The organism is Pararhizobium sp. LjRoot238, assembly GCF_964252955.1.
In the GTDB taxonomy this organism is placed as follows: Bacteria; Pseudomonadota; Alphaproteobacteria; order Rhizobiales; family Rhizobiaceae; genus Pararhizobium.
Map to the genome: position 1 here is coordinate 3,410,135 of NZ_CAXUPP020000001.1, position 53,357 is coordinate 3,463,491.

Here is a 53,357-nt window from a genome sequence, read left to right on the forward strand (position 1 = left end):
GTTCGGATCGTCGTGTTCCATCTCCGGGAACTTCTCCATGACGGCCTTGTGCTCCATGATCTTGTCTTCCTGGTCGAGCACGAACTCATGATCGAGTTCGCCGGCGTTCTTGATCGCGAACGTGACCGTCTGTCCCTTGCGCACTTTGAAGACAGCCGGCGTGAAGATCATCTTGCCGTCTTCCGTCTCCTTCATCGTGATGCGGATGGTCTGGGTGGCGTTGGCCTTCTTGCCGGGTTCGCCGACGGCCATGGCCTCGCCGTGGCCGCCAGCATGCGATCCGGAGGCGAGGGCCGGAGACGCGAGCGCCGCGAGGATCAGTCCGATGATTGCAGTCTTCATGTTTCAATCCATTGGTTGGTTGGTTGGTTGGGAGGAGAGATCAGCCGTTCTTTGCTGGTTTCGGCGTGATCTGTGTCTTTGCATCCTTGGCCTTGGTCGTTTCGGGCAATTCCCCCGTCCATTCCCAGGCCTGCGTACCGGGTGGATTTTCGTACCAGCCGGGATCGGTGTAATCGCCCGCGGAAATACCCTCGCGGACCTTCACCACGGAGAACATGCCGCCCATCTCGATCGGGCCGTGCGGACCCCATCCGGTCATCATCGGAACGGTGTTCTCCGGGATTTCCATTTCCATCTCGCCCATGTCGGCCATGCCGGCAGTGCCCATCGGCATGTACTCGGGCTGGATCTTGCGGATCTTCTCGGTGACTTCCTTCTTGTCGACGCCGATGAAAGTCGGGACGTCGTGGCCCATGGCGTTCATCGTATGGTGCGACTTGTGGCAATGGATCGCCCAGTCGCCGACATACTTGGCGTCGAACTCGTAGGCCCGCATCGCGCCGACGGGGATGTCGATGCTGACCTCCGGCCACCGAGCTTCCGGCCGCACCCAGCCGCCATCCGTGCAGGTGACCTCGAAGTCGTAGCCGTGCATGTGGATCGGATGGTTCGTCATGGTCAGGTTGCCGACCCGGACGCGGACCCGGTCGTCTTTCGACACCACAAGGGGACTGATCCCTGGGAAGATGCGGCTGTTCCAGGCCCAGAGGTTGAAGTCCGTCATCTCCATGATGCGCGGAACGTAGGTGCCCGGATCGATGTCGTAGGCGCTGAGCAGGAACACGAAGTCCCGGTCGACGGGCATGAACTTCTCGTCCTTGGGATGGATGATGAACATGCCCATCATGCCCATCGCCATCTGGACCATCTCGTCCGAATGCGGGTGGTACATGAAGGTCCCAGACTTCACGAGATCGAACTCGTAGACGAAGGTCTTGCCGACCGGGATATGTGGCTGCGACAGGCCGCCGACCCCGTCCATGCCTGAAGGCAGGATCATCCCGTGCCAGTGGACCGTCGTGTGCTCCGGTAGCTTGTTGGTGACGAAGATGCGTACCCGGTCACCCTCGACCGCCTCAATGGTCGGCCCCGGCGACTGGCCGTTGTAGCCCCATAGGTGCGCCGTCATCCCTTCGGCCATCTCACGCTCGACGGGCTCGGCGACGAGGTGGAACTCCTTGACGCCGTTGTTTATGCGATGGGGCAACGTCCAGCCGTTCAGTGTCACGACCGGGGTGTAGTCCGGTCCCGATGTCGGCCGCACAGGGGTCTGTGTATCCGCGGATTCCATCACCGCAGCCTCGGGCAGACCCATGTTGGAGGTCTTGGCCCAGGCGGCGGTGGAGACCAGCGCGGCGCTCGCGCCGAGTATCTGTCTTCTGTTGAACATGTCCGTGTCCTTTCCTAGTGACCGCCGCCGCCGCTCTCGGCGGCCGCTGCGACTTCTGTCTCGCCACCCGATGCTCCCGTGCCGCCGCCATAGATGACGGGCGCGAGATTGGCTTCGGCCAACCAGAAATCGCGTTTTGCGTTGACTGCGAGGAGGATCGAGTTGACCTTTTCCCGGCTGTCGGCGAGCAGTTCGAACGTGTTGGTGATCATGCCGTTGTAGGTGAGGAGGGATTCCTCCTCGATCTTTGTCCGCAGCGGCACGACGCTGTTGCGGTAATGGCGGGCGATATCGTAGTTGGAGCGATAGGCCTGATATGCCGAACGGGCTTCTGAACGCACGTTCACCGCCTTTTCGGCGAGCAGGTTGGCAGCCCGCATGTAGGCCAGCTCACCCTTGCGCATCCGGGCCTTTCCGGAATCGAAGATCGGGATGACGAACTCCAGTTCGACAATGCCCGTCGTGTCCGTTTTCTTCTCGCCGCCTTCCAGTTCCCGTTCGGTCTCGACACCGGTGAGGATTTCGAGATCGGTGACGTAGCGTGTGGCTTCCGTGAGCTTGTAGGATTTCGCCGTGGCCTCGAGGTCGAGCTTCGCCATCTGCAGATCGACGCGACGTTGCAGGGCCTCGGCCTCGATCAGGTCACGCTTCATCAAGCCTGCGGGGAGTTGGGCCAAGCGGTTCGGAATCTGGTAGTCGATGTCCGAGCCCCAAAGTCCCATCAGCCGTGTCAGTTCTTCCTTCGCGAGGCGGGCTTCAAGCCGCGCCTTCGCCGTCTGTCCGGACAGTTCGGCGTAGAATACGTGCTCGCGGGCCTGGCCGCCCTTCGTCATCGAACCCGTTTCGCCGAGTTTCTGTGCAAGGTCGGAAGCCGCGTCTGCTGCTGCCTGCGCGTGGTTGAGCTGGGCGACCGTCTCCCATGAGGCCACGGCGTTGATCCACGCACGACGGGTGTCAGCGGCGACCTGTAGCGTCCGCACGGCAGCAGCGAGTTGCGCCTTGCGGAACTCGGTATCGGCTATATCCACGTTCCGTTTATGGGTTGCCAGCGCCAGAATGTTGGTGGTGATAAGCCCTTCGACAGTTTTGAAGGTCTCCAGTCCCGGCGTGCCGATCCCCGTCATGCCTACGGCGACCGTCGGGTTCACAAGCATGGTCGACTGCCAGGCGTCGGCGGCCGAGTCACCGAGATCGGCATAGGCCGCCTGCAGGCCCTTGTTGTTGAGAAGGGCGACCTGCACCGCCGTCTCGACGTCGACGCTCTTCTTCGCCAGCAGGGTCTTCACCCGTCCCGAGACCGCCTGGGCCTCGTGGCGGTTCTGTATCCAGACGGTGTCCTTCCCAGTAGCCTCTGCTGTCTTGTTGGATACGGAGGAGAACCCAGAGTTCGGAGCGGAGTATTCGGCCGCCGAGACGCATCCGCCGAGAATGAGTGGCAGCGCGAGGGTTGCCGCGAGTTTCAGTTTGACGACCGTCATGACGCGTCTCCGTCCGGAGCCTGCGCGTCGTTCTGGTTGCGCCACGGCTTGGGATCGACCGGGACGCGGTGCGTGTAGCCCGCAACCGGGCTGTGGTAGTGGACTGGACGAACGTCTGCCGGGGAGTCGGCAAGGTCGCCCGAAGCAATGACTTCAGGAGGTAACGTGGCAGCGCATCCGCTCACAATGAGCGGTAAGGCGGCCACCAAAAACATACGTTTCATGGTGTAATCCGAATAGGAGATTGCTGCGGCGCGGCGGGCAATTCACGCCCACATGCGCTCGTTCAGACCCGCAAGGGCGGGCATGTCCTATTCAGATATTCGGGGGACGATGCAGCGGCACGAACTCGCCGACGACATGGCTGTCGTCCAAGAACTCGCGGATGGAGGACACCACGGGTCCGCCAACGGCATCAACCGCCGCGACAATCGCGAAGTTTACGCAGAAGTCCTTGCAGCACTCCTGCTTCGCAATTTTCCGGGCATCATCGGGAGAGGCGCTTTCGTCTCCATGGACGTGGCCACCGTTTGCCATCACGTGGTGGCCTGCTGGCTGGACCGTCGTCGATGTCGCCATCGGTCCATGCATTGCTGCCGAAGCCGCAGGCAGGGAGTATCCCGCCAGTGATGCGATGATCACCAAGCGAAGCAGAACCAGCATTTTTGCCAATGTGATTCGATACATATCCATGTCCGAGGACTACCATCAGTCCTGACGTTGTCAATTGCGAGCTCCATCTCGCAGATGATTCGCGTCGATTATGTGGCGCTGCACAACGATGTTCCAGCCGGCACGACACCTAATGAAGGTCCTAGAGCTTCCCACCATGGCAAGGTCAAGAGGAAATGGCGACGAGCACTGTGTGGGTCAGCCACAACCGACATTGCGGAATACGGACCCGTTTCGATGATTAATATCACCACCTATCTGGGGCTGTTCATCGTTGCCTTCGGCGCAGCCACCATCCTGCCGTTCCAATCCGAACCGGTGCTCGTCGGCCTGCTCGTTTTGGATAAATTCCCCGTGCCGGAACTGATCGTCGTCGCAAGCGCGGGCAACATTCTCGGAGCGGTGTGCAACTGGGTCCTCGGGCGGTGCATTGATCGCTTTCAGCACAAGGTTTGGTTTCCGGTGAAGAATTCCTCGTTGGAAAGAGCCAGCGGGTGGTATCGGCGCTATGGTCGTTGGTCGCTGCTTCTGTCCTGGATGCCTCTTTTCGGCGATGCCCTGACCGTTATCGCCGGCGTTTTACGGGAGCCGCTATGGTCTTTCCTGGTACTCGTGACTGTAGCGAAGACAGGCCGCTATCTCGTGCTCGCGGCAGCCATGCTCGGAAGAAAGGCAGCCATCGGATTCTGATCGCCCATCGCACCAGCTCGCCCGACATGGAGGACTGCGTCTCGGCATGCCGGAAGTGCGCGGAAAGCTGCGAGAAGATGGCCGCCTAAAACAGTCAAGAGAGTGCCGGTAACCGGCACCCTCTTTGGGTATGCTGCCTCTTGTCGGCGGCTCCCACGATCATTGGCTGTCTGCCTGAAACCTACTGATCGCGTCCTTCGCGACCCGGTCGACGCACCAGCGTGCATAGATCGGGCCAAACATGCCGCCAAGGATTTGCCCGGTCACCGAACTTGGATGGTTGTAGTCGATAAACACGCGCAGACGGGAGGACTCGCCCGAGGCGTTGATCTCGAAGCCCATGCGGTAGGCTCCGATGACAAGGAGATTTGGGCGGCCTCGGGTTTCCCATACCTTGCGGGTCGGGGGCTGCCGTTCGACGATCATCTCTTCCACGGACAACCTTCCGCCGAGTATGTTTCCCTCCATTCTGATGACCGAACCGACGGCACGGCCTTGCGCCTCGTCGAACCCGTAAGACATCCGCCTTCTGAGCATCATCATCGACGGTTTCTGCATGTGCGACCCAAGACGGGCCTGGTCATCCAGGTAATCGAACAGCGCCTCGGCGGACGCCGCAACGTTGACCACAGTTTGTGCCGAGTAGCTGTAGGTCAATTTAGGTCGTCCGTACTTGCGCGTTGCTCGTGTTGACCAGGGTGATGACCACCGTGGCCGTGAAAAAGGTGCATCAAAGGACACGCCAGGAGCAGCAGGTATGGAGCCAGACCGAGAGCGTGCGCCCAGTGTTCACGAAGCACGAAGAAAGTCACGATCACACCGAGCGAGGCGGCGAGCAGCGTCCATTTGCGTTCCCACTTCATATCCGCACACCTCTCAGTCGGAGCGCATTCCCGATCACGCTGACGGAGGACAGCGCCATGGCCGCGGCGGCTATGATCGGTGACAGGAGAAGCCCGAAAGCCGGGTACAGGACGCCTGCGGCGACCGGCACGCCCGCCGCGTTGTAGATGAAGGCGAAGAACAAGTTCTGCCGGATGTTCCTCATCGCCGCATGGCTCAGTTGCCGTGCCCGGACAATGCCCTGGAGATCGCCCTTGATTAGGGTTATTCCGGCGCTTTCAATCGCCACATCGGTTCCGGTTCCCATGGCAATGCCGACGTCCGCGGCGGCAAGGGCAGGGGCGTCGTTGACCCCGTCCCCCGCCATCGCGACGACACGGCCTTCGCCGCGGAGCCTGGACACGATCTTGCTCTTGTCTTCTGGCAGGATTTCCGCCTCGACTTCCGTAATGCCAAGCCTTCTGCCAACGGCTTGCGCCGTCGTCCTGTTGTCGCCCGTCAGCATGACGATACGGACACCTTCATCGACAAGGGCTTTCACGGCAGCAGGCGTCGTCGCCTTGATCGGATCGGCTATGGCGAACAGTCCTACGGGTCTTGCGTCCATCGCGACGAAGATGACGGTCGCTCCGTCGTTGCGCAGTTCTTCGGCCTTTGCCGTCATGGATGAGACGTCCACGTGTTCCTCCTCCATGATCAGGTGACTTCCGAGAATGAGCCTGCGTCCCTCGACCATACCTGTGACACCCTTGCCGACCGGACTGTCGAAATCCTGAGCGTCGCCAAGGGCGATGTTGCGCTCCTCGGCGGAGCTGACGATCGCAGCGGCCAGCGGATGTTCGCTTGAACGCTCGAGCGTGGCCGCCAGTCGCAGCAACTCCAACTCCTGCATGCCTTCTGCGGGCACGATCGCGGTGACCTTCGGCTTGCCTTCGGTCAGGGTACCCGTCTTGTCGACGACGAGGGTGTTCACTTTCTCCATGCGCTCCAATGCTTCGGCATTCTTGATCAGCACACCCAGGCCCGCGCCACGACCGACGCCGACCATGATCGACATCGGGGTCGCCAGGCCGAGCGCGCAGGGGCAGGCGATGATCAGCACCGCGACGGCGGCGACGAGGCCATGCGCGAACCGCGGCTCCGGCCCGATCGTCATCCACGTCGCGAACGCGATCACGGCCACGCCGATGACGACGGGCACGAACCAGCCGGAAACTTCGTCGGCCAGCCGCTGAATTGGCGCACGCGAACGCTGTGCGTCGGCGACCATCCGGACGATCTGCGAAAGCATCGTGTCTCGGCCGACCTTCCCTGCCTCCATCACGAAGCCACCGGTCTGGTTCATGGTGCCGCCGATCAGCTTCGCCCCGGTCTCCTTTGTCACGGGCATGGATTCACCCGTGATCATGGATTCGTCGACGGAGCTCCGTCCTTCAAGCAGCCTGCCATCGACGGGGACCTTCTCGCCAGGACGGACGCGCAGGCGATCGCCGACAACCACCGCTTCAAGGGCGACGTCTTCATCCGAGCCATCCGCGTTGATGCGGCGCGCCATCTTCGGAGCAAGGTCGAGCAGCGCGCGGATCGCGCCACCCGTCTGCTCGCGGGCCTGCAGCTCCAGCACTTGGCCGAGCAGCACGAGCACGGTGATGACCGCGGCCGCCTCGAAATAGATCGCGACCGATCCCTCGTCGGAGCGGAAGGTGGTCGGAAACAGGCCGGGTGCGACGGTGGCAACCACGCTGTAGACCCAGGCCACGCCCGTGCCCATTGCTATCAGGGTGAACATGTTGAGGTGCCGGGTGACGATCGACCGCCACGCCCGTTCGAAGAAGGGCGCGCCTGCCCACAAGACCACAGGCGTCGCGAAGATTAGTTGAAGCCAGTTCGAGGTCTTTGAATCAAGCAGCATATGCAGATTCGTGAGATGATTACCCATCTCCAGGGCGAGCACAGGCACTGTCAGAACCAGCCCGATCCAGAACCTGCGCCTCATGTCGATCAGCTCGGCGCTTGGTCCTGTTTCGGCGGTCATCACTTCCGGCTCAAGCGCCATTCCGCAGATCGGGCAGTTTCCAGGGCCGATCTGCCTGACCTGCGGATGCATAGGGCAGGTGTAGATCGCGCCCTCGGTCTGATCGGTGACCGTACTTTTTTCGGCTGCCATCGTGGCCTGAGCATCGTGCCCATGATGGTGATGGTGACCTTGATGGTCTTTTTGATCGTCCATGGGGTTAACTCCGTGATGGTTTCATCTCTTGTCCGGGACGTACCGGTGGCTGGTCCGAGACTTCGCAAGGAGACGCGGTACATCGGTGTCGGCAATTGCCGATAAAATGGTCGCCATGCGGAGGTCGCAGGCAACCGACGATCGTACCGCCGTGGAGCGGCAGTGTTCAAACGAGGGATCGAGGGGGGCCGAGAGCGGGTCGAGAGGTGAGGCCGGCGATGGACTGCTGCGAATCGAGGTAACGCTGAGCACCGGAATCCAGGAGAAAAACAACCGGGTTCGAAGCCGGAAGGATGACGTTGCACAGGTTGCACACGCTTTTGCAGCAAGCCTTCTGATCGACAGGGTGGAGATCACCCTGTCGAGCTACGTCGCCTTTCGACGTTTCGGTATGAGGAACTTGAGCGAAGTCGTTATCGCATATAACGGGAGCCGCCTCGGCCATCGGCGCGATGAGGAACATAATTGCGACCAAAACGGCCAGCAATTCTCTTCCGCTTCTTCGAATGGTTTCGTTTGCGGCGGTCATCTTTTCGCTCGAACCTCGCTTCTATATTCAAGCACAGTGCCGTGCCGTTGCAAGTGCGGCGTTGACATTGATCAAAGGCGAGTACGTTTCCGGGCTCGAAAGTCGACCGTCCGACTGCTGGCATTGGAAAACTGGAAAGACCAGCCTCCGGGCGAGTGGAGATGAGCATGCGGGTAAATACGAGCGTGACGAAACTGGCCGTTCTTATGCTTCCCATAGCCGCTTTCGCCGCGGCGATCTCCGCAGCAACCGCCCAAACCGAGCCACCCAGCAACGTTACCCAAAGACAGCACGGCATGAAGGCGATGGCGGATGCAGCCAAGAGGATCAACGCGATGTTCAAGGGTTCGACGCCCTATGACGCAAGGACGTTCAAGGCGGCATCCGAAATCATCCGATCCCAGTCTGGAGCTGCCCTGTCGGCATTGTTCGACGGTCCTGTCACCATGGCCGGCTCGAAAGCCAGCGCCAGCATCGAGACCGACCGACAGCAGTTCGACAAGCTGGCGGCGGACCTTGGCATCTATGCGTCCGCCCTGTCTGTCGCGGCCGACAGAAACCCGGACACGCTGGGTCCCGGAATGCGGATGCAAACTGGAGATGTCATGGGCGGCGGGCCGCTCGCAAAGAAGGTCGGTGCAACGAGAGACGCAGCATCGATGCCCGCGGAGCATGCCTTCCATCTGATGCTTCAAACCTGCACGTCGTGCCACGCCAAGTTCCGGATCGAGACGAAATAGCGGAAACCTCGCCTGCAAAGGGCTTTCGAACCCCGCGAGCACGCCATCCCGGTTGGGCTGGGAGCCCTGCACTTGCCTACTTCCGGTCACCTTGCTGGCCATAGGATTTGCGCCAGCCGTACCGGGTCAATCCACGCGGTTTGTACACCGACAGTGTCGTCGTCACGAGCAGGACGACGAGGCCGCCAGCCGCATGCACGACGAGTGAGCGTCTGGGGCCGAGGAAATCGGTGCTGGACAACGCCGCCTCAGCCGCGACTGCGGCTAGATGAGCTATCCTGTCCATCTGCAGCAGCAGGACGGCTGCGGTGAGGTGCGGTCGCGCTCGGCACCATCCGTCAGATACTTTCCGATCTGGTGCGCGACGAACTTGCCGCAAACGCCGACGGGGGTTCTCCGGACGGGATCCCGCGCGAACTTGTCGCTCAATATGTCGTGGGTGCCCTACATGGCCGTGCTGACATGGTGGTTGGATGGGGGCACCAAGCTGCCACCCGATCAGATCGATGCGATGTTTCGTCGCCTCGTCACCGAGGGTGCAACGCCGAAAGGCTCTTGAAGGCCAGACCGCAAAGCGCTCATTTCAGCGCTGTAATGCCGAAGCGGGCATTGATTTCCGGAATCTCTTTGTCGGACGCGTTCGCGATCTCGTCGATGATCGGGCACTCCGGGCGGTCATCGCCATGGCAATGGCTCGCAAGATGCCTGAGTGTCCTGATCATTTCCTGTATCGCGGCTGCCTTGCGCTCCAGTTCGGCGACGTGTTCGAGCGCGAAGGTCTTGACGTCGGCGCTCACTCTCGAACGGTCGCGCCAGAGCGCCAGCAGGGCCTTCATCTGCTCGACCGAGAATCCGAGGTCGCGTGCCCTGCGGATGAAGCGCAGGGTGTGGACGTCGTTGTCGGCGTATGTCCGGTAGCTGGACTGGGACCGGTGCGCGGGCGCGATCAGCTTGATTTGCTCGTAGTACCTGATCATCTTTGTCGAGACGCCGGACGCCTTCGAGGCTTGGCCGATATTCATTTCCGTTCTCCTTGAATGCAAGAGGGGGCGTCACACGGACGGCCCCGGTTTTAGTTCGCCTTGAAGCGCCGCAGTCTCAATGCGTTCGCCAGCACAAAGACACTCGAAAGGCCCATCGCAGCCGCGGCGAGGATCGGCGACAGCAGCGTGCCGTTCAGCGGGTAGAGAACACCTGCAGCGACGGGGACCAGGCTGACGTTGTAGCCGAACGCCCAGAACAGGTTCTGCCGGATGTTGCGGATCGTCGCCTTGCTGATGGCAATCGCCCGCGGCACGCCGTTGAGATCACCCGACATCAGCACGACGTCGGCGCTCTCGATGGCGATGTCGGTTCCGGTTCCGACCGCAAGACCGATGTCGGCTTCCGACAGAGCGGGCGCGTCGTTGATGCCGTCGCCGATGAACGCCACCTTGCGTCCGCCCTCGCGCAGCTTCCCGACGGCTTTGACCTTTCCTTCGGGCAGGACTTCGGCGACCACTTCGTCGATGCCGAGCTGGCGGGCGATGGCTTGCGCCGTGCGGCTGTTGTCGCCCGTGATCATCGCCACCTTGAGGCCGAGCGCGTGCAGCGCCTCGATCGCTTCCGGAGTCGTCTCCTTTACCGGATCGGAGACGGCGATGATGGCGGCAAGCCTGCCGTCGATCGCGGCATAGAGCGGCGACTTGCCTGCGTCGCCCAGTGCGGTGGCTTCCTCCGCGAACGATGCCACCTCGATGCCGTTCTTCACCAGGGACCGGTCAGCGCCGACAAGCACCTCGTGACCGTCGACCCTGCCGCCGACGCCATATCCCGGAGCCGCTTCGAAGTCAGCGACGTTCGCCAGTGCCAGCCCCTTGGCCTTGGCCGCGGCCACGATGGCCTCCGCGATCGGATGCTCCGACCGTGCCTCGAGACTGGCGATCAGCCGCAGAACCTCGGTGCGGTCAAAACCTTCCGCCGCGACGAGGTCGGTCAGTTCAGGTTTGCCCTTGGTGAGCGTGCCCGTCTTGTCCAACGCAACGACATCGACATCGCGGAGTGTCTGCAGGGCCTCGCCCTTGCGGAAGAGGATACCCAGTTCCGCGGCCCGGCCGGTGCCGACCATGATGGAGGTCGGGGTCGCCAGACCCATGGCGCACGGGCAGGCGATGATCAGCACCGCGACGGCGTTGACGAGGGCAAAGGTGAGGGCAGGCGAGGGACCGAGAACAAGCCATGCCAGGAAGGTTGCGGTGGCCGCCGCAATCACGGCGGGAACGAACCATCCCGTGACGCGGTCGACCAGCGCCTGGATCGGCAGTTTTGAGCCCTGCGTCGCCTCGACCATCTTGATGATCTGGGCAAGCAGCGTGTCCGATCCGATCTTCGTCGCTTCGAAAGTGAACGACCCGGTCTTGTTGATCGTGCCGCCGACGACGTCTGCGCCAGCCGCCTTCTTCACCGGAACGGGTTCGCCCGTGATCATGGACTCGTCGACATAGGATAAGCCATCGACGACGCGGCCGTCGACGGGAACCTTCTCGCCAGGGCGGATTCGGACGACATCACCGAGCGCGACGTCGCCAATCTGGATCTCCACGAACTCTTCGCCACGTTTCACATATGCGGTCTTCGCCTGCAGGCCGATCAGGTGCCTGATCGCCTGGCTGGTCTTGCCCTTGGCGCGCGCCTCGAGATAGCGGCCGAGCAGGATCAGCGTGATGATGACGGCGGCCGCCTCGTAGTAGACGTTCTCCGTTCCCGATGGGAGCACATCCCGCAGGAAGGTCGCCACCACCGAATAGCCCCAGGCGGCCGACGTGCCGAGCGCCACCAGCGAATTCATGTCCGGCGTCCAGCGCAGCAGATTAGGTACGCCCTTGCGGAAAAAGCGGAGGCCGGGTCCGAAGAGGACGAGCGTCGCCAGGACGAACTGGATGACCAGATTGTTCCCCATACCGACATTGACCATGATCCAGTCATGGACGGCCGGAATGAAATGCGACCCCATCTCCAGAACGAACAGCGGGAGCGTCAGGGCAGCCGATAGCGCCAGCGACAGTTTCAGGCGGCTGGCCTCGCGGCTGCGTCGGTCCTCGCTGTCATCCGCTGGATTGTCCCCGGCGAGCTTTCGGACGTCATAGCCCGCAGTGCGAACAGCGTCTTCCAGGGCGGCTGTGGCAGTCCCTGAGACTATACGGACGGTCGCCTTCTCCGTCGCGAGATTGACGGAGGCTCCTTTCACGCCCGGAACAGCTTTCAGCGCCTTCTCCACCCTGACGACGCATGACGCGCAGGTCATGCCCTCGACACCGAGTTCTCGGGTCTCGAGTTTTGGCTCGTAGCCCGCCTTTTCGATGGCCTCGAGAACGGTTTCCGTCGGCACGGCTTCGTTGTAAGTTACGCTGGCCCGCTCTGTGGCCAGATTGACGACGGCGTCGGCGACACCGGGGACGGCCTTGATAGCTTTCTCCACCCTGACGACGCAGGACGCGCAGGTCATGCCTTCAATGCCGAAGTCGGTCGTAACGGGTTGGGGTCTTTCCATGGTCTGTACAGCAGTCATTGGAGATCCACCTTTTTTCAACTGCTCACATGAATAATCCTTCCCATGATGGGAAGGTCAAGAGTGTCCATGGAGGAAAAACGCATGGCTGACTGGATTGTGCTCACGAAGTGCGTTTCGGGCCATCCATCGCTGCCACTACGGTCGATTTGAAGGTCCATATTGTGGCGCGCACGGCCTTGCCTCATCATATGAATGTTTCTGATCAATCCAAAGCGATCTAATTGGAGCAGAGGCGAATGACCTACACGATAGACAGGACGATTGCCGGAATGCCGTTTGATGTGGTGGTTGAAAAAACCAAGGCAGCGCTCGGCAGTGCGGCTTGTATTCGTGCGCTGAACGCGGGTTTCGCGGCGGACGCAGCCGAATGACGTCGGCGGTCGCACTCGGCCTGAAAGAGAATTGGCGACAGTTCTGCCTGCTGGTTCTGATCAACGCCTTTGTCGGCGGCATGGTCGGCATAGAGCGCACCGTCGTCCCGCTGATCGGAGCCAAGGAATTCGGCATTGCATCGACAACGTTGCTCGTCTCCTTCATCGTCAGTTTCGGCGTCGTCAAGGCGCTCGCCAATCTTGTTTCCGGGCAGTTGGCCGACAAATGGGGTCGCAGGCGAGTACTCGTCCTCGGCTGGCTGTTCGGTCTCCCGGTACCGTTCATGATCCTCGCCGCCCCGAATTGGGAGTGGGTGATTGCCGCCAATGCGCTTCTCGGTGTCAGCCAGGGTTTCGCATGGTCTATGACGGTGATCATGAAAATCGACCTCGTTGGCCCGAGAGGACGCGGTCTGGCCGTGGGGCTCAATGAATTCGCTGGTTATTTTTCAGTTGGGTTGACTGCACTCGCAACTGGTTATTTGGCCGCCCAATATGGATTGCGGCCCGTACCGATCTATCTCGGTGTTGGCTATGCGGTTCTGGGCACCATTCTGTCAGTCTTCCTCGTCAAGGATACAAGCAGTCATATACGCCTTGAGATGAAACAGGCAGCGGATGAGGGGAGAAACCTCTCTTTCCGGGAAGTCTTCCTGCTGACCTCGTTTAAGGATCGAAACCTGTTTGCGGCATCGCAGGCAGGCCTGGTCAACAACCTCAACGACGGCATGAGCTGGGGTATCTTCCCTCTGTTCTTTACAACATTCGGCCTTGGTGTTGAAAAGATCGGCATCTTGAAAGCGGCTTACCCAATGGTTTGGGGAATGCTTCAGGTGGCGACGGGTCCACTCAGCGACAAATGGGGCCGCAAGGGCCTGATCGTCGCTGGCATGTGGATACAGGCAGGTGCACTGTTGCTCACGGCTCTAACGGGCGAATTCAAGTGGTGGCTTGTCGCAAGCATCTTCCTTGGCCTTGGCACTGCCATGGTCTATCCCAGCCTGATCGCGGCGGTCTCAGACGCGTCGCAACCCTCATGGCGGGCTCGATCCCTGAGTGTTTATCGTTTCTGGCGTGATCTGGGCTACGCCGTCGGCGCGCTGTCGGCGGGTCTGATTGCAGACCATTTCGGCTTTCGCTGGGCGATTATCGCGATCGCTGGTCTGACATTCGTCTCCGGAGCCATCGTTGCCGTTTTGATGCATGAACGAAAATCGTAAGTGAGCGAACGGCCAGTGGGCCTGATAAGAATTCGCAGCGTTCACCCTGAACGCGATCGGGTGAGTGGCAGCAAGCCGTCGCCGCCATCGAATAGAACATCCATGCCAAATATCGTCATGGCCGGAGCGCGATTGAAACGTCATTTTTCGAGCCACGGTTGATGTAACGCAAAGCGGCCAGTTCGTTTCAGGGATATTTGAAATACTATTGGCATACGCCCGGATAGTGGACCGCCCCCACGGTCAGCACGCGGAGGCGGTAAGAGGGTCAGCGTCCCGCGTATGACACCGGATATCCGGCTTCCTCGATCGCGTGGCCGATGACGGCAGGGTCGAGAGTCGTCTCGACCGTCGCCTTCTTCGAGGCAAGGTCGACGGTGGCAACCGCGCCGGGGTCGGCGGCCCCGATGGCTTTTTCGACGGTGCCTTTGCAGTGGCCGCACGTCATGTTCGGGATGTCAAACTCATACATCTATTGTCTCCTTTCGATGTCGTTGCCTCAATGTGGGGCTTCCAACGATGGGAAGGTCAAGAGGATGGGTTTCCCGCGGAACGAGATGAAACCGTTTCCAGACTTTTGGTACACGTGACGTGAAAACAATGACTTGTAGGCGAATCCTCGTCAGGATGGCGAACGTTTTCCTAAAATCATTCTTGCTGCATCACGCTGTCGCACATTTTCGTGAGACCGTCTTCCAAGATGGACGGCTCCATGCCAGACTAGAATCATGAGGTTCATGAAAGTCATCCATCGACTGCTGTTCGTGTTCGCCCTGGTCGGGATCATTCTTGGTCCTTTCAGCATCGGGGCGGCCGATAGCGCCATGGCGGCTTCGGGACCGGCTGCTATGGGTGGAATGGTTGGCATGGAGATGCCCGACGACATGCCGTGCTGTCAGGAAAAGAACCCGATCAAGTCCGATTGCGGCAAGGCCTGTCCGCTCGCTTTGATCTGCACGACGACGACCGTCGGCCAGTCGGCGAACGAGCATGCATTGTCCGTGAATTTTACATGGGTGACCCGTCAGTTCCCAATCAGGCCGCATTTCGAACCGGCCTCCGCATTGGTCGACCCGCCAGTACGTCCTCCAAGAGTTTGATCTCACGTCATTGAAGCACGTCGTCGTTTCGGCAAGGGCGCATCATTGCGCCCGAACCGGGCTGAGGGCGATCCATATTGACTGAGGACGCGGCTGCGACCCCGTCCGGATGAGACATTGATCATGAACAAGACCTTCTTCAACACGAGGACCGCGTTCCTCGCTGGCGCAATGCTGTTCAACACCGCCACCGCTTCCTTCGCCGGAGCACAGGACTACGAATTCCAGGCTCTCCAGACCGACATCAAGCAGGGGCCGGATGCGCCCGTCTCCGTGCGGCTGGTCGACAAGCGGACGGGCAAGAGCGTTCCGGACGCAGTCATCTTCACCACGCGGATGGACATGGCTCCCGAGGGCATGGAGATGATGACCACGCCCGTGGAGGTATCGGCTTCGACCGAGCCGGGCGTCTACAACTTCACGACAAACCTCTCCATGGAAGGCGGCTGGCGGTTCCAGATTGCCGCCAAGGTCCAGGGCGAGCCGGAAACCGTGCAGGGCGAACTCGTCCTGAAGGCAACGCCGTGACCGCGCCGCGCGTGATCGCCATGTTCTCCCTCGCCGCGATCGCCGGCGGGGGAGGCTACTGGGCAGGAAAAAACGATATCGGCACGCTGCTCGAACACCTTGGAGCCAGCCAGATGGCCGCCGAGGCGGAACCGATGCGCGAACCAACGGGTGCGGTCATCTATTACAGCCACCCCGACGGCTTCGCCCAGTACTCCGCTAGGCCGAAGAACACAGACGACGGACGGCCATTCCTGGCCGTCCGCGAAAGCGAGGACGTCAGGTTCAGTGCGACGGGAGCCGTGGCTGCGGCGGCCGATCCCGTTACGACAGGTTCTGAACGGAAGGTCTCGTACTACCGGAACCCGATGGGCCTTCCCGACACGTCGAAAGTGCCGAAGAAGGATCCCATGGGCATGGATTACCTTCCGGTTTACGAGGGCGACGATGCAGCGAGTTCGACTGTCAAGGTCTCCATCGGCAAACTCCAGCGCACAGGTGTGAAGACCGGACTGGCGGAAATGACGACCGTCAGCCGGAAAATCCGGGTTCCAGGGACTGTGACGCTCGACGAGCGGATGGTCAGCATCGTCTCCATGCGGGCGGACGCCTTCGTCGAGGATGTGGCCGACGTCACCACGGGCGACAGGATCACCAAGGGAGAGAACCTCTTCCATTTCTATTCGAAGGAGATCGCGACGGCCGGAGCCGAGTACGCGACCGAAATGCGAAACGGCGGGAGTGCCGCAACTGGCACAGGCCCGGCACTCCGCTTGAAGAACCTGGGTGTGCCCGCCGCGATAATCACAAGCATCGCCGCTGACAGGAGGGTACCCCAAAGCATCTCGTACACCTCGCCGCGTGACGGCGTCGTGTTGGAGCGCATGGCTGTAAGCGGCATGATGGCGGAGGCGGGGGACATCCTGTTCAGAATCGCCGACGTCTCGAAGGTATGGGTGATCGCCGACGTGCCGGAATACGAGCTGAGCGCCGTCCGGAAGGGCGCAGTCGTTTCCATCAGAATCCGAAATCTTCCCGGCAAGGTGTTCAAGGGAGCGGTTGATCTCATCTATCCGGAGGTACAGATGCAGACCCGGACGACGAAAGTCCGGATCGAACTTCCCAACCCGGACGGCCAACTAATGTCCAACATGTACGCCGAGGTGGAGATCGAGGGAGGAGCCGGAAACCCGGTCGTCGCCGTTCCCAACAGTTCAGTCATCGACACGGGCGACCGCCAGATCGTCTTCATCGACAAGGGCGAGGGCAGGTTCGAACCGATGGATGTTGCGCTGGGAGTCCGCGGGGAGGACATGACCGAGATCACCAAGGGAATAGCACTGGGCGACCGAGTGGTTGTTTCCGCCAACTTCCTGCTCGATGCGGAAAGCAACCTGAACGCCGCGCTCAGCGCCCTGACGAGCGAAGAGGTGAAGCCATGATCGCGCACATCATTTCATGGTCCGCCCGAAACCTGGTTCTGATCCTCGTCGGCGCGGTGCTCTCGATTGCGGCAGGCGTCTATTCCCTTCGGACGCTTCCCCTCGATGCGATCCCCGACCTGTCCGATGTCCAGGTCATTGTGTTCACCGACTATCCCGGCCAGGCACCGCAAGTCGTCGAGGACCAGGTCACTTATCCGTTGACGACGTCGATGCTGACGGTACCGCGCTCGAGGGTCGTTCGCGGTTTCTCGTTCTTCGGCGTCTCCTTCGTCTACGTCATTTTCGAAGACGGTACCGATCCCTACTGGGCAAGGAGCCGCGTGCTCGAATATCTGAATGCGGCATCGAGCCGTCTTCCAGACGGTGTGTCGCCAAGTCTCGGTCCCGATGCGACGGGGGTCGGCTGGGTCTACCAATATGCCGTCGTCGCCAAGGAACTGTCGCTGGCAGAACTTCGGTCGCTGCAGGATTGGGTGGTGCGGTTCGCTGTTTCCAAATCCGAGGGCGTTGCCGAGGTCGCGAGCGTCGGCGGCTTCGTCAAGCAGTATTCCATCGTCGTGGATCCGGCCCGACTGAGGGCCCAGAACGTGCCGCTGAGACAGATCGCCGACGCGGTTCGCGCCAGCAATCGCGATGTCGGCGGTCGCACGGTCGAAATCTCCGAGTTCGAGTTCATGGTTCGGGGCAGGGGCTATCTGCAGGGCATCAAGGATATCGAGAGCATCGTCCTGATGACCGAGGGCGGGACACCGCTCCGTCTCGGCGACGTCGCGCGGGTGGAAACGGTGCCCGACGAGCGTCGCGGCATCACCGAACTGAACGGAGAGGGCGAGGTCGCCAGCGGCATCGTGCTGCAACGCTTCGGCGCGAACGCCCTGACCGTGATCGACAACGCCAAGAAAAGCCTGGCTGCAGTCAAGGACAGCTTGCCTGCGGGGACGGAAATCCTTCCCGTCTATGATCGTTCCGAACTGATCAACGCCGCTATCGAGACGCTGAAGGGAACGTTGATCGAGGAGTCCATCGTTGTCGCGCTGGTGACGGTCGCCTTCCTCCTCCATGTTCGCAGCGCCCTTGTCGCGATCATCATGCTGCCCATCGGCATCCTGATCGCCTTTACCGCGATGCGTGCACTGGGCATCGGGGCCAACATCATGAGTCTTGGCGGTATCGCCATCGCCATCGGCGCGATGATCGACGCAGCCATCGTCATGATCGAGAACGCCCACAAGCATCTGGAACGTGCTCCACCTGACAAACCGCGGACGGAGGTTCTGATCAAGGCGGCGAGCGAAGTCGGCCCGGCGTTGTTCTTCAGCCTGCTGATCATCACCGTGTCGTTCCTGCCGATCTTCACGCTGGAATCACAGGAAGGCCGGTTGTTCGGCCCGCTCGCCTTCACGAAGACGTTCGCCATGGCGGCGGCGGCCTTGCTGTCGATCACACTCGTTCCCGCTCTGATGGTGGTGTTCGTCCGTGGCAAGATCGTCCGGGAGCACAAGAACCCGCTCAACCGGTTCCTGATCTGGATCTACCGTCCGGTCATATCGGGTGTTCTCCGGGCGAAGACACTCACGATCCTCCTGGCCATGATCGCTTTGGCGGTCACGATCTGGCCCGCCCGCCAGATCGGCAGCGAGTTCATGCCAAGCCTGAACGAAGGCACGCTGATGTACATGCCGACGACCCTGCCTGGGCTGTCGGTCACCAAGGCAGCCGAGCTGATGCAGACGCAGGATCGGATCATCAAGTCCTTCCCCGAGGTCGAGACGGTGTTCGGCAAGGCGGGGAGGGCGCTGACGGCAACCGATCCCGCGCCCACCGAGATGTTCGAGACGATCATCACCTTGAAGCCGAAACATGAATGGCGGCCTGGCGTTACCATTGACAGCCTGAAGCAGGAAATGGATTCGGCGCTTCAGTTTCCGGGCGTCTCAAACGCCTGGACGATGCCGATCCGCGCTCGCATCGACATGCTGTCAACGGGTATCAGGACGCCCGTCGGCGTCAAGGTCTATGGAACCGACCTCAAGGAAATGGAACGGGTCGCTCGCGACATCGAGACCGTCTTGAAGACGATTCCCGGCACGTCGAGCGCCTATGCGGAGCGTGTGATCGGTGGGTATTACCTCGACATCATCCCGGATCGTATGGCTCTGGGACGTTACGGCCTTTCCATCGACGACGTGCAGGACGTCATCGGGATGGCACTGGGGTCCGAGGTGGTGACGTCGACGGTGGAGGGCAGGGAGCGCTATGGCGTCGCCATCCGCTATCCGAGAGCCCTCCGAAGTGATCCGCAATCCATCGCCCGTGACGTTCAGGTCTCTCTTCCCGGCGGCGGCACGGTGCCGTTGGGGGAAGTGGCCGAGGTGAAACTGACGCGGGGTGCCACCACCATCCGGACGGAGAACGGGCAGCTTGCCGTCTACATCTTCGTCGATATCGCCGATCGGGATTTGGGCGGCTATGTCGCGGAAGCGCAAAATGCCGTTGCCAGCAGTGTAACGATGCCTCCCGGATATTCGGTCGCCTGGAGCGGACAGTTCGAATACCTGGAACGGGCCAAGGCACGTCTTGCCATCGTCGTGCCGCTGACGCTCGCGCTGATATTCCTGCTGCTATACCTGAACTTCAAGGCGCTGACCGAGACGCTCATCGTCATGCTCTCGCTGCCGTTCGCGCTGGTTGGCGGCATCTGGTTGATGTGGTGGCTGGGCTTCAACGCCTCCGTAGCGGTTGTTGTCGGCTTTATCGCCCTTGCCGGGGTCGCCGCTGAAACAGGCGTGATCATGCTGATCTACCTCGACCAGGCTCTGAAGGAACGACGTGCCGAATGCGAGGCAGAGAAGCGTGGCTTCACAAGGCTCGATCTCCAGCGGGCGATCATGGTCGGCGCTGTCGAACGGGTTCGGCCGAAAATGATGACCGTCGTCGCGATCATGGCTGGACTGGTGCCGATCCTCTGGAGCACGGGTGCCGGCTCGGAAATCATGCAGCGCATCGCCGTGCCGATGATCGGCGGCATGATCTCGTCGACCATCCTGACGCTTGCGGTGATCCCCGCGATCTACGGGCTGGTCAAGGGATGGCGGCTGCCGATAAGCGCAGCCGCGTGGTCGGCCGATATCGAGGCCGAGCCGGCAGCCCTCAAGGAGGCTGCCGAATGAAAGGAGGATGCCATGATGAACGATATGATGGGCAGCGACATGATGTGGGGCATGGGCCTCGCCGCTGCCATCGGGATCTTTGTGATTGTTCTCGTGATCGCGGCGCTCGTCAAGTATCTGTTCTTCCGCTGAAGCTACTGCATGATTCCTTAAATCGGATTCGATTTAAGGAAAAATTATGCAGCAGATCAAAGTGTTACAGCGACCTTTGCGCGTCTGAAAAGACGCGCGGCGCTGTAAAGCGTGTTGCCGCTTAAGCGCGCGCCAACTCAACCCACGGCCGGGGCGATCTTGCACGAGAGCTCCGGCCTTAGTCGCTAGGCGGCCTATGCCGCTGGTATCAGGCCGGTACCAGCTCGATAATACGCATGATGCTGGGTTTGTCGCTCTTGTTCGTGTCGGTTTCTACGTTTCCGACCGGGCAAAAATAGATATCACCGGGCTGTAACGTGAAAGGTTCCTTCCCTTCGATTTCCGCGTAAAGCGGTGCTCCCTGTATTTCGCAGATATCTACCGTTTTCGATGTGTCAGGGCCGAACTTTGATCCGGGCTGGAAGGTGATTTCCATGAGCAGTGCTTTCGAGAAGCCGGGAACCGGCCCCACAGGCGCTACCTCTTTGAACGTCCTCAATGTTACCCCTGGAGCAAGTTCCTCGACTTTCGCTTCGTTGGCCGACGCGGACGAAGCGCCGCCGAACAGCGCCGCAGCGCCAGCCGCACCAAAGATCAACACCGAACGCCGATCAAATTCAGACTTTGCCTGAACATGTTCCATGCTCTCCTCCTATTTCTCTCGGGAACTGAACAGATGAGAATAGCATTTAACGGCGCAACCTTCCATCGGCACTGGACTAGGCTAACCAGCCGGGCTGCGGGATGTCAGCGCGCGGAAAGACACCGCCACGGCTTGTTTTTGACGCAGTTCGGCGTAATTCTTTATGTTATGACACACTGGTCGGCTCGACAGCTTTTCGCGTTGGTCCTCGCGGTCTTTATCGCAGCGGGGATGAGCCTTTCGGTCGCTCAGGCAAGCAGCATGTCCGCCCAGATCGCGACGATGACTGAGATGGGCATGTCGGCTGAAGGCGGCTGCCAGGATTGCCCCGACCAGCCCGGTGACAGCGGCATGAAGGCGATGAATTGCGGCGTCGCCTGCGCAGCTCCCGTCTTTGCGGTGCTGCCGGCGTCGGTGCTAATACCGACCAGTGAGAGGGCCGCCTGCTTTGCGGTGGATGATTCGCTCCTTCGTGGGAGAGCATTGCTACCCGATCCCTATCCACCACGAACCTCCGACATCGGCTGATGTCCAGGCTGTCGCGCCGAGCGACCGAGCCGGGCAAGCGAACGCATGCGCTGTTTTGCGCCGAGCGGCCGACAAGGTGAGAGACACCGCCAAAAGGCCGATGCGTCCCGTCATCCACGATGATTGGAAGGATCGAACGTGAATACCGAACCCATTGACCTTGTATCGCGCCGGAGTTTGCTCAGGGCCGGCGCTGGGCTTCTATTGACCGCTGCATTGCCGCCATTACCAGCACTCGCAGCGGGGTCCGACGAGTATCGGATCGTCGCCGCGCCAGCCCGTGCGCGTCTTGCTGGTTCAGGTCATCCGGAAACCGATGTCTGGGCCTATGACGGCACCATACCGGGCTCGCTCGTGCGCCTGCGCCAAGGTGAGAAGGCCCGTCTCGTCGTCGAAAACCGACTTGACCAGGAGACCACCGTTCATTGGCATGGCATCAGGTTGCCTAACGCCATGGATGGCGTGCCCGGTCTGACGCAGTCGCCGATCGAGCCGGGCGAGAGCTTCGTCTACGAATTCACCCCGCCGGATGCGGGGACCTTCTGGTATCACCCACATGCCAACAGCCTCGAGCAACTTGGCCGCGGTTTGGCCGGAGCCGTGATCGTCGCGGAACGCGAACCCGTCGTTGCCGATCGTGATCTTCTCTGGTTTCTGGCCGATTGGCGACTGACCTCGGAAGGCGGGATCGCCTCCGGCTTCGGCAACCGGATGGAGGCGGCGATGTCCGGCCGCGTCGGCAATACGGTCACGCTGAACGGCCAGGTCTCGGAAGGGGAACCGGTCCGGGCTGGAGAACGCATCCGCCTGCGCCTCGTCAACGGCTCGCTCGCCCGCATCATGGCGCTGCGCTTCGAGGGGCATACGCCTTTGATCGTCGCGATCGACGGTCAGCCCTGCGATCCGCATGAGCCGGAGCGCGAACGGATTCTGCTCGGTCCCGCCATGCGCATCGATGTCATGCTCGACATGCAAGGCGAGCCGGGGCGGCGCTACGCCGTCATCGACGATTTCTACGACGGCCTGTCCTATCCGGTGACCCAGCTTGCCTATGATGCGGGGCCGCCCATGCGCGACCATCCGCTCGACACCCCGCTCGACCTGCCGCGCAATCCCTTGCCGGAGCCAGATATTTCCTCGGCCGAACGGCACGATCTGACCCTCCAGGGCGGCATGATGGGCGGCGGCGCGATGGCCGGAACCGATAGCATGATGGGGGGAGGGATGATGCACGGCATGATGGACATGGGCGGCGGTCCTGCCTGGGCGATCAACGGCATGTCGATGACCGGCGACGGCCATGCCGGCATGCAGCCCGCCCTGACATTCCAGCGCGGACGCAGCGTCATCCTGGTGCTGCGGAACGAGACCGCCTGGTGGCACCCGATGCATTTCCACGGCCATAGCTTGGCGGTGCTGAGCCGCAACGGCATGCCCGTACCGCATCGCCAATGGCAGGACACCGTGCTGATGGCACCGAAGGACGTCGTCGAAGTCGCCTTCGTTGCCGACAATCCCGGCGACTGGATGCTGCATTGCCATGTCATGGACCACCAGATGACAGGTCTGATGACCGTGCTGCGCGTTGCCTGAACCAAACAGATCTATCAAAGGAGAAACCGAAATGATCCCTACAATCCGCTTCGCCAGCCTCACCGCTCTCATCGCCTTTGCGACACCGGCGATTGCCGAGCCGCTTCAGGCGACCCTCTACAAGAACCCGCAGTGCGGCTGCTGCGAAGGTTATGCTTCCTATCTCCGCGACAACGGCTTCACTGTCGAGGTGAAGCCTACCAACGACCTCCTCGAGATCAGCCATAAGGCCGGCGTGCCGGAAGGAATGGAAGGCTGCCACACGATGTTCATCGACGGCTACGTGATCGACGGACACGTGCCCGTGAACGTTGTCCGCAGGCTCCTCACCGAGAAGCCCGCGATCGCCGGCATCACCCTGCCGGGAATGCCGATGGGGTCGCCTGGCATGGCTGGCACCAAGACTGAAAAATTCGTCATCTACACCGTCACCAAGGACGGCAAGGCACCGCCCGTTTACGCAACGGAATGACGTCGGAACAGGAGGTTAATCCCATGGCTCAAATGACTGACAAGTCATCGAAAACGGATGGCCTAAGGACGGCCGTCCCACGGCGTTGGCTGCTTCTGGCATTGTCGGTCGTGGGTGTTACTGGGCTTGCTGCTCTGATTGCCTGGAAAGCTGGCGAGAACACGAACCAGCTCTCGGCCACGGGGCCGGGCGGCGTCGACCGGCTGCAGAATTTTGTCCTGCATGACACCCCAGCGCCCGTGCCGGAACTTCAGTTCGCCGACGGCGAAGGAAAGCCGCGCTCGCTCGCGGATTTCCGCGGCAAGGTCGTGTTGCTCAACGTCTGGGCGACCTGGTGCCTGCCGTGCCGGAAGGAGATGCCGACGCTCGATCGGTTGCAGGCAGAGCTTGGCGGGAGCGCCTTCGAGGTCGTCGCGCTGTCGATCGATCGCGGTGGAGCAGACGCCGTGAGGAAGTTCTACACCGAGATCGGCATCCAGCATCTCGCCATCCACGTCGATGCATCCAGCCAGGTCGCCTTTGCGTTGGCAACGGCCGGACTACCGACAACATTGCTGTTCGATGCCGAGGGGCGCGAGCTTGGACGTCTGATCGGCCCCGCCGAATGGGACGCACCCGACATGGTCGCATTCCTCAAAACGATCGTCGATCAGGAGGGGGAGCGCCTTGCGCCCCCTCACAATAAGGAGACACCGCTATGAGCATACCAAATTCAGCCGAAGCGCATCCTCGTGCACCGTCCCGACCGCTGGCCGACAGGCTTCCGTCGTGGCTGCAGGGGCGGCGGGGACTCATCGCGCTGACAGCTCTCGCGCTTGGCCTCGGCGCGGCGTTCAACTGGAGCTGGCTGGTCGCGGCCGGTATCGCGCCGCTGCTGCTGAGCGTACTTCCCTGCGTCGCCATGTGTGCCTTGGGACTGTGCGTGAACCGCATGACTGGCTCTCATAATAAGGCATCGTCGATCATCTCCTCGGAAACCGAGGCGGCCGCCGGTTCGCCGGAGAAGCCAGCGTCGTGCTGTTCGTCCGAGCAAAGCGTTGCAGTCACTGCTCTGCGGAGGTGACCCATGCGTGTCCTGCAGTTGGCGGCGCTTGTGATCATGTTGATGGCCTTGATCGCACCAGTCCTGGCGCACTCGCTCGATGAGGTCGATCAGGATCTCCGCGACAGAGAGAAGTATTTCCAGGCCGTCGACAGCGAAGCGCCGGGTTTCACATTGCAGGACGCGCAAGGCCGCACTGTCAGCCTCTCAGGCCTGCGCGGCAAGGTCGTGGTGCTGAATTTCATCTACACGAACTGCCCGGACGTTTGTCCCCTTCATGCCGAGCGGATCGCTGAACTTCAAAAGATGGTCAACCAGTCGCCGATGAAGACAATGGTCGAGTTCGTCACCATCACGACGGACCCGAAGCGCGACACGGGGCCGGTCCTCAGCGATTACGGCCAGGCGCATGGTCTTGATCCCGTGAACTGGGTCTTCGCGACGGCCGCTCCTGGTCAGCCCGAGGACAGCACCCGCAAGATCGCCGAAGCCTATGGGCTCAAGTTCACGGAGGGCGACGACGGCATGCAGATGCACGGGATCGTCACCCACGTGATCGACCAGGACGGCCGTCTTCGCGCCCGGTTTCATGGCATGAAGTTCGAGCCGGTCAATCTGGTCGTCTTCGTCAACGCGCTCATCAACCGGACCCAGAAGCCTCACGGGCATCAGCAGCCGAGTTTCTGGGACAAGCTCAAAGGAGCATTCTGATGATACCCGACGTGCCTAACAATTCGACATCCGGCTCGTCCGGGTTTCACTCCGACACTGCACAAGCAGCCGGGGATGCGGCCGACACGGGGCGGTTGCCCCAGCCCGCGAAGCCGGCGCGTAGCCTGAAATTTTGGGTGTTCGGCTCCTTCGCGCTTGCCGGGATCTCGGCGGTTCTTTCTGTCCTGGCGTTGCTGTTTGCTGCAGGAGTCCTTGCGCCCCTTGGCGACACCACCGGTCTCGAACGCCAACTGCGCTCGTATCTCCTCGCCAATCCCGAGGTGATCGTCGAATCCGTGAACGGCATGGAAGCCCGTCGACAGGACGCGGAAGAGAACGAACTGACTGCCGTCCTCGCGCAGCGCCACGATGAGATCTTCAACGATCCAAATTCACCGGTCGGAGCCAACCCTGCAGGCGATACCACCCTTGTGGAATTCTTCGACTACAACTGCCCGTACTGCCGCCGGGCGACGCCGGTGCTCGACAGCCTCGAGCAAGCCGACAAAGGGCTGCGGCTCGTCTTCAAGGAATATCCCATCCTCGGCCCCGGTTCGGTCTTCGCTGCCCGCGCAGCGCTCGCAAGCCAGAGGCAGGGCAAATATCTTGCCTTCCACAAGGCGATGATGACCTACGGGGGTCGTATCACCGAGACTTCCAGCCTGGAAGTCGCAGCACGGGTCGGACTTGATGTGGAGCGATTGAAGAAGGATATGGAAGATCCTGCGATCGATGAGGCCATCAGGCGCAATATCGCACTTGCACAGGCATTGCGCATCTCGGGCACACCGACCTTCATCGCGGGCAAGGAAATTCTGCGGGGTCTCGCCGATGCCGGCGCGATGAAGCGGTTGATCGCATCGGCACGCGGGAGCTAGGGTGTCGATGTCGGCGATCTCCAATATCGGCCTGATCACCGCCTTTTCGGCGGGACTGATCTCGTTCCTGTCCCCCTGCGTGCTGCCGCTTGTGCCGGGCTATATCTCGTATGTTTCGGGCAATGCGCTCGGCCGGCAAGGGGATGTTGGCGGTGGCCGCCTGGCGACGCTGTTGCTCAGCCTTTGTTTCGTGCTTGGCTTCTCGACCGTGTTCGTGGCGCTCGGCGCGACCGCCACGGCCTTCAGCAGGCTTCTTCTGTTCTATCGATACGAGGCGACCCTGATTGGCGGCGCGATCGTCATCCTGCTTGGCGTGTTCATGACCGGTCTCGTCCGCATGCCCTGGTTCGACCGCGACGTGCGCTTCCACGGCAGCATCCGCGGCGGCCGGCCGCTCGGTGCTTTTCTGCTGGGACTGGCTTTTGGCTTCGGCTGGACCCCATGCATCGGACCAGTGCTCGGCGCGATCCTGACCATCAGCGCGCTGTCGTCGACGGCGTCGGCAGGCATCTCCCTGTTGGCGGTCTATTCGCTCGGCCTGGGCGTTCCGTTCCTGCTGTCCGCGGCTTTTGCCGATCGCCTTATACAGCGGCTGAAAACCGTGCGCCGGCTGGGGCGAACGCTGCAGATCGGCGCAGGCGGGGTGATGGTCGCGATGGGGATCGCCATGATCACCGGCACGATGTCGGCCTTCTCCTTCTGGCTCCTGGAGAATGTGCCGATGCTCGCTCGTATCGGCTGACACGCAAACGATGGATGTTGAGAGTTCAGAAAATTCCTTCCCGGCGCGCGACGCGCAGAAAGTGATACCGCGATGAGCGCTGTCGTTCTCGAATCCGTTCTGACCTGCCCACATTGCGGCTTCGCCAAGCTGGAAACCATGCCCACGGACGCCTGCCAGTTCTTCTACGAGTGTCTCAACTGCAAGACGCTGCTGCGCCCCAATCCTGGGGACTGCTGCGTGTTTTGCTCGTTCGGTTCAGTGAAGTGCCCGCCGATCCAACAGCAGCACGGATGCTGCGGGTAGGAGATTCGAACCCGCATTTGGAGCAGGCAAGCGTAGTGACGAACGCGGATATCGTGGCGAGGGGCGTGACGTTTTACGACTGCCGGGACAAGTCGGGCAGATCGGGGTCCGACGGGACGGTTTCCGGCAGGCCCATGTGCGGGATCCGGAGAGGTACTGGATCGAGATCGCGGGCGGTGGCTGGCCGGTGGGGCGGGACGTCTTGCGGCCATGACCGATCCTTCACGCGGCAGGTTGCGCCCGTGGTCTGGCTGATGTCGGACGGGGCGCTGAAAGCTGCCGCGTTAGGTAGTATAAAAATGTGACACCTCTCAGCGCCCCGTTCGGCGGTTTCTGCCCGCAAACTCGTTCCGCTACGGCCTTTCGGCCCTCTGTGCCCTTGCACGCCCGCAGCAGCAGCATCGGCCTGCGGAGGGGAACCTTCTTGCGAACCCCGGCCTCGGGGACTTCCGTCCTTTCCCCGAACCCGGCGCCGGCCCCGCCTGGCTGCCACGGCTGGCAGTGTATCCGAGGGCGGGACGGGGGGTAGTGTAGGGGAGGTTTTGGGGGGCGGGGATGTTGAGGGTGGCGGAGATCCCCTCACCAACAAAATCTAACACCCAGCCTTTGGCTAAGATGTTGATTTTGTGTCCTCTCCCACTGGGGGAGAGGTAGGGGCGCCGCGCCCTTGCGGCAAAGCAATATCCCCGTTTTGGCGGACCCGTAGGGGATCGGGCGGCCTGCGGCGGGCTCGATTCTGTTTGAAAAGGCGACTGCCCGCGGCTTGGGAATGGATCCCCGGGTTGATCCTCGGGTTAAACCCGAGGACGAGGATGACGGTGGGGCGGAAGGGCTGTCGACAAGCGATAAGCCTGCGATGGCAGGTTGTTTATTTGGAAGCTTGCCCAAGAAGGGGTGTCATCCTCGGGCTTGACCCGAGGATCCAAGCACGCGCATCGCCCGGATGGTAAGCTTTTGGTAGGCTTGGGAATGGATCCTCGGGTCAAGCCCGAGGATGACGACCTTGGGGAGGGAGAGGCTGTCGACAAGCGATAAGCCTGCGATGGCAGGTTGTCTATTTGGAAGCTTGCCCAAGAAAGGGTGTCATCCTCGGGCTTGCCCCGAGGATCCATGCTGCGCACCGGACCCCTCAGGCATTCCGTATCTCCTTCGGAGCAACCACAGCGCGGAAGTTGGGCTTGGTTTGTTCCCCTCTGTACTTTTCAAGCAGTCTGCTTGGACGAATAAACCGCTGAATTCCTGAAGTCGCCTCGCTTAAGGCGGCTACTGCTGTGCCCTCCTGGAAATCATTTCCTTCCGGTCGTTCTGCCTCCCTCTCGCGATCGGTTTCTTTATCAAATCCTTGGGCCGAAGGTCAGCCCGCCCCAAGGCATTCTTTGCGAAGTAAGCAGTCCTGTTGCCGATGGCCATTTCGGGCTTACGGATTGGCCAGTTTCAGTGGTATTTTGACCAGAACTAGCTTCGATTTCTCAGTGGAGGCGACGTGCCCATCTTCTCCGGAAAGTCCAGTGTAGATGAGCACTGGGTCGTGTTTGATTGGACGCGACACAGGGCGACGAGGAACGCCAAGTGCGGCAACAGTCGCTGCGAAGAAGAAAAAGTCTGGAACCCGACCTGCGAGGTGGGCCACGGAGACAAACAACTCCCGGGAGCCAGTCCGAATGAAATGAGAAGTCCGGCCGAAAAACTTTAGTGATCTAGCGGTTCTTGTTGGATTGCGCGAGGACCGACCCGGCGAGTTCCTTGGTCTCATCGCTGTACTTGGGACTCTTCAGCACACGCGATGCCTTGTCCTCCATCTCGGCTCCCGTCTGTCTGCCGGTTGAAGCCTGCGCCAAAGCGGAGCCAGCCAAGCTCTTTGCAATCGCCGACGCATTCGGATCTGCAAGAGTTGCAGCCGCCTTTGCGGCGATTTCAGAGGAAGTCTGCTTATTGTTTTTCGACATCGATCACATTCCTTCTGCGATTGGTCATCAGAAATCCGGCGGGCGCAGTATTCACTGAAGATATTTGTCTGTCTGCATGCCGCTCGGCCAGAGCCGATTTGGTGACTTCCGGGCTATGGATGCCCGGAAGCTTTTGCTCGTTTGATTGCGGTTGCTGCCGATCTACCTAGAGAGGTGTTTTGGTCGGTTTTGTATGCTCCTGGGCAAAATCACTGTGCGCATAACACCCGGATCTCTCAATGCGGCCTTCTGATTTTTCCCATTTTCACGCCGTTTAAGGCGCCTGTGACATTTCTTAGGGGGCAATCAGAGCCCTAACCCATCGTCCCGTGACATTTGTTAGGGACCGATTCAGATATCATCTCAGACATCAATATCAGCTGCACCCACTTGTACTTCCACACGTGTCGCACTTCTCGCAAGTCCCGTTCCGCACCATCGTGAAGTTCTGGCACTCCGAGCACATGTTGCCCGTATAGCCTTGCGCGATCGAGCGCATGCGGCGTTCGGCTTCCAGCTTCTTGGCGTCCGACTTGGCGGCTGCGGCTTCGGCGGCGGCCTTGTCGGAGAAGAGGGCGGTCACTTCGTTTTCGGCCTCTTCGGCGATTTCCTCGGCCAGTTCGACGGCGCGTTCCTCGTAGTCGCGCTTGAAGGCGACGATTTCGGAGGTGGCGATGGATGTTGCCGGTTCGAGCTTGCGGGCGGCGGAGCCTGCGAAGGCCGTGACGTTGGTGCCGCCGGAGGCTTTTGCCGGGGCGGCGGTGGCTGCACCCTTTGGTTCGCCGGACGTGCGGTCGATCTGGCCGCCCTGGACGAGGGTCGGCTTGTGGCCGCGGGTCCAGCCGGTGGAGATCAGGTTGGTCTTGCCTTCCTGGATGCCCTTGCCGAGCGCCGTGTTGGAGAAGTCCGACGTATCGACATGGGCGAGGTCGTGGCGGTTGAGGTAGGAGACGGCGAGTTCGCGGAACACGTAGTCGAGGATCGACGTGGCGTTCTTGATCGCGTCGTTGCCCTGCACCATGCCGGCCGGCTCGAACTTGGTGAAGGTGAAGGCCTCCACATATTCTTCCAGCGGCACGCCGTATTGAAGCCCAAGCGAAATCGCGATGGCGAAGTTGTTCATCATCGCACGGAAGGCAGCGCCTTCCTTGTGCATGTCGATGAAAATCTCGCCGAGGCGGCCGTCGCCGAATTCGCCGGTGCGCAGATAGACCTTGTGTCCACCGACGACCGCCTTCTGGGTATAGCCCTGGCGGCGGTTCGGCAGCTTTTCACGCTCGCGGGTAACCCGCTCGATCACGCGCTCGATGATCTTTTCCGTGACCGTGACGGCCTGGGCGGCTGCCGGGGCCTGGATGAAGTCCTCCATCGCGTCCTCGTCGTCCTCGTCCTCGATCAGCGAGGCGTTGAGCGGCTGGGAGAGCTTGGAACCATCGCGGTAAAGTGCGTTGGCCTTCAACGCCAGCTTCCACGAGAGCATGTAGGCGGCCTTGCAATCCTCGACGGTTGCCTCGTTCGGCATGTTGATCGTCTTGGAGATCGCGCCCGAGATGAACGGCTGGGCAGCGGCCATCATGCGGATATGGCTATCGACCGAGAGGTAACGCTTGCCGATCTTGCCGCAGGGATTGGCGCAATCGAAGACCGGCAGGTGCTCGTTCTTCAGGAACGGCGCGCCTTCGAGCGTCATCGCTCCGCAGACATGGATGTTGGCGGCCTCGATGTCCTTCTTCGAGAAGCCGATGTGCTCGAGCAGGTTGAAGCTCATATCAGCGAGTTGCTCGTCGGAGACCTTCAGCGCTCCCTTGAGGAAGTCGGCGCCGAGCGTCCACTGGTTGAAGACGAACTTGATGTCGAAGGCAGCCTTGGTAGCGGCGTTGATCGCCTCGATCTTGTCGTCGGTAAAGCCCTTGGCACGCAGCGAACCGGGGTTGATGCCGGGCGCCTGGTTGATGTTGCCGTGGCCGACGGCATAGGCCTCGATCTCGGCGATCTGGCTTTCGGAATAGCCGAGCGTGCGCAGCGCTTCGGGGACCGCACGGTTGATGATCTTGAAGTAGCCGCCGCCGGCGAGCTTCTTGAATTTGACGAGGGCGAAATCGGGCTCGATGCCGGTGGTGTCGCAATCCATGACGAGGCCGATCGTGCCGGTCGGCGCGATGACGGAGACCTGGGCATTGCGGTAGCCGTGCTGCTCGCCGAGTGCCACGGCCTTGTCCCAGGCCGCCTTGGCATGGACGATCAGGTCGGCATCCGGGCAATCGCCATGGACGAGGGCGACCGGCTCGACCGAGAGCTTCTCATAGCCCTGGGTTTCGCCGAAGGCGGCGCGGCGATGGTTGCGCATGACGCGCAGCATGTTGTCGCGGTTCGGCTTGAAGCCCGGGAAGGGGCCGAGCTTGGCGGAGATTTCCGCCGAGGTCGCATAGGAGACGCCGGTCATGATGGCGGTGAGGGCTCCGGCGATCGCCCGGCCTTCCTTCGAATCATAGGGGATGCCCGAGGACATCAAGAGGCCGCCGATATTGGCATAGCCGAGGCCGAGCGTGCGGTATTCATAGGAGAGCTCGGCGATTTCCCGCGACGGGAACTGCGCCATCATCACCGAGATTTCGAGCACCAGCGTCCACAGGCGCACGGCATGCTCGTAATCGGCGATGTTGATGTTTTTCGTGGCGGCATCCTTGAACTGAAGCAAGTTCAGCGAGGCAAGGTTGCAGGCCGTGTCGTCGAGGAACATATATTCCGAGCACGGGTTGGACGCGCGGATCGGGCCGGCGGCCGGGCAGGTGTGCCAGTCGTTCATCGTCGTGTTGAAGTGCAGGCCTGGATCGGCCGACGCCCAGGCGGCGTAGGAGATCGATTCCCACAGGTCGCGTGCCTTCAGCGTCTTCATCACCTTGCCGTCCTTGCGGGCGGTCAGGTTCCAGTCGCCGTCGTTTTCAACAGCGCGCAAAAAATCGTCCTTGAGCGAGACGGAGTTGTTGGAGTTCTGGCCGGAGACCGTGAGGTAGGCTTCCGAATCCCAGTCCGTGTCGTAGGTCTTGAACTCGATGTCCTTGTAACCTTGGCGTGCGAACTGAATGACGCGCTGGACGTAGTTTTCCGGAACCAGGTCCTTCTTGGCGGCGCGGATTTCGCGCTTCAGGGCAGGGTTCTCGGCAGGGTCGAAGCAGGCGTCGTTGTCACCAGAGCAATTGACGCAGGCCTTCATGATCGCCTTCAGGTGCCTGGCGACGATCTTCGAGCCGGTGACGAGGGCGGCGACCTTCTGTTCTTCCTTGACCTTCCAGTTGATATATTCCTCGATATCCGGATGGTCGATATCGACGACGACCATCTTGGCTGCTCTTCTGGTCGTTCCTCCGGACTTGATGGCGCCGGCAGCGCGGTCGCCGATCTTCAGGAACGACATGAGGCCGGAGGACTTGCCGCCGCCCGAGAGCTTTTCGCCTTCGCCGCGCAGATAGGAGAAGTTCGAGCCGGTGCCGGAGCCGTATTTGAACAGGCGGGCTTCGCGAACCCACAGATCCATGATGCCGCCTTCGTTGACGAGATCGTCGCCGACCGACTGGATGAAGCAGGCATGCGGTTGCGGATGTTCGTAGGACGACTTCGACTTGACGAGCTTGCCAGTGAAGGGATCGACATAGAAATGGCCCTGGCCGGGGCCGTCGATGCCATAGGCCCAATGCAGGCCGGTGTTGAACCATTGCGGTGAGTTCGGGGCGACGCGCTGGGTGGCGAGCATGTAGGCAAGCTCATCGCGGAAGGCGAGTGCATCGTCTTCCGAGGCGAAATAGCCGCCCTTCCAGCCCCAATAGGTCCAGGTGCCGGCCAGGCGATCGAAAACCTGGCGGGCGTCGGTTTCGGAACCGTATTGCTCGTCCTTCGGCAGATCCTTCATCGCGGCCACGTCGGCTTCGGAGCGCCACAGCCAGGAGGGAACGGAATTTTCCTCGACCTTTTTCAGGCGCTTCGGCACGCCCGCCTTGCGGAAATACTTTTGCGCCAGAATGTCGGCCGCGACCTGGCTGAACTGCGCGGGCACATCAATGTCCGCCAAACGAAACACGATCGAGCCATCCGGATTCTTGATCTCGCTGATGGCCTTGCGAAACTCAATCTCGGCATAGGCTGACTGACCTGCCTTGGTGAAACGACGTTCGATCTGCATTTGTCCCTTGTCCTTTGTTTGCCGCATGCCCAAGGCTTTCGAAGCACTGGGCAAAAATGTCCCCGTCCGGCTGCACGGGGGATGCGCAGCCAGCTTTCGTTTTCCGCTCTATGTGGGAAACCCGTCTCGGGTTATCCTGTATCTTGTGCTGATTTTGGCTGCAAACACTAAATATAGTATTAACAACTTCTTTACGCCAGCTTTTTGTGACGTATTTGGCGTCAGGGGAGATCACAAAAAATAACCATCGCGACCGGCGGATCATCCACCGGGTCGCCTGAACACAGACGATTTTTTCTGAAATGAACCGGCCTCGTAACTTGTCCGGTCCCGCTGACGCCGCAACGTGTAATCCATTAACGGCATTACACCCGATTCCGTCAAGGGCTGGTTTGCGGCGTATTTGTGAACACCAGATGTTGTGTGTGTCGCCTGTGGAAAACGGGGACAGAAACCAAATCCAGCAAAATCAGGCGCTTCGCCGGCTTGCCTCCAGCGGCTTCCCGAAAGGCAAGCAGATTTTCGAAATTTTGCGGGTAAGAATTCACCGTAGCGATCATCCGCGATAGCCAAACAGGCGCTCTTGTGGGCCGGGGAAAACTGATTCGGGGAAGCGGCTGAGCTTGAAGGCCCAGTTTCGTTTTCGATCCTAAACCGCTCTTCGGGAAGCCGTTTGGCCTGTCACAAAGCGTCCAAATTGATACCGACGGTGATCGTGCCGATCGGCTGGTGCGTTTGCGGATCGGACACCGTCAGACTTGCCTGCGATTGCAGCATTTGCGTCGATTCGTCCTTCTCCGCCCTGTCAACGAAGAGCGTGCCGGCGCCGGCAAGATACGTCCTTTGCCATTTCAGCTCGTCGCCTTGCCAATAGTCGGAACTGACCTCGCTTTCGCCGATGCTCAAGCCTTTGGCATCGATGACGAAGATCTCGGTGATGGCGCCGCCCGAGGCCGCCTGCTTGGCCTTGAGGAATTTCGACAGCGGGTTGCCCATCACCTTATCGATCAGCGGCCGGACATTGCCCGAAACTTCGGTACGCCAGACGGCATCCATGCGATCGATGTCCGACGGCGTCAGATGCGCATGACGTTCATTGAGATCCTTCAGCGCTTCGACGACGAGGGGATCTTCTATCCATGGCCGGACGTTGGCCTCGACATAGGCGGTGACCGGTCCGATGTGAACGTCGCCGGCCACCAACCCGATGATCGGCAACGACCAGAGGCTTGTCCCAACGGCGACCAAAACGAGCGCCCTGCGTATGATGGTTCGTCCTCCCACTGACAATCCGTATCGCGCGCAAGCACCGGCCCGCGCTTCGGATTCCTGCCATCGCAGCGCAATTACGCGCCGGATGGTTCAATCTATCAGGCCAAACCACTCAAAAATTAGATAACATTCGCCATCGCTTATAAATAAACTGCCGCCGCGCCCATGTATTCGCGGGACATCACGACTCGAAATGCACGCTTGTCTCAGCCTCGCGAGCCTTTCGCAATCGGCTCCTGATAGGTGAAGCCCATGTCCCAGGGGAAATAGATCCAGGTGTCCTGGCTGACCTCGGTGACGAAGGTATCGACCTGTGGCCGGCCCTTCGGCTTGGCGTAGACGGCGGCGAAATGCGCCTTGGGCAGCATGGCCCGCACCACAGCGGCTGTCTTGCCGGTGTCGGTCAGGTCGTCGATGATCAGCACGCCTTGCCCGCCATCGGCCTTCAGTTCCTCCGAAATGCCCTTGAGCACATACATCTCACCCTGCGCGTCATAGTCGTGATAGGACGCAACGCACACTGTTTCGATCAGGCGGATGTTCAATTCGCGGCAGACGATTGCCGCCGGAACGAGCCCGCCGCGGGTGATGCAGACGATCGCCTTCCATTCGCCGCCATTGCCGGCAAGGCGCCAAGCGAGCGCACGCGCATCGCGGTGAAACTGGTCCCAGGAGACGGGAAATGCTTTATCGGGAAGTGACATTGCGAAGCTCCGGTTGATGGCGGCATCTTATGGTCGGGAAGTGGTGCGGACGACGGGGGTCGAACCCGTACGGATTGCTCCGAGGGATTTTAAGTCCCTTGCGTCTACCAGTTTCGCCACGTCCGCGTGTTTTTCCTTTCAGACACTTGGTTGATTTCGTCAAGCAAATGTTTTGCAGGCATTCCCCCTATGTTTTGCAACAGCTATTCGCCGCCCGTTCTCAATTCTTCTGCTTTCCCTCAAAAAAGCCTCGGTTACCGCGCCGGGGACCGTGCGTGCACAAACGCGGGCTTGCAGGAAAGAACTTCGGCGGGTCAATCAGACCTTGCGTAAGGCATCGGCGACGAAGGCTGATCAGCCAAACGGTGATGCCGGAATCGGAAAAACCCCTCAAACGATAGGGTTATGCCGGTTCGGCAGGCGCCCTATATTTCGGATTCATCAGGAAACATGGAGGGCGTGGTCGAGGTGTTGCAGGAAATCCCATTAACATGGAAACCGATCCGAAATCGTTCCTTTGCCGGTATGCTCGGTCAGCACCAGTTGGCCTATATATTGCAGCATGACGGTCAAACGACCTGGAAATGGATGGTTTCCGGCTGCAACGGAACGATCCGCTGCGACTTCCAATCCGCCGATACGCTGGATGAGGCAAAAGCGGCTGCGCAGGCAAGCGTCAATCAGTGGTTCCGCCAGGCGGGATTGCTCGACGTGGAAATCCCGTCTGAACCGCTTTCCGCCATGTTCGGCGCTGCATAGCGCGTATTTTTGGAACGGCAATTGATGGTAGTTATCATTGATTACTTATAGTTGAATTATACTGATCGAATATTAATCTTGGCTCTTGCAACGATCCATGAACGGGGGTTTCCGATAATCCGAGGATTAGCCTTCTGCTTGTCGGCAACCGGCGGTGTGGTTAACCCTACGCGTGAAGGTTAACCAGCGGTTTCGGTTGATGCGGCGGACCATTGCAGCTTTAATCGCGATGCCGAGGGAGGGAAACTCGGCATTTTTGAGCACCAAAAAATACACCCCTCTTCGGCGCCGGAGAGGGGTACCTGAATTTTCCGGCGTGCCTCTGGATGTCGCGCTTGTTGCCGCCAGTTCAGCGGATATCCTTATCCTCGACGATCGCTTCGGGACGATCGCCGCCGTCGGCGTGTTCGAAATGCCAGAGGCCGCTTGGATCCTGAAAGCTGATTTCCTCGTCGTCGCCGCCTACCTGCTGTTCGGCCGCTACGGCCTTTGCCGCCTCCAAAGCCATCTCGCGGCTTGGGAAGGTCTCGGAAAAGACGTCGGCAAGCTTGTAGGCCCATCCGCCATCATGCTCAACGATCGCATATATCACTCTGGCCATTTCCCACTCCCTGGAGCGCGACGCATTCGATTGCCTTGGCGGCGCTACAGCGCCGCGCGTCTGTTCAGACGCTTAAAGGACGCTGTAACACTTTGATCTGCTGCATAATTTTCCCTTAAATCGATTCCGATTTAAGGAATTATGCGGTAGCATGACCGGACAGGAACAGCCCATGCGGGCAATCGTTCCAACAGCCGAAATGCGGGTCGCAGGTTTTCCTATTTTGCGTCCGGGCAAGGCAGGGTACCACGAAATCCGCGTCATTTGGGAATTTCGCAACTGGATGACCTGAGATACCGGCAGTGGGCAATTCCGCTTGATTGCCGCTGGACATCGGATTTATCAGTTTGAGGTCCGCCGTCAGAACCCAAACGGGGCGACAGAAGCTCATAGACCGCCGCGACTTTCGAATGAACGATCCACACAGGACTTGCCGATGACCAGCGAAAAAATCGTCACTGCCGCCATGCTCGCCATTGGCGACGAATTGCTGTCCGGCCGGACCAAGGACAAGAATATAGGCCATCTCGCCGATATGCTGACGATTGCCGGCATCGATCTCAAGGAAGTGCGTATCGTCTCCGACGACGAACCGGCGATCGTCGCAGCCTTGAATGGCCTGCGGGGTCAGTACGACTATGTCTTTACCTCCGGCGGCATCGGCCCGACCCATGACGACATCACCGCCGACGCGGTTTCGCGGGCGTTCGGTGTAGAATGCATCCACGATCCGGAGGCGATGAGCCTGCTCGCCGCGATGTATGAGCGGCGCGGCATGGAGTTCACCGAGGCGCGGCGGCGCATGGCGCGCATGCCGAACGGCGCCCGGCATATCCCCAATCCGGTTTCGACGGCGCCGGGCTTCATCATCGGCAACGTTTATGTCATGGCAGGTGTCCCACAGGTCTTCCAGGCCATGCTGGATGCGCTGCTGCCTCAACTCGATACCGGCACCAAGGTCAAGTCGCGCTCGGTGCTTTCACCCTTTGGCGAGGGGGATATCGGCGGCCCGCTGGGGGAGGTGCAGAAGGCTCATCCAATGACGAGCATCGGCTCCTATCCGAAGTTCGACGGCAAGTCGTTTTCGACCGACCTCGTCATCCGCGCCCGCGACGAGGCGCTGCTTGATGCAGCGGAAGCGGATGTGCGGGTGATGATCGAAAAGATAGCAGCTGCGAAGAAAGGCGCGTAACGCGCTTTCTCTTCACGGTGTTTGAGGCGCCGCGATGGTGAACTTCTGGTCGATGCTCGCCGACTTGCCGCTGTTCAGATCGTTGAAATGGAACCGAAGGATATAGTCGCCTGCCGCGGCGCCGCTGACATCGGTGGTCAGCGTCGCATAGATCTCCTGATTGCGGAAAAAGCCGGTGAAGGTGAAGTCGCCAAAGGCCTTCTGGCTGGCGAGAACTTCGCCGGAGGCGCTGAGGATGTCCAGATCCACGGTGAAATGCGATTGGAGCTTGCCAGCCACGCTTGCCGGCTTCCAGCTCAGCCCGACGGGCTCAACATAGGAAACAAGCGCTTCTCCGGATTTGAACTGCGGATCCGGCTTCGGCTCATACATGGCGTAACCCGCCGGGTCAGCGGTGACGAACACCGCCTTGCCGATGGAAAAGGGTAGTGTTGCGGAAAAATCGCTGATTGCCGTGCGCATGACATCGTGAGCGCCGATGGCATCTCCGGATGCCGCCAGCGTCTCGGCCTTGGCGGCCGCGTCTGCAAGTTGACCGGCGGCGGCCGGCCCGGGGGCTGCCGCCAGCATCATAGCCGCGCACACTGCCCACGCCGCGCCGCCTGTTCTCCTTATGGTGCCCATTGTTTCTCCCCAGATCCCGCATCCATCGGGATTCTCGGGATTTGCCGGCCGGTGTCAAGGAGAAGCGGTCATTCTAAAAGCTGATTATTTAACTCTACTTAAATGCGAATAGCTGTGGTTTCGCGCCATACGTTGTGGCATAGGCAAGGTGACACGAACCCAAGCGAAAGACCGCATTCCATGAAGCAGGACGTTGATCACGCCGTCGAGGCACTGCGCACTCTGTTCCCGGCAACGCCGTTGCAGCTCAACGAGCATTTGAGCGCACGTTACGGCGCGGCGATCTATCTGAAACGCGAGGACCTTTCGCCCGTTCGCTCCTACAAGATCCGGGGCGCGTTCAACTTCTTCCGCAAGGTGATCGAGGCCGGCGGCACGGGCAAAACCTTCGTCTGCGCTTCGGCCGGCAACCACGCCCAGGGGTTCGCCTTCGTTTGCCGGCACTTCGGCGTACCGGGCGTCGTCTTCATGCCGGTGACGACGCCGCAGCAGAAGATCGACAAGACGCTGACATTCGGCGGCGAGTTCATCAGCATCAGGCTCGTCGGCGATTTCTTCGACCAATGCTATCAGGCGGCACGCGATCATGTGGAAAAGATCGACGGCGTGATGGTGCCGCCCTTCGATCATGCCGACATCATCGAAGGGCAGGCGACGGTCGCGGCCGAAATCGTCGAGCAACTGCCAGAAGGCGCGATTGCCGATCTGGTGATCCTGCCGGTTGGCGGTGGCGGCCTTTCGGCCGGGGTGACCGGCTATCTGAAGGGCGTGGTTGCCGCTGAATCGTTTATCTTCTGCGAACCCGAGGGTGCCCCGAGCCTGCGGCGCAGCCTGGAGACGGGCGCGGTAGTGACGCTCGACCAGGTCGACAATTTCGTCGACGGCGCAGCCGTTGGGCGGATCGGCGATCTCAATTTCGCGGCGCTGAAGGGTTTTTCCACCGACCAGGTTCTGCTGCTGGCGGAGAACGCCATCTGCGTGACGATCACCGATATGCTCAATGTCGAGGGCGTGGTGCTGGAACCGGCCGGCGCCTTGTCGATCACGGCGCTGGAAGCGCTGGGGCGCGACAGGCTCGAGGGCAAGACCGTCGTTGCCGTGGTCTCCGGCGGGAACTTCGATTTCGAGCGCCTGCCGGATGTCAAGGAACGGGCGATGCGGCATACCGGCTTGAAAAAATACTTCATCGTGCGCATGGCGCAGCGCCCTGGCGCGCTCAAGGATTTCCTCGGCCTGCTCGGCGAGGAGGACGATATCGCCCGCTTCGAATATCTGAAGAAATCGGCGCGCAATTTCGGCTCGATTCTGATCGGCATCGAAACCAAGCATCCGGAGAATTTCCCCCGGCTGAAGGCCGCTTTCGACGCCGCCGGGCTGCGGTATCAGGACATCACCGATAACGAGATTCTGGCTAATCTGGTGATCTGATTCGATCTTGTTTTATCCAGTTATATTTTGTTGTTACTGGATATTGCTGAACCATTTTATGATGTCTGTGGCGATCGCTGCCGTCGTTTTCGGTGACAGGGCGTCGCCCGCAATGACGTGACCATAGGGATCGCCGATATCACCCGGGTCGAGCCGCGCGGCCGGCCCGCCCCAGCGCTTGGCAATGCGTGCCGTTTGACGGGGATCGACGACCTGATCTTTTGTCGACTGGATGAACAGAACCGGCGTGCCGATCTTCTCAAATAGCAGGCCGCAAACCTCCTTGACCAAGGCTGCCATCGGCAACAGGGCGGAAACCGGATAGTCGCTCGTCCAATAGGCGGCATGAAGCGCGTTCAACGGGACAAAGCCGCGCCGCTGGCCAAGGAAGAGGCGGGTACTCGCGCGGGCGAACGGCGCCGTCAGCAGGTCGGCTCCGCGGGCCTTGATCCTGAAATTCGGCGCGAGAAAAATGGCGCCGGCAACAGGGCCGGTCAAGCCGGGCTGCGAGAGCGCCCAGGTGGCAAGCGAGGCGCCGGTGGACGTCGCGATGATCAGCGTTCTTTCGCCGATTTGCGTGGCAATGCCGAGGGCCTCCGTCATGTCTCCTTTCCACGCGGCGACGGAGGCTTCGGCCATCGCATCGCCGCTGCGCCCATGCCCGGCAAGACGGGTGTAGAAAAGATTGGCGCCGAGCGACGTCGCAACGAGATCCGGCAGGGGGCGGACCTCGCCCTTCGAGGCCGAAAACCCATGGATATAGATGACGGCAAGGGCTGTACGGCTCTTGGCGATCGGGTCGGCCCAGACGATTTCCTTCGCAAGGCCGGGCCTGATGTCGGGAAATGCCGATTCGGCGACGGCGAGCCGGGTGTCGATATCGTCTATCGGTGCAACTGCCGCAAAAGGTTTCGTCATGATGTCGGCAAAGCCGTTGCCATCCCATTTCTCCCGAGCCGGCGAGATGCTCCGGCTGTTTCAAACTTAGCCTTTGACACCCTCGTTTGCCATGATAAGTCTTCCGCATGGCTTCGTTCTTGTCAAAATTGTTCGGTTTTTCTGGCGGTTCCAACGCGGATTCCGCTGCGCCTTCCGGCAAGACGGAGACCTATGGCGATTGCTTGATCCGGGCGACGCCGAAGCGGGAAGGCGCGCAATTCCGGCTGGCCGGTTCCATCGAAAGGGAAGTCGACGGCGTTGTCCGCGTCCGTACCTTCATCCGGGCCGATCTTTTCAGCTCGGAACCGGATGTGGTCGACGCGACCCTGCGCAAGGCGCATCAGATCATCGACCAGCACGGCCCCTCGCTGTTCGCCGATGACGCGGTTTCCCGGCAGGTCTAGGTCAGGACATTCGGAACAACTCTGCCTAACGTCTCGAAGAGCGGGCGCGGTCAGACGCCGACATTCGGCCGGTCGATGATCTCGCGCAGCGAGAAGCTGGAATTGATCTTGACGACATGCGGCAGCGCGGACAGCCAGTCCCGATGGATACGTTCATAGTCTTCGAGATCCTTTGCGGCGACGCGCAGGATATAGTCGTATTCACCCGACATCAGATAGCAGACCAGCACGTTGGGGCAGAGTTTCACCGCCGCCTCGAATTCCGTCAGCGTCTTTGCGAACTGTCCCGACAACGAGATATGGACGATCACCATGATGCGGTAGTCGAGCGCCTTATGCGACAGGCGCGCGTGGTAGCCGCTGATGACACCGGATTTCTCAAGGATATCGACCCGGCGCGAGCAGGCGGAGGCGGACAGCCCCACCTTCTCCGCCAGTTCGGCATTGGCGATCCGTCCGTTCTGCTGAAGAATCCTCAAGATCGCAGCATCAATTGCGTCTATCGCCATTAGTCGAATTTCCTTCGAATTTATCCGCATCTACGCAAGAACATTTGAAATATTACACTAATGATCGGAATCTTTGCAAGGACATGCGGTCGGCTTTCTGTTTCCCTAGAGGGGTAAAAAACGCAACGGCGAAAGCCGAAAATTAGAGGAACGCGAGATGCGTGTCGGTTGCCCGAAGGAAATCAAAAATCATGAATATCGTGTCGGCCTGACACCCGGATCGGTAAGGGAATATGTGGCGCATGGCCACGAGGTGATTATCGAAACCAAGGCGGGCGCAGGGATTGGCGCGGAAGACGATGCCTATCGCGCAGCGGGCGCCAAGATCGTGGCTTCGGCCAAGGATGTCTTTGAAAAATCCGACATGATCGTCAAGGTCAAGGAACCGCAGCCCACGGAATGGGCGCAGCTTCGCGACGGCCAGATTCTCTATACCTATCTGCATCTCGCTCCGGACCCGGAACAGACCAAGGGACTGCTCAATTCCGGCGTGACGGCCATTGCCTATGAGACGGTTACGGACGAGCGCGGCGGGCTGCCACTGCTGGCGCCCATGTCGGAAGTAGCCGGACGCCTGGCAATCCAGGCTGGCGCGACCTCGCTGCAGAAGGCCAATGGCGGTCGCGGCATCCTGCTCGGTGGCGTGCCGGGCGTGCTGCCGGCCAAGGTCACGGTGATCGGCGGCGGGGTCGTTGGTCTGCATGCGGCCCGCATGGCTGTCGGGCTCGGGGCCGACGTCAGCATCCTCGATCGCTCCATTCCGCGTCTGCGGCAGCTCGACGATCTCTTCGCCGGCCGCGTCCACACCCGCTTCTCGACCATCGATGCGCTGGAAGAGGAGGTCTTCTCGGCCGACCTCGTGATCGGCGCGGTGCTCATTCCGGGTGCGGCTGCGCCAAAACTTGTCACCCGCGAAATGCTGTCCGGCATGAAGAAGGGCGCCGTTATCGTCGATGTCGCCATCGACCAGGGCGGCTGCTTCGAGACCTCGCATGCGACCACGCACTCGGATCCGACCTACGAAGTCGATGGCGTCGTGCATTACTGCGTCGCCAACATGCCGGGCGCCGTCCCTATCACCTCGGCCCATGCATTGAACAATGCCACCTTGTTCTATGGCCTGCAGCTTGCAGACCGAGGCCTGAAGGCGATTGCCGAGGACCGGCATCTGCGTGCGGGCCTGAACATTCACAAGGGCCGCGTCACCAACCAAGCAGTTGCCGAGGCGCTCGGTTACGAAAACCACGCGCCGGAAGCCGTGCTGAAGATCGCCTGATCACGAGCATAGACGACCATGAACAAGGCGGGGCCGGCAAAGCCGGCTCCGTTTTTCATGCGCGCTCAATGCGGCACTGGTAACAATTGTTGCGGGCAGAGCGCACATGCACATAGGCGATCTCGGGACGATCGAGCAGCTCTTTGGCGCGGGCATCGATATCATCCACAGGCGTGACTGCGCCGCTGCCGTAGACGATACGGTCGTCGGCGCTGTAGCCGCGCAGTAGATAGTCCTTGCTCGTCGTCAGTATCGGCGGAACGGCCTCGCCGCCCGCATAGGCTTCACACTCCTGCGCATGCAGGAAGATCGGTCCCGTCTCCGCATACGGTTGCAGCGCCGGGAAGGGCCGATAGGCGAGGATGAGATAGGGATCGCCGGCATCGATGTTGGCGAGACAATGGCGGCAGGGCATGCCCTGGCCGTCGGAGACATGCAGTTCGGGTGTCAGGCCGTACGCATCCGGTTCGCGGCGGCGGTAGCGAGCTGCGAGGTCGCTTGGCATCGGCTTGTAACGCAGGATCATCGGGGTTCCTCCTGTTTTCCAGGTAGGAGGAGATGCCATGCGTTGGACGCTCGCGACACCCGATTCTTGCCGAATCGGCTTGATCAGAGACTACGGGCGAGCGCCAGCAATTCTTCGTCGCTCAGCGGCTGCACCGTGGCGTCGTGGGTCGAAACCGGAGAGAAGCCGAAGCGCTGGTAGAGTTGCAGCGCGCGAGGATGGTCGAGCGTGTTGGTCGAGACACGGACGACCTTCGGATTGGAATTCCAGGCGGCGTAAAGCGTCTGCAGCAGGAACCACTTTCCGAGCCCGAGGCCGAGCGCGCGTTCGAACATACCGAAATGGGAGAGTTCGACATTGTCCTCATCGACCTGCAGGAGTTCGAAGAATCCGGCCGGTGCGCCATTGACGTACAGAACGGTCACCGAGTTGCGCTTGTCGTGCAGAATAGCGGCCAACTCCGCATCGCTCAGCCGCAGCCGATCAACCCAGCTCCAGCGCCGCCCGACCTGCAGATAGAGAAAGCGGTAGAACGGCAGCGGGATTTCCGGCACACGCATGATCGCGGTCTGGATATTGACCGGCACGGGCAGGCTCTGCTTCGGCGCTGCCGTCATTTCCAACTCGGTGACGCGCACCGCGAGCGGCTCGATACCTTTTTCCTCGATCATTCCGATCACTCTTTTCCCGTCACCACCGGCGTATCCGCCCGGCTGCCCCACTCGGACCAGGAGCCATCATAAAGCTTATTGTCCGTATGGCCCAACGATTGCAAGGCGAGCGTGATGATCGCCGCGGTGATGCCCGAGCCGCAGGTGGTGACGACCGGTTTTTCGAGATCGATGCCAGCAGATTCGATTGTTTCCCGCAGAGCGTCCAGCGATTTGAGCTTGCCGCCGGCGGAAAAGACGCCGGAGGGAAGGCTGCTGGCACCCGGCATGTGACCGGAGCGCATGCCGGGCCTTGGCTCGGCCTCATCGCCGGTAAAGCGGGCGGCACCGCGCGCATCGGCAATCTGGCGCTTGCCGGTCGCGACGATGTCGATCATCTCGGCAAAGGAGGTGACCGCTTCGGCTTTGAACCGGGGATGGAACGTGACCGGAACCGGCGCCGGGACATCCGCCGATAACGGGCGCCCCTCCGCCTTCCAGCCATCCATGCCGCCATCCAGCACGAAGACCGATCCGGCCCCCATGGTGCGCAGCAGCCACCAGGCGCGAGGCGCCGTGAAAATGCCCGGACCGTCATAAACGACGATCGTGTCGGTCTCGCTGATGCCGAGCTTGCCGACCGCATCGGCGAAGGCGTTGGGCGAGGGGATGGTGTGCGGCAGGCCGCTGGTCAGGTCCGCAATAGCGTCCTGATCGTAGAACACGGCACCCGGAATATGCGCCTCGGCGTATTCCGCCTTCGGATCGCGATTCTGCGCCGGCAGATACCAGGAGGCATCGACGATCTTGACGGTCGGATCGTTCAGCCGCTGCTCCAGCCAATCGGCGGAAACCACGAAGGCGCTTTTCTGTTCGCTCATTGCTCTATTCTCCGATCAAAGGGTGGACGCGGCTTCCGGCGTGCCGAACCGGATGCGAAAGCGGCGGTTTTCCTTACCCTTCTTCTCAATTTTGGCGATGAAGATGGCGCCGACCTCCTGGGTTTCGGAGACGTGCGTGCCGCCGCAAGGCTGGCTGTCGACCAAGGAATTCTCGCCGATGCAGACGAGGCTGACCCGGCCGAGACCGATCGGCGGGCGGACGTTCTTCGACTTGACGATGTCGGGATTGGCGGCAAGGTCGGCGTCGGTGATCCACTGCAGGTAAACGGGGTGGTTCTCATTCACCAGCTTCATCAGCGCTGATGTCACCTCGTCCTTGTCGATGGTTTCGCTCATATCGAAATCGACGCGGCTTTCCTCTTCGCCGACGGCAGCGCCGGTGATCGGAAACTGACAGACGACAGACAGGAGATGGCAGGCCGTGTGCATGCGCATCAGCCTGTAGCGGCGCGGCCAGTCGATGTGCAGCACCAGCTTTTCGCCAACCAGCGGAACCGGCTGATCGGCGGCGGGGACGTGGACGATGATGTCCTTGGTGTCGCCATTGCGCGTCGTGGCGATGTCGATGCGGCCGCCATCGGCGCGTTCGAAAAAGCCGTTGTCGCCGGGCTGGCCGCCCGACGTCGCGTAGAAGCAGGTCTGATCGAGCTCGATGCCGCCGTCTTCCCTTAGTCCGGTAACGATCGCTTCTGTGGTCGAAAGATAGAAGTCGTCGCGAAAAAGGGCAGTCGTTCTCATGAGTTTCTTATCCGGCGGGTTCGTATGGCACCGTTATCGCAGAATTCCTGGTCAGCCAGGCCGGAACGGGAAGGCCCTTGGACTTCAGAAATGCCGGATTGAACAGCTTCGACTGATAGCGGTTACCATAGTCGCAGAGGATCGTCACGATGGTATGTCCCGGACCAAGATCTTTTGCCAGGCGGATCGCGCCTGCGATGTTGATGCCGGTGGAGCCACCGACGCAAATGCCTTCCTTTTCAATGAGATCGAACACCAGAGGAACCGCTTCCGTATCCGGAATCTGGTAAGCGAAATCCGGCGTGAACCCTTCAAGGTTGGCGGTGATGCGGCCCTGGCCGATGCCTTCGGTGATGGAGCCGCCTGAGGACTTCAGTTCGCCATTGGCATAATAGTTGTAGAGTGCCGCACCCTCCGGATCGGCGATGCCGATCTTGACGTTCGGGTTCCTCGCCTTCAGGCCGAGCGCCACGCCGGCAAGCGTGCCGCCGGAACCGACCGCGCAGATGAAGCCATCGACCTTGCCGTCCGTGTCGCGCCAGATTTCGGGAGCAGTCGTCTCCACATGCGCGTCACGATTGGCGACATTGTCGAACTGGTTTGCCCAGATCGCGCCGTTCGGCTCGGTCTTAGCGAGCTCGGCGGCAAGGCGGCCGGAGAGCTTCACGTAGTTGTTGGGGTTCTTGTAGGGCACGGCGGGAACTTCGACGAGTTCAGCACCGAGCAAGCGGATGGCATCCTTCTTTTCCTGGCTCTGCGTTTCCGGAATGACGATGACGGTGCGATAACCGAGTGCCTGCGCGACCACCGCAAGGCCGATACCGGTGTTGCCGGCAGTGCCTTCGACAATGACGCCGCCCGGCTTCAATTGCCCTGATTTTTCCGCTTGGCGGATGATCGACAGCGCCGCCCGGTCCTTGACCGACTGGCCCGGATTGAGAAATTCGGCCTTGCCGAGAATGGTGCAGCCGGTTGCCTCGGACGCGCCCTTGAGGCGGATCAGCGGCGTATTGCCGATGGCATCGAGAACGGATGGCAGAACGGACATGAGCGAACCTCTTGGCTGCGGGGTACTGCATCAGGCGGTCGCCTGACGCGGATGATGACTTTAACAGGACATGTCCGAACCGCATCAGCCGTTTTTGGCCCTCACAATCCAACATACCGGAATCTTAGCGTCTTTTCAGCTGGAGCGCGGAGCGAAGCAAGAAAAAGTGTTTCATCTGGATGCCGCCCCGGGCAAAAATTGACCCGCCGCTGAAAAATCGCTCCTAAAGCCGGTGATCCGTTTCTTGACCCACGCCGTAGTGAGGCGATACGGTTCCGCGGCACTGGATGCTGCGCGGCTGATTGCCGTCGAATGGCCCGAATGCGGGAACAAACTCCATTTCAATGCGTATTGTTTTGTGATCCCGGATTTCGGGATGGAGCAGCGTGGAGCAGCGAAAGGAAAACCCATGACCGACTTTGTCGCACATCCGCAGCATGGTTTGGCCTGGGTCACGGGAGCAAGCTCCGGCATCGGCCGCGCCTTGGCACTGCATCTGGCAAGCGACGGCTTCGACGTGGCGGTCACGGCCCGAGACCACGAAAAGCTGGTGCAGCTTCAACATGAAGCGCCGGGTCCGGGAAAGATCATCGTACTGGACGGCGACGTCACAGATCCACGGGACATGGAGCGCGTTCTCGCGGCCATCGAATATGAACACGGCGCGATGGCGCTCGCGGTGCTCAATGCCGGCGTCTATATCCCGGTGCATGGCGAGGATATGCATCGCGAGGATTTCGAAACGACATTTGCGGTGAACCTGCACGGGACGGTCAACTGCCTCTTGCCGGCCGTGCGTCACATGCAGGCAAGGGGCCACGGGCAGATCGCCATCGTCGCCTCCGTTTCGGGTTACGGCGGCCTGCCGACGAGCGCTGCCTATGGCGCGACGAAGGCGGCACTGATCAACATGGCCGAGAGCCTGAAATTCGACCTCGACAAGGCCGGAATCCGCCTGCAGATCATCAATCCGGGTTTTGTCGATACGGCGTCGAGTGCGAAGAACACATTCTCGATGCCGGCTTTGGTGAGCGCGAAGGAGGCCGCCGATCGTATTGCCGCTGGCCTGAAATCGAGCCGTTTCGAAATCACCTTTCCGAAGCGCTTCACCTATATGGTGAAACTACTCAAGTTCCTGCCTTATGGGCTCTATTTCTGGCTGTTGAACAGGGCGACCGGATGGAAAAACCGACCGCTTGTGACGCAGCGTCGCACCACGGAAGCGATGGCGCGCGACCCTCAGGCGGTGTGAAGCACGACCACGGCGCCGAAGACGAGGACAAGCCCGGCCCAGCCGATCGGTTTCAGTTTCTGGCCGAAAAGGATGCGGGCGGAAATGGCCGTGCCAAAAATCCCGGTAGCGCCGAGGATGGCATAGGCGATCGCCAGTTCCATGCCTTTGACCGCTTCCACCAAGAGGGCAAACGCTGCGAGCACAAGCAGGATCGACAGGACGCCCCAGCCGCGGCGGGCGAACCCGTTCGACTTGGTGGAAGCAAGGTTGGCTGCGACATCAAGCACGCCTGCCAGCACCGCGAAGAGGAAATAAACGTTAGACGCGGTCATCGGCCACTTCCAGTTCCTCTTCCTCGTGGACTTCGCCGGCATTGACGAGAATGATGCCGCCGACGGCCATCATCAGGCCGATCATCTCCTGATTGCTGAGCACGTGATTGAAGACGAAGACGGAAACCAGCGTGATCAGCGCAATGCCGGACCCTTCCCAGATCGCGTAGGCGACGCCGACCGAGATTTTCTTCACTGCCTTGGCGAGGAAGACATAGGAGAGGGCGATGGAGACATACATCACCGCATAGCCCCAGGCGCCGCCGCCGGAGGAGGCTGCTTTCATCACCGTCAGGCCGATAACTTCAGTGGTAATGGCGAGCGCCAGAAAAACCCATGCAAGACGCACGTCATCCCCTTGGAATGGTCGATGGAAAAAGCTGTGGTGTGCATAAGCCGCCCGACAGCAGCGGTAAAGCCGTGGCAACGACTTTATCGCTGGGGAGACGGTTGAAGTATGCGGCGGCTGATCCCGGACGGAGTGCCACAGGCCATAGCCTCATTCATAGACGATCTGTCTTACATCGATGTTTTTGGCGCGAAAGCCGGCCTCGCAGTAGAACAGATAGAATTCCCAGAGGCGCTTGAAGCGGGTATCGAAGCCAAGTGGCTCGACCTTGTCCCAGACACTCCAGAAGCGCTGGCGCCATTCGGCCAGCGTGCGGGCATAATCGAGGCCGAAGCCAAAATCGCCGCTCATCTTCAAGCCCACCTTGCGGCCGAGATCGATCAGATGTTCGCGCGTCGGCAGCATGCCGCCCGGGAAGACATATTTCTGGATGAAGTCGGGGTTGGCGCGATATTCCCGATAGGCTTCCGGTTTGATGGTGATGATCTGCAGGCCCGCCTTGCCGCCTGGCTTGAGGCAGCGCTGCAACCGCGAGAAATAGGCAGGCCAGTATTTCTCGCCGACGGCCTCGAACATCTCGATGGAGACGATCCGGTCATAAAGCCCCGTCTCGTCGCGATAGTCCTGGAACTTGATCTCGACCTTGTCGGTCAGTCCGGCGTTCTTCATGCGCTCGTTGGCAAAGGCGAGTTGTTCGCGGCTGATGGTCAGCCCGGTTACCTTGCAACCGATCTCACCGGCCGCATATTCGGCGAAACCGCCCCAGCCGCAGCCGATCTCAAGGACGTGATGACTGGCCTCGATCCCAGCAGCGTCGGCGAGAGCCTGGTATTTGGCGCGCTGCGCCGACTGGAGATCATTCGCGCCGGTCGAATAGAGCGCCGAGGAATAGGTCATGGTCGGGTCCAGCCACTGCCTGTAGAAGGCGTTGCCGAGGTCGTAATGGGCGGAGATGTTCCGCTTCGAGCCCGTCTTCGTATTGGCGTTCATCCAGTGGCGGAGTTTTTCGACCAACCGCAGCACGCCGCGGGCGCCATTGGAAAAATTACGGCCGACATCGGTGTTGACGAGGAAGAGTTCGAGGAAGGCGCCGACATCCGGGCTGTCCCAATCGCCATCCACATAGCTTTCGGCAACGGCGATGGTGCCGCCGCTGAGGGCCCTTTGCGGCATGTTCCAGTTGTGAAGGGTAACCGAGGCGACCGGCCCCTTTGTCTTGCCCTTGACGACGACCTTGCGGCTATCCGGCAATGTCAGTTTCAGGCAACCGGCCTGCATATGAACGAGGCCGCGCAGCACCATTTGCGCTTTGGCGGGCAGGCCCTTGATGATTCGTGACAAATTTTCGGTGGAAAGGCGCTCGCCATCCTTCGGCTCGCAATAACAGGTGTCTGCTGTGCTCATACGACAGATCCTCGGAAATCATTGCTCTTGACACAAAATAACCTCATTCCGCCGGGCCGCCAACGTTGATTTCATGAGAAAATCCGTGCCGTGCCCTGCGGCCGTCCCTCCAGACGCTCACGGGGTCGGGCGCTTGCGGGCGCGAAATATAACGAGCGCCCTTGACCCACAGCTTCAATGCCTCCCAGTGAATGCCTGCGACGATCTTGATCGTAAGATGGGGTATGCGGCCAACAAGACGCAAAATCCTGCCTGTCTTCAACGTTATGCGCGTACCGGAAAACGTCGCGGCCAAGAGCGGTCCATCCGCGTCGGTTTCCAGGATGCGCCAGCGGATCTCCTCGCCGGGCGGCACCATGCGGAAATGATAGCGCATGGCCATCGGAATGAAAGGCGAGACATGGAAGACCTTGTCACATTGCTGGCGGACGCCGGCGTCCGATAGCTCGTCCGGCCCGATCGGGCAGACATAGGTGTGGCGTTCACCGAAGGTGTTGCGGACTTCGTAGATCATGGCAATAGGCGCGCCGCTGTCACCATAAGCGTAGTAGACCGCCAGAGGATTGAAGACGAGACCAAGGATGCGCGGATAGCAGACAAGGAGGATGCGGGCAGGGCGGACCGACAGGCCGGCTTCGCTGAGCAACGCATCCGCATAGTGGCGCAGCGGGATACTCGTATCGTCCGTATGGTCCTCTTCATAGAAGGACAGAAGATTGCGGCGATTGACCGAAAAGACCGCACTGAGGCGATCCGCCTCATCGAGCCGGTCGAGATCGATCATCAGCGAAAAGACGTCATAGGCGAAGCGATGGGCGACCGGCTTTATCCGCTGGTGCATGACGCGGCCGACATAGAGCGCCGCCGCCTCGCAGGGTGGCGCTCCGTTTTTCGTCATGTCGGAGCCGGATGAACGACGCATCTATTCAGCTGCCTCCCTGAACACGGGCGATATCTGCGGGCGCCACGGAATGATGCCACCGAGCGCCTCGGCTGCAGCAAGCCCCGAGGCTAGGCCGTCCTCGTGGAAACCGTAGCCCGTCCAGGCGCCGGCGAAGTATGTGTTGTTCTCGCCCTGGATGGATTTCAGCCGGCGCTGCGCTGCCATTGAGGACGCGTCGAATTGCGGGTGATTGTAGGAAAATTCGGCAAAGACCGTGCCGGGTGCGGGTTCGCGTTCCGGGTTGAGTGTCACGAACAGGGGATGTTGCGCGGAAATACCCTGAAGACGGTTCATCCAATAAGTAACGGCAACACCTTGCGCGCCGCAGGGTTTGGTTGACCGCAGATAGTTCCACGACGCCCAGCATTTCTGCCGCTTCGGCATCAGGCCGGTGTCTCGATGGAGGATGACGCGATTGGGGTGATACGGGACTGAGGAGAGCAGCGATCTTTCGAGCGGTGTCGCATCGGACAGCATCGCAAGCGTCTGATTGCTGTGTGCCGCCACGATGACCTTGTCAAAAATGCTGATTGCACCATGCTCATCGACGACGATCGCCTTATCGTCGTGCCGCCGGATCGAGCGCACGCCGCAACCGAGGCGGACACGCTCGCCGAGCGGCTGCAGAAGCTTGCGCAGATAGTTGCGGCTGCCGCCCGTGACCGTCCGCCAAGGATGCGGCCTGGCATAGATCAGGCGGTGATTGTCGAAGAACTGGATGAAATGCTCGGCCGGAAACTCCAACATTTTTGCCGCCGGAGACGACCAGATCGCCGCCGCCATAGGCACCAGGTAATTGTTGGTGAAGCCCGGCGAAAAGCCGCGCCAGTTAAGATAGTCGCCGATCGACATGGTCTCGAGCCGGCCGGCGCTGCGATCCTCGAGGCAGATGCGGTTGAAGCGCAGGATTTCGCGCAGCATCAGGAGGAAGGAGGGCCTGACGAGGTTGCGTTTCTGGGCAAAGACGGTGGCGAGATTGTCACCGCTCCATTCCAGCCGGCCATGATCCAGAGACACCGAAAAGCTCATGTCGCTTTTGTGTGTCGTCACATCCAGCGTCGCAAATAGCGCCGTCAGGTTCGGATAGTTGGCCTCGTTATAGACGATGAAGCCGGTATCGACGGAGATCGGCATTCCTTCATAGTCGATATCGAGTGTTGCCGTATGTCCGCCGGGGCGGTCGTCCTTTTCGTAAAGCGTGACGTCATGCACCGTATTGAGCGCCCAGGCGGCCGAACTGCCGGAAACGCCGGAGCCGATGACCGCGATCGACAGACGCCGGCCGGGAAGGGAATGCGGGCCGTGGCGGAAATGGGCGTTCATGCGGCGTCCTTGATTTTGCCGTAGGCAAGAAGAGCGCGCTCCCGCGCCCTTGCATGGTCAACGAGAGGTTTCGGATAGGTTTTGCCGAGTATCGCGCCGGCAGCCTTCAACACGCTGAAGGGCCGATAATTGAATTTGGCCGGCAGGTCTTTGAGTTTGGGCAGGACGGTTTTCACATGGGCGTCGCATTGAGTGGCGAAATGACGCGCGCGATTGTTGTCCAGCCGCAAGTCCTTGCGAAACCGGATGATTACAGGGCCGTCAGGGGAAGCGTCGTTGTCTTTCATTGTCATCCGCGCATCGTGCTTGTCCAACGATGTACGCAGATACGGGCGCGGCAGCTCAAAGGTTTCGCGGCGATAGCTTTTTTATTTCATTGTCTTGCGGGACGTCTCGCGAACGCCATTCTTGCTGAAGAATCAGCTCTTCTGAAAGGCAAGATGCGCACCCAACGCGATCAGCATTGCGCCGCCGGCACGCTGCATCAGGCGCTGCGCCTGGCTCGATCGGCGCAGCCGGCCAATCACGGCACCGGCCAGAAGCACACAGACGATATCGGCCGAAGAAAACATGAGATTGACGATCGTCCCCAGAATGGCAAGCTGCAGCCAGACGGGGAAAGCGGCGGAAACATCTGCGAATTGCGGCAGGAAGGCCACGAAGAAGATCGCCGTCTTGGGATTGAGAACCTCGACGGTGACGCTTTCGAAAAAGGCGCGCCGGCCGGATTTCGGCTCGATGCCGGGCAGGGCGACATCGCCCTGCACCCGGGTACGGAACAGCGAAATGCCGAGC

Annotated in this window: 59 protein-coding genes and 1 tRNA gene (2 of these 60 running past the window's edge); 25 read left to right on the top strand and 35 right to left on the bottom strand. The window is 60.6% G+C overall.

The window, feature by feature from the left end; all coding sequences use genetic code 11:
* The 5 genes from ACSQ3F_RS16545 to ACSQ3F_RS16565 form a co-directional block, all read right to left on the bottom strand.
* On the bottom strand, positions 1-342 hold the 5' portion of the coding sequence (locus tag ACSQ3F_RS16545) for a cupredoxin domain-containing protein (RefSeq protein ID WP_436101224.1). 138 nt of this gene lie to the left of the window's left edge; the window shows 342 of its 480 coding nt (coding positions 1-342); the start codon lies at positions 340-342; its stop codon lies off the left edge, out of view.
* 40 nt (positions 343-382) lie between these two features.
* Positions 383-1,732 (bottom strand): multicopper oxidase family protein, encoded by a 1,350-nt coding sequence (locus tag ACSQ3F_RS16550; protein ID WP_436101225.1) that lies wholly within the window; start codon positions 1,730-1,732, stop codon positions 383-385.
* Positions 1,733-1,746: 14 nt separating this feature from the next.
* On the bottom strand, positions 1,747-3,210 hold the full coding sequence (locus ACSQ3F_RS16555; RefSeq protein ID WP_436101226.1) for a TolC family protein: 1,464 nt from the start codon (positions 3,208-3,210) through the stop codon (positions 1,747-1,749).
* On the bottom strand, positions 3,207-3,434 hold the full coding sequence (locus tag ACSQ3F_RS16560) for a hypothetical protein (protein WP_436101227.1): 228 nt from the start codon (positions 3,432-3,434) through the stop codon (positions 3,207-3,209). Before ACSQ3F_RS16560 ends, ACSQ3F_RS16555 begins: the two co-directional genes overlap by 4 nt.
* A 91-nt stretch (positions 3,435-3,525) precedes the next feature.
* On the bottom strand, positions 3,526-3,903 hold the full coding sequence (locus ACSQ3F_RS16565) for a hypothetical protein (protein WP_436101228.1): 378 nt from the start codon (positions 3,901-3,903) through the stop codon (positions 3,526-3,528).
* 216 nt (positions 3,904-4,119) lie between these two features.
* Between ACSQ3F_RS16565 and ACSQ3F_RS16570 the strand changes: the two genes are divergently transcribed.
* Positions 4,120-4,572: a YqaA family protein gene (locus tag ACSQ3F_RS16570; protein WP_436102173.1), complete on the top strand. Its 453-nt coding sequence runs from the start codon at positions 4,120-4,122 to the stop codon at positions 4,570-4,572.
* A gap of 159 nt (positions 4,573-4,731) precedes the next feature.
* Here ACSQ3F_RS16570 and ACSQ3F_RS16575 read toward each other — a convergent pair whose 3' ends face one another.
* The 4 genes from ACSQ3F_RS16575 to ACSQ3F_RS16590 form a co-directional block, all read right to left on the bottom strand.
* The gene (locus ACSQ3F_RS16575; RefSeq protein WP_436101229.1) at positions 4,732-5,229 is read right to left on the bottom strand and encodes an SRPBCC family protein; all 498 of its coding nucleotides are present in this window, start codon (positions 5,227-5,229) and stop codon (positions 4,732-4,734) included.
* A complete protein-coding gene (locus ACSQ3F_RS16580; RefSeq protein ID WP_436101230.1) occupies positions 5,226-5,435 on the bottom strand; it encodes a DUF2933 domain-containing protein in 210 nt (69 codons plus the stop codon). The genes ACSQ3F_RS16575 and ACSQ3F_RS16580 overlap by 4 nt, the downstream gene beginning before the upstream one ends.
* Positions 5,432-7,645, bottom strand: a complete 2,214-nt coding sequence (locus ACSQ3F_RS16585; protein WP_436101231.1) for a copper-transporting P-type ATPase — start codon at positions 7,643-7,645, stop codon at positions 5,432-5,434. Before ACSQ3F_RS16585 ends, ACSQ3F_RS16580 begins: the two co-directional genes overlap by 4 nt.
* A gap of 166 nt (positions 7,646-7,811) precedes the next feature.
* Positions 7,812-8,174, bottom strand: a complete 363-nt coding sequence (locus ACSQ3F_RS16590) for a hypothetical protein (protein WP_436101232.1) — start codon at positions 8,172-8,174, stop codon at positions 7,812-7,814.
* A 167-nt stretch (positions 8,175-8,341) separates the two neighbouring features.
* Here ACSQ3F_RS16590 and ACSQ3F_RS16595 point away from each other — a divergent pair, with 167 nt between their 5' ends.
* Positions 8,342-8,914, top strand: coding sequence for a cytochrome c (locus ACSQ3F_RS16595; protein ID WP_436101233.1), 573 nt, complete (start codon positions 8,342-8,344; stop codon positions 8,912-8,914).
* Between the two features lie 76 nt (positions 8,915-8,990).
* Here ACSQ3F_RS16595 and ACSQ3F_RS16600 read toward each other — a convergent pair whose 3' ends face one another.
* Positions 8,991-9,155: a hypothetical protein gene (locus tag ACSQ3F_RS16600; RefSeq protein ID WP_436101234.1), complete on the bottom strand. Its 165-nt coding sequence runs from the start codon at positions 9,153-9,155 to the stop codon at positions 8,991-8,993.
* A gap of 27 nt (positions 9,156-9,182) precedes the next feature.
* Here ACSQ3F_RS16600 and ACSQ3F_RS16605 point away from each other — a divergent pair, with 27 nt between their 5' ends.
* A complete protein-coding gene (locus ACSQ3F_RS16605; protein ID WP_436101235.1) occupies positions 9,183-9,473 on the top strand; it encodes a hypothetical protein in 291 nt (96 codons plus the stop codon).
* A gap of 19 nt (positions 9,474-9,492) precedes the next feature.
* Here ACSQ3F_RS16605 and cueR read toward each other — a convergent pair whose 3' ends face one another.
* Positions 9,493-9,936 (bottom strand): Cu(I)-responsive transcriptional regulator, encoded by a 444-nt coding sequence (cueR, locus tag ACSQ3F_RS16610; protein WP_436101236.1) that lies wholly within the window; start codon positions 9,934-9,936, stop codon positions 9,493-9,495.
* Between the two features lie 50 nt (positions 9,937-9,986).
* Positions 9,987-12,461: a heavy metal translocating P-type ATPase gene (locus tag ACSQ3F_RS16615; RefSeq protein WP_436101237.1), complete on the bottom strand. Its 2,475-nt coding sequence runs from the start codon at positions 12,459-12,461 to the stop codon at positions 9,987-9,989.
* A gap of 239 nt (positions 12,462-12,700) precedes the next feature.
* Between ACSQ3F_RS16615 and ACSQ3F_RS16620 the strand changes: the two genes are divergently transcribed.
* Positions 12,701-12,835, top strand: coding sequence for a hypothetical protein (locus tag ACSQ3F_RS16620; RefSeq protein ID WP_436101238.1), 135 nt, complete (start codon positions 12,701-12,703; stop codon positions 12,833-12,835).
* Positions 12,832-14,055: an MFS transporter gene (locus ACSQ3F_RS16625; protein WP_436101239.1), complete on the top strand. Its 1,224-nt coding sequence runs from the start codon at positions 12,832-12,834 to the stop codon at positions 14,053-14,055. Before ACSQ3F_RS16620 ends, ACSQ3F_RS16625 begins: the two co-directional genes overlap by 4 nt.
* Before the next feature lie 268 nt (positions 14,056-14,323).
* Here ACSQ3F_RS16625 and ACSQ3F_RS16630 read toward each other — a convergent pair whose 3' ends face one another.
* On the bottom strand, positions 14,324-14,527 hold the full coding sequence (locus ACSQ3F_RS16630; protein ID WP_436101240.1) for a heavy-metal-associated domain-containing protein: 204 nt from the start codon (positions 14,525-14,527) through the stop codon (positions 14,324-14,326).
* Between the two features lie 256 nt (positions 14,528-14,783).
* Here ACSQ3F_RS16630 and ACSQ3F_RS16635 point away from each other — a divergent pair, with 256 nt between their 5' ends.
* The 4 genes from ACSQ3F_RS16635 to ACSQ3F_RS16650 all read left to right on the top strand — a co-directional run bounded on the left by ACSQ3F_RS16635 (position 14,784) and on the right by ACSQ3F_RS16650 (position 20,277).
* Entirely contained in the window at positions 14,784-15,155 is a 372-nt protein-coding gene (locus ACSQ3F_RS16635) for a hypothetical protein (RefSeq protein WP_436101241.1), read from the top strand.
* A gap of 123 nt (positions 15,156-15,278) precedes the next feature.
* Positions 15,279-15,683 (top strand): FixH family protein, encoded by a 405-nt coding sequence (locus tag ACSQ3F_RS16640; protein WP_436101242.1) that lies wholly within the window; start codon positions 15,279-15,281, stop codon positions 15,681-15,683.
* Entirely contained in the window at positions 15,680-17,104 is a 1,425-nt protein-coding gene (locus ACSQ3F_RS16645) for an efflux RND transporter periplasmic adaptor subunit (RefSeq protein WP_436101243.1), read from the top strand. The genes ACSQ3F_RS16640 and ACSQ3F_RS16645 overlap by 4 nt, the downstream gene beginning before the upstream one ends.
* Positions 17,101-20,277, top strand: a complete 3,177-nt coding sequence (locus tag ACSQ3F_RS16650; protein WP_436101244.1) for an efflux RND transporter permease subunit — start codon at positions 17,101-17,103, stop codon at positions 20,275-20,277. The genes ACSQ3F_RS16645 and ACSQ3F_RS16650 overlap by 4 nt, the downstream gene beginning before the upstream one ends.
* A 340-nt stretch (positions 20,278-20,617) precedes the next feature.
* Here ACSQ3F_RS16650 and ACSQ3F_RS16655 read toward each other — a convergent pair whose 3' ends face one another.
* Positions 20,618-21,052 (bottom strand): hypothetical protein, encoded by a 435-nt coding sequence (locus ACSQ3F_RS16655; protein WP_436101245.1) that lies wholly within the window; start codon positions 21,050-21,052, stop codon positions 20,618-20,620.
* A gap of 261 nt (positions 21,053-21,313) precedes the next feature.
* Between ACSQ3F_RS16655 and ACSQ3F_RS16660 the strand changes: the two genes are divergently transcribed.
* From ACSQ3F_RS16660 to ACSQ3F_RS16700, 9 genes are all read left to right on the top strand, one after another.
* Positions 21,314-21,580 (top strand): hypothetical protein, encoded by a 267-nt coding sequence (locus tag ACSQ3F_RS16660; RefSeq protein WP_436101246.1) that lies wholly within the window; start codon positions 21,314-21,316, stop codon positions 21,578-21,580.
* A gap of 138 nt (positions 21,581-21,718) precedes the next feature.
* Positions 21,719-23,173, top strand: coding sequence for a multicopper oxidase family protein (locus ACSQ3F_RS16665; RefSeq protein ID WP_436101247.1), 1,455 nt, complete (start codon positions 21,719-21,721; stop codon positions 23,171-23,173).
* A 31-nt stretch (positions 23,174-23,204) separates the two neighbouring features.
* Complete coding sequence (locus tag ACSQ3F_RS16670) at positions 23,205-23,645, top strand: DUF411 domain-containing protein (RefSeq protein ID WP_436101248.1); 441 nt, start codon at positions 23,205-23,207, stop codon at positions 23,643-23,645.
* 23 nt (positions 23,646-23,668) lie between these two features.
* Positions 23,669-24,346: a TlpA family protein disulfide reductase gene (locus tag ACSQ3F_RS16675; protein WP_436101249.1), complete on the top strand. Its 678-nt coding sequence runs from the start codon at positions 23,669-23,671 to the stop codon at positions 24,344-24,346.
* Positions 24,343-24,708 (top strand): hypothetical protein, encoded by a 366-nt coding sequence (locus ACSQ3F_RS16680; protein WP_436101250.1) that lies wholly within the window; start codon positions 24,343-24,345, stop codon positions 24,706-24,708. The genes ACSQ3F_RS16675 and ACSQ3F_RS16680 overlap by 4 nt, the downstream gene beginning before the upstream one ends.
* 3 nt (positions 24,709-24,711) lie before the next feature.
* On the top strand, positions 24,712-25,398 hold the full coding sequence (locus tag ACSQ3F_RS16685; RefSeq protein WP_436101251.1) for an SCO family protein: 687 nt from the start codon (positions 24,712-24,714) through the stop codon (positions 25,396-25,398).
* Entirely contained in the window at positions 25,398-26,276 is an 879-nt protein-coding gene (locus ACSQ3F_RS16690) for a DsbA family protein (protein WP_436101252.1), read from the top strand. The genes ACSQ3F_RS16685 and ACSQ3F_RS16690 overlap by 1 nt, the downstream gene beginning before the upstream one ends.
* 7 nt (positions 26,277-26,283) lie before the next feature.
* Complete coding sequence (locus ACSQ3F_RS16695) at positions 26,284-27,018, top strand: cytochrome c biogenesis CcdA family protein (protein ID WP_436101253.1); 735 nt, start codon at positions 26,284-26,286, stop codon at positions 27,016-27,018.
* Positions 27,019-27,090: 72 nt separating this feature from the next.
* Positions 27,091-27,303, top strand: coding sequence for a GDCCVxC domain-containing (seleno)protein (locus ACSQ3F_RS16700; protein ID WP_436101254.1), 213 nt, complete (start codon positions 27,091-27,093; stop codon positions 27,301-27,303).
* A 1,697-nt stretch (positions 27,304-29,000) separates the two neighbouring features.
* Here the strand turns inward: ACSQ3F_RS16700 and ACSQ3F_RS16705 are convergent.
* The 5 genes from ACSQ3F_RS16705 to ACSQ3F_RS16725 all read right to left on the bottom strand — a co-directional run bounded on the left by ACSQ3F_RS16705 (position 29,001) and on the right by ACSQ3F_RS16725 (position 35,528).
* A complete protein-coding gene (locus ACSQ3F_RS16705; protein ID WP_436101255.1) occupies positions 29,001-29,249 on the bottom strand; it encodes a hypothetical protein in 249 nt (82 codons plus the stop codon).
* Between the two features lie 376 nt (positions 29,250-29,625).
* Positions 29,626-33,426, bottom strand: coding sequence for a vitamin B12-dependent ribonucleotide reductase (locus ACSQ3F_RS16710; protein ID WP_436101256.1), 3,801 nt, complete (start codon positions 33,424-33,426; stop codon positions 29,626-29,628).
* A gap of 681 nt (positions 33,427-34,107) precedes the next feature.
* Positions 34,108-34,710 (bottom strand): hypothetical protein, encoded by a 603-nt coding sequence (locus tag ACSQ3F_RS16715; RefSeq protein ID WP_436101257.1) that lies wholly within the window; start codon positions 34,708-34,710, stop codon positions 34,108-34,110.
* A 194-nt stretch (positions 34,711-34,904) separates the two neighbouring features.
* Positions 34,905-35,402: a xanthine phosphoribosyltransferase gene (gpt, locus tag ACSQ3F_RS16720; protein ID WP_037160083.1), complete on the bottom strand. Its 498-nt coding sequence runs from the start codon at positions 35,400-35,402 to the stop codon at positions 34,905-34,907.
* A gap of 41 nt (positions 35,403-35,443) precedes the next feature.
* Positions 35,444-35,528: transfer RNA gene (locus ACSQ3F_RS16725), tRNA-Leu, on the bottom strand.
* Positions 35,529-35,852: 324 nt separating this feature from the next.
* On the opposite strand from ACSQ3F_RS16725, the gene ACSQ3F_RS16730 reads away from it, so the two are divergent.
* Positions 35,853-36,161: a hypothetical protein gene (locus ACSQ3F_RS16730; RefSeq protein ID WP_436101258.1), complete on the top strand. Its 309-nt coding sequence runs from the start codon at positions 35,853-35,855 to the stop codon at positions 36,159-36,161.
* A 349-nt stretch (positions 36,162-36,510) separates the two neighbouring features.
* On the opposite strand, the gene ACSQ3F_RS16735 is transcribed toward ACSQ3F_RS16730, so the two are convergent.
* Positions 36,511-36,762: a DUF2188 domain-containing protein gene (locus ACSQ3F_RS16735; RefSeq protein WP_436101259.1), complete on the bottom strand. Its 252-nt coding sequence runs from the start codon at positions 36,760-36,762 to the stop codon at positions 36,511-36,513.
* A gap of 151 nt (positions 36,763-36,913) precedes the next feature.
* Here ACSQ3F_RS16735 and ACSQ3F_RS16740 point away from each other — a divergent pair, with 151 nt between their 5' ends.
* Together ACSQ3F_RS16740 and ACSQ3F_RS16745 are read left to right on the top strand one after the other, a co-directional pair.
* A complete protein-coding gene (locus ACSQ3F_RS16740) occupies positions 36,914-37,054 on the top strand; it encodes a hypothetical protein (protein ID WP_436101260.1) in 141 nt (46 codons plus the stop codon).
* 144 nt (positions 37,055-37,198) lie between these two features.
* The gene (locus ACSQ3F_RS16745; RefSeq protein ID WP_436101261.1) at positions 37,199-37,954 is read left to right on the top strand and encodes a competence/damage-inducible protein A; all 756 of its coding nucleotides are present in this window, start codon (positions 37,199-37,201) and stop codon (positions 37,952-37,954) included.
* A 12-nt stretch (positions 37,955-37,966) separates the two neighbouring features.
* Here the strand turns inward: ACSQ3F_RS16745 and ACSQ3F_RS16750 are convergent, their stop codons facing one another.
* Positions 37,967-38,527, bottom strand: a complete 561-nt coding sequence (locus ACSQ3F_RS16750; RefSeq protein ID WP_436102174.1) for a hypothetical protein — start codon at positions 38,525-38,527, stop codon at positions 37,967-37,969.
* A 231-nt stretch (positions 38,528-38,758) separates the two neighbouring features.
* On the opposite strand from ACSQ3F_RS16750, the gene ilvA reads away from it, so the two are divergent.
* A complete protein-coding gene (gene ilvA, locus ACSQ3F_RS16755) occupies positions 38,759-40,006 on the top strand; it encodes a threonine ammonia-lyase (RefSeq protein ID WP_436101262.1) in 1,248 nt (415 codons plus the stop codon).
* A gap of 33 nt (positions 40,007-40,039) precedes the next feature.
* Here the strand turns inward: ilvA and ACSQ3F_RS16760 are convergent, their stop codons facing one another.
* Entirely contained in the window at positions 40,040-40,924 is an 885-nt protein-coding gene (locus ACSQ3F_RS16760) for an alpha/beta hydrolase (protein ID WP_436101263.1), read from the bottom strand.
* Positions 40,925-41,031: 107 nt separating this feature from the next.
* Between ACSQ3F_RS16760 and ACSQ3F_RS16765 the strand changes: the two genes are divergently transcribed.
* Entirely contained in the window at positions 41,032-41,349 is a 318-nt protein-coding gene (locus ACSQ3F_RS16765; protein WP_436101264.1) for an HlyU family transcriptional regulator, read from the top strand.
* Between the two features lie 50 nt (positions 41,350-41,399).
* Here the strand turns inward: ACSQ3F_RS16765 and ACSQ3F_RS16770 are convergent, their stop codons facing one another.
* A complete protein-coding gene (locus ACSQ3F_RS16770) occupies positions 41,400-41,858 on the bottom strand; it encodes an Lrp/AsnC family transcriptional regulator (RefSeq protein WP_037130332.1) in 459 nt (152 codons plus the stop codon).
* Positions 41,859-42,015: 157 nt separating this feature from the next.
* On the opposite strand from ACSQ3F_RS16770, the gene ald reads away from it, so the two are divergent.
* Positions 42,016-43,134, top strand: a complete 1,119-nt coding sequence (gene ald, locus ACSQ3F_RS16775) for an alanine dehydrogenase (RefSeq protein ID WP_436101265.1) — start codon at positions 42,016-42,018, stop codon at positions 43,132-43,134.
* Between the two features lie 55 nt (positions 43,135-43,189).
* Here the strand turns inward: ald and ACSQ3F_RS16780 are convergent, their stop codons facing one another.
* The 5 genes from ACSQ3F_RS16780 to ACSQ3F_RS16800 form a co-directional block, all read right to left on the bottom strand.
* Positions 43,190-43,660 (bottom strand): DUF1203 domain-containing protein, encoded by a 471-nt coding sequence (locus ACSQ3F_RS16780; protein WP_436101266.1) that lies wholly within the window; start codon positions 43,658-43,660, stop codon positions 43,190-43,192.
* Between the two features lie 83 nt (positions 43,661-43,743).
* Positions 43,744-44,310, bottom strand: a complete 567-nt coding sequence (locus tag ACSQ3F_RS16785) for a GNAT family N-acetyltransferase (RefSeq protein WP_436101267.1) — start codon at positions 44,308-44,310, stop codon at positions 43,744-43,746.
* A 5-nt stretch (positions 44,311-44,315) separates the two neighbouring features.
* Complete coding sequence (gene sseA / locus ACSQ3F_RS16790; protein WP_436101268.1) at positions 44,316-45,170, bottom strand: 3-mercaptopyruvate sulfurtransferase; 855 nt, start codon at positions 45,168-45,170, stop codon at positions 44,316-44,318.
* 15 nt (positions 45,171-45,185) lie between these two features.
* A complete protein-coding gene (locus ACSQ3F_RS16795) occupies positions 45,186-45,929 on the bottom strand; it encodes an alanyl-tRNA editing protein (protein WP_436101269.1) in 744 nt (247 codons plus the stop codon).
* A gap of 7 nt (positions 45,930-45,936) precedes the next feature.
* A complete protein-coding gene (locus ACSQ3F_RS16800; protein ID WP_436101270.1) occupies positions 45,937-46,977 on the bottom strand; it encodes a cysteine synthase A in 1,041 nt (346 codons plus the stop codon).
* Positions 46,978-47,386: 409 nt separating this feature from the next.
* Here ACSQ3F_RS16800 and ACSQ3F_RS16805 point away from each other — a divergent pair, with 409 nt between their 5' ends.
* Positions 47,387-48,229, top strand: a complete 843-nt coding sequence (locus tag ACSQ3F_RS16805) for an SDR family NAD(P)-dependent oxidoreductase (RefSeq protein WP_436101271.1) — start codon at positions 47,387-47,389, stop codon at positions 48,227-48,229.
* Here ACSQ3F_RS16805 and ACSQ3F_RS16810 read toward each other — a convergent pair.
* The 7 genes from ACSQ3F_RS16810 to ACSQ3F_RS16840 form a co-directional block, all read right to left on the bottom strand.
* Complete coding sequence (locus ACSQ3F_RS16810; RefSeq protein WP_436101272.1) at positions 48,217-48,543, bottom strand: SMR family transporter; 327 nt, start codon at positions 48,541-48,543, stop codon at positions 48,217-48,219. The genes ACSQ3F_RS16805 and ACSQ3F_RS16810 overlap by 13 nt on opposite strands.
* Positions 48,530-48,892, bottom strand: a complete 363-nt coding sequence (locus tag ACSQ3F_RS16815; RefSeq protein WP_436101273.1) for an SMR family transporter — start codon at positions 48,890-48,892, stop codon at positions 48,530-48,532. The genes ACSQ3F_RS16810 and ACSQ3F_RS16815 overlap by 14 nt, the downstream gene beginning before the upstream one ends.
* A gap of 150 nt (positions 48,893-49,042) precedes the next feature.
* The gene (locus tag ACSQ3F_RS16820; RefSeq protein WP_436101274.1) at positions 49,043-50,296 is read right to left on the bottom strand and encodes a class I SAM-dependent methyltransferase; all 1,254 of its coding nucleotides are present in this window, start codon (positions 50,294-50,296) and stop codon (positions 49,043-49,045) included.
* 43 nt (positions 50,297-50,339) lie between these two features.
* A complete protein-coding gene (locus tag ACSQ3F_RS16825) occupies positions 50,340-51,218 on the bottom strand; it encodes a DUF1365 domain-containing protein (RefSeq protein ID WP_436101275.1) in 879 nt (292 codons plus the stop codon).
* On the bottom strand, positions 51,219-52,562 hold the full coding sequence (locus tag ACSQ3F_RS16830; RefSeq protein WP_436101276.1) for an NAD(P)/FAD-dependent oxidoreductase: 1,344 nt from the start codon (positions 52,560-52,562) through the stop codon (positions 51,219-51,221).
* The gene (locus ACSQ3F_RS16835) at positions 52,559-52,849 is read right to left on the bottom strand and encodes an FAD-binding domain-containing protein (RefSeq protein WP_436101277.1); all 291 of its coding nucleotides are present in this window, start codon (positions 52,847-52,849) and stop codon (positions 52,559-52,561) included. The genes ACSQ3F_RS16830 and ACSQ3F_RS16835 overlap by 4 nt, the downstream gene beginning before the upstream one ends.
* A gap of 132 nt (positions 52,850-52,981) precedes the next feature.
* Positions 52,982-53,357 carry the 3' portion of a LysE family translocator gene (locus ACSQ3F_RS16840; RefSeq protein ID WP_436101278.1) on the bottom strand. 257 nt of this gene lie beyond the right edge of the window, so only the last 376 of its 633 coding nucleotides appear in the window; the start codon falls outside the window, past its right edge; it ends in the stop codon at positions 52,982-52,984.

What these genes read in the sequence shown, in the direction of transcription:
- ACSQ3F_RS16550 (WP_436101225.1), bottom strand. Translation starts at nt 1,732, where the DNA reads ATGTTCAACAGAAGACAGATACTCGGCGCGAGCGCCGCGCTGGTCTCC.
- ACSQ3F_RS16555 (WP_436101226.1), bottom strand. Translation starts at nt 3,210, where the DNA reads ATGACGGTCGTCAAACTGAAACTCGCGGCAACCCTCGCGCTGCCACTC.
- ACSQ3F_RS16560 (WP_436101227.1), bottom strand. Translation starts at nt 3,434, where the DNA reads ATGAAACGTATGTTTTTGGTGGCCGCCTTACCGCTCATTGTGAGCGGA.
- ACSQ3F_RS16565 (WP_436101228.1), bottom strand. Translation starts at nt 3,903, where the DNA reads ATGGATATGTATCGAATCACATTGGCAAAAATGCTGGTTCTGCTTCGC.
- ACSQ3F_RS16570 (WP_436102173.1), top strand. Translation starts at nt 4,120, where the DNA reads ATGATTAATATCACCACCTATCTGGGGCTGTTCATCGTTGCCTTCGGC.
- ACSQ3F_RS16580 (WP_436101230.1), bottom strand. Translation starts at nt 5,435, where the DNA reads ATGAAGTGGGAACGCAAATGGACGCTGCTCGCCGCCTCGCTCGGTGTG.
- ACSQ3F_RS16585 (WP_436101231.1), bottom strand. Translation starts at nt 7,645, where the DNA reads ATGGACGATCAAAAAGACCATCAAGGTCACCATCACCATCATGGGCAC.
- ACSQ3F_RS16590 (WP_436101232.1), bottom strand. Translation starts at nt 8,174, where the DNA reads ATGACCGCCGCAAACGAAACCATTCGAAGAAGCGGAAGAGAATTGCTG.
- ACSQ3F_RS16595 (WP_436101233.1), top strand. Translation starts at nt 8,342, where the DNA reads ATGCGGGTAAATACGAGCGTGACGAAACTGGCCGTTCTTATGCTTCCC.
- ACSQ3F_RS16605 (WP_436101235.1), top strand. Translation starts at nt 9,183, where the DNA reads ATGAGCTATCCTGTCCATCTGCAGCAGCAGGACGGCTGCGGTGAGGTG.
- cueR (WP_436101236.1), bottom strand. Translation starts at nt 9,936, where the DNA reads ATGAATATCGGCCAAGCCTCGAAGGCGTCCGGCGTCTCGACAAAGATG.
- ACSQ3F_RS16615 (WP_436101237.1), bottom strand. Translation starts at nt 12,461, where the DNA reads ATGACTGCTGTACAGACCATGGAAAGACCCCAACCCGTTACGACCGAC.
- ACSQ3F_RS16620 (WP_436101238.1), top strand. Translation starts at nt 12,701, where the DNA reads ATGACCTACACGATAGACAGGACGATTGCCGGAATGCCGTTTGATGTG.
- ACSQ3F_RS16625 (WP_436101239.1), top strand. Translation starts at nt 12,832, where the DNA reads ATGACGTCGGCGGTCGCACTCGGCCTGAAAGAGAATTGGCGACAGTTC.
- ACSQ3F_RS16630 (WP_436101240.1), bottom strand. Translation starts at nt 14,527, where the DNA reads ATGTATGAGTTTGACATCCCGAACATGACGTGCGGCCACTGCAAAGGC.
- ACSQ3F_RS16635 (WP_436101241.1), top strand. Translation starts at nt 14,784, where the DNA reads ATGAGGTTCATGAAAGTCATCCATCGACTGCTGTTCGTGTTCGCCCTG.
- ACSQ3F_RS16640 (WP_436101242.1), top strand. Translation starts at nt 15,279, where the DNA reads ATGAACAAGACCTTCTTCAACACGAGGACCGCGTTCCTCGCTGGCGCA.
- ACSQ3F_RS16650 (WP_436101244.1), top strand. Translation starts at nt 17,101, where the DNA reads ATGATCGCGCACATCATTTCATGGTCCGCCCGAAACCTGGTTCTGATC.
- ACSQ3F_RS16655 (WP_436101245.1), bottom strand. Translation starts at nt 21,052, where the DNA reads ATGGAACATGTTCAGGCAAAGTCTGAATTTGATCGGCGTTCGGTGTTG.
- ACSQ3F_RS16660 (WP_436101246.1), top strand. Translation starts at nt 21,314, where the DNA reads ATGTCCGCCCAGATCGCGACGATGACTGAGATGGGCATGTCGGCTGAA.
- ACSQ3F_RS16670 (WP_436101248.1), top strand. Translation starts at nt 23,205, where the DNA reads ATGATCCCTACAATCCGCTTCGCCAGCCTCACCGCTCTCATCGCCTTT.
- ACSQ3F_RS16675 (WP_436101249.1), top strand. Translation starts at nt 23,669, where the DNA reads ATGGCTCAAATGACTGACAAGTCATCGAAAACGGATGGCCTAAGGACG.
- ACSQ3F_RS16680 (WP_436101250.1), top strand. Translation starts at nt 24,343, where the DNA reads ATGAGCATACCAAATTCAGCCGAAGCGCATCCTCGTGCACCGTCCCGA.
- ACSQ3F_RS16685 (WP_436101251.1), top strand. Translation starts at nt 24,712, where the DNA reads ATGCGTGTCCTGCAGTTGGCGGCGCTTGTGATCATGTTGATGGCCTTG.
- ACSQ3F_RS16690 (WP_436101252.1), top strand. Translation starts at nt 25,398, where the DNA reads ATGATACCCGACGTGCCTAACAATTCGACATCCGGCTCGTCCGGGTTT.
- ACSQ3F_RS16695 (WP_436101253.1), top strand. Translation starts at nt 26,284, where the DNA reads ATGTCGGCGATCTCCAATATCGGCCTGATCACCGCCTTTTCGGCGGGA.
- ACSQ3F_RS16700 (WP_436101254.1), top strand. Translation starts at nt 27,091, where the DNA reads ATGAGCGCTGTCGTTCTCGAATCCGTTCTGACCTGCCCACATTGCGGC.
- ACSQ3F_RS16705 (WP_436101255.1), bottom strand. Translation starts at nt 29,249, where the DNA reads ATGTCGAAAAACAATAAGCAGACTTCCTCTGAAATCGCCGCAAAGGCG.
- ACSQ3F_RS16710 (WP_436101256.1), bottom strand. Translation starts at nt 33,426, where the DNA reads ATGCAGATCGAACGTCGTTTCACCAAGGCAGGTCAGTCAGCCTATGCC.
- gpt (WP_037160083.1), bottom strand. Translation starts at nt 35,402, where the DNA reads ATGTCACTTCCCGATAAAGCATTTCCCGTCTCCTGGGACCAGTTTCAC.
- ACSQ3F_RS16730 (WP_436101258.1), top strand. Translation starts at nt 35,853, where the DNA reads ATGGAGGGCGTGGTCGAGGTGTTGCAGGAAATCCCATTAACATGGAAA.
- ACSQ3F_RS16735 (WP_436101259.1), bottom strand. Translation starts at nt 36,762, where the DNA reads ATGGCCAGAGTGATATATGCGATCGTTGAGCATGATGGCGGATGGGCC.
- ACSQ3F_RS16740 (WP_436101260.1), top strand. Translation starts at nt 36,914, where the DNA reads ATGACCGGACAGGAACAGCCCATGCGGGCAATCGTTCCAACAGCCGAA.
- ACSQ3F_RS16745 (WP_436101261.1), top strand. Translation starts at nt 37,199, where the DNA reads ATGACCAGCGAAAAAATCGTCACTGCCGCCATGCTCGCCATTGGCGAC.
- ACSQ3F_RS16750 (WP_436102174.1), bottom strand. Translation starts at nt 38,527, where the DNA reads ATGATGCTGGCGGCAGCCCCCGGGCCGGCCGCCGCCGGTCAACTTGCA.
- ilvA (WP_436101262.1), top strand. Translation starts at nt 38,759, where the DNA reads ATGAAGCAGGACGTTGATCACGCCGTCGAGGCACTGCGCACTCTGTTC.
- ACSQ3F_RS16760 (WP_436101263.1), bottom strand. Translation starts at nt 40,924, where the DNA reads ATGACGAAACCTTTTGCGGCAGTTGCACCGATAGACGATATCGACACC.
- ACSQ3F_RS16765 (WP_436101264.1), top strand. Translation starts at nt 41,032, where the DNA reads ATGGCTTCGTTCTTGTCAAAATTGTTCGGTTTTTCTGGCGGTTCCAAC.
- ACSQ3F_RS16770 (WP_037130332.1), bottom strand. Translation starts at nt 41,858, where the DNA reads ATGGCGATAGACGCAATTGATGCTGCGATCTTGAGGATTCTTCAGCAG.
- ald (WP_436101265.1), top strand. Translation starts at nt 42,016, where the DNA reads ATGCGTGTCGGTTGCCCGAAGGAAATCAAAAATCATGAATATCGTGTC.
- ACSQ3F_RS16780 (WP_436101266.1), bottom strand. Translation starts at nt 43,660, where the DNA reads ATGATCCTGCGTTACAAGCCGATGCCAAGCGACCTCGCAGCTCGCTAC.
- ACSQ3F_RS16785 (WP_436101267.1), bottom strand. Translation starts at nt 44,310, where the DNA reads ATGATCGAGGAAAAAGGTATCGAGCCGCTCGCGGTGCGCGTCACCGAG.
- sseA (WP_436101268.1), bottom strand. Translation starts at nt 45,170, where the DNA reads ATGAGCGAACAGAAAAGCGCCTTCGTGGTTTCCGCCGATTGGCTGGAG.
- ACSQ3F_RS16795 (WP_436101269.1), bottom strand. Translation starts at nt 45,929, where the DNA reads ATGAGAACGACTGCCCTTTTTCGCGACGACTTCTATCTTTCGACCACA.
- ACSQ3F_RS16800 (WP_436101270.1), bottom strand. Translation starts at nt 46,977, where the DNA reads ATGTCCGTTCTGCCATCCGTTCTCGATGCCATCGGCAATACGCCGCTG.
- ACSQ3F_RS16805 (WP_436101271.1), top strand. Translation starts at nt 47,387, where the DNA reads ATGACCGACTTTGTCGCACATCCGCAGCATGGTTTGGCCTGGGTCACG.
- ACSQ3F_RS16810 (WP_436101272.1), bottom strand. Translation starts at nt 48,543, where the DNA reads ATGACCGCGTCTAACGTTTATTTCCTCTTCGCGGTGCTGGCAGGCGTG.
- ACSQ3F_RS16820 (WP_436101274.1), bottom strand. Translation starts at nt 50,296, where the DNA reads ATGAGCACAGCAGACACCTGTTATTGCGAGCCGAAGGATGGCGAGCGC.
- ACSQ3F_RS16825 (WP_436101275.1), bottom strand. Translation starts at nt 51,218, where the DNA reads ATGCGTCGTTCATCCGGCTCCGACATGACGAAAAACGGAGCGCCACCC.
- ACSQ3F_RS16830 (WP_436101276.1), bottom strand. Translation starts at nt 52,562, where the DNA reads ATGAACGCCCATTTCCGCCACGGCCCGCATTCCCTTCCCGGCCGGCGT.
- ACSQ3F_RS16835 (WP_436101277.1), bottom strand. Translation starts at nt 52,849, where the DNA reads ATGAAAGACAACGACGCTTCCCCTGACGGCCCTGTAATCATCCGGTTT.